A 57,671-nucleotide genomic window follows, 5' to 3' on the forward strand; every position below is an offset into this window, starting at 1 on the left:
TGATCGCACTGCGCGATGGGTTTGTCGGCATACACACCGACGACGAAGAACACCATGACGTCATTGCCCACATCTTCGGACCTGGGGACTGGTTCGGCGTGGCTGCTATCCTCTTTGATGGCGCACGCATAATTGGCAGCTCTGCACTAAGCGATGTTCAGGGTTTGAAAATACCCAAAAGCGCAATAGAGCGTGTAGCTGAAGTACACCCAACATTATGGCGTGGTATCGCTATTTTGGCCGTCGCGGGTACCCAAATCGCTATCAGCAGCGGACGGGAGAAGATGATAAAGTCGCCGACCGATCGCTGTGCCGCGACATTTGTGCGTCTCGTTGGGCGACAACCGTTACCTTGCCGCCTACCCATTACGCAGAACCAACTCGCCGAAATCTGCGGGCTTTCTCGCGGTGCAGTCGCCAAAGCGTTAAGTGTGCTTGAAGATAAAGGAGTTATCAAACGAGGCTATTCGAGCATCTCCGTGCTTAAAACCTAGCTGGTTGAATCTGGGTGTGAACAGTGCCCCAGTAGGTGCCTTAGGAAAATCGCAATTCGTCAACCAAACTCAACTAGCAGGGTACGACTTCAAGTTTCTGCCGATCATCTTTTGCTTTTGGTAATGTATCGAACGTCCGGTACCGCGAAATTGCAATGCAGCGAGATCCGAAATCTTGAACGGCGGTAACGGAAGAATGTGCACGGCTGTTCGAACAAATTGACCAAATAACGGTTTCGTCCGCAGACTGTTAGTTCGTGGGTGCCAACACCATGCGCCTGCAGCGAAAGTCAGATTTGGTAAAGCTGCACCGCGGCGATTGACGGCATTGGCAAGGTCCGCAATGGGCCGTTCGTTGATAGTCGAGCAACCGCTGCATGCGGCTGATGACGCGTTGCTCCGATGGCCGCGAAGAGCCCGAAGCAGCCTCCAGTTTGCGACACCACACGAACTCAGGTTCAGAGAATTGGCCGGGTGCCTAGATAGTCTGCAAGTTGGTCGAACACCAGCCTGATCCTGCGCGCTGTTTGTAACTCTGAGTGTGTGGCCAACCAGATAGGAAACTTGAATGGCTCGCGTCCTGGCAGAACACGCTCCACGCCAGCTGTCAAAGCCGCCACATCGTCTGACATAACACTGATGCCGAAGCCCTGGCGCACAAGCTCCCATGACACTATCCCGCTCTGTGAGCCAATCCGAAAACTCTTGCGGGTTACTTCAATGCCCGCCGGACTGAGAAAACCAATCATCGTGTCAACATCGCCAAAACCGACGAAATCCAATTTAGCAAGTTCGTCTTCATTTCGTGGTCGCCCAACCTGTTCGAGGTATGAAGGCGCAGCGTAAAAATGCGCCGTCGCTTCTGCCACGAGCTTTGCAATCAAGTTCGGCTGAGTTGGGCGCACATGTCGAATTGCTATATCTGCCTCGCGCCGCTGTATGTCTCGTATGTCATTTGCTGCGACGACGTCGATCTCAAGCCGCGGTGCCGCGAGCCTGATCTGTTTTAGAATAGGCGGAAGCTGATAGGCTGACATTACGTCGGACGCAGTGATCCTGACTTGCCCTTCAATTGCTTGTGACTGGCTTGTAGCGGTCAGAGAAATCCTGTTCGCGACATTTGCCATTTCACTGACATGCACCAAAAGCTCAGCACCGGCTGTTGTCAGGTTAAGCGCCTTGCCAACCCTTTCAAACAAGGTGACGCCAAGCGCATGTTCCAGCGCGGCGACCTGGCGACCGACAGTTGGCTGCGTCTGCTCAAGCACGCGCGCCGCTGCTGAAAACGAGCCTTCTTCTGCCGTTGCAAGAAAGGACCGAGCCTGATTCCAATCGAAATTGATAGCCTTCCAATTCATGCATTAATGCATAACAGTTCTGCAATATCTGGCAATTTAATAAATCAGCGTTTTAAGATATTGGCTGCTGCGACATCAAAGGAAGAGAGAAACGACATGGCTGCATTGTCCAAAGAGGCTGCATTTTGGAGCAAGATTTCGCGCAAATATGCGGCTGATCCTATCCGAAACATGGAAGGGTATCTGAACACGCTCGAACGTACAAAATCTTACCTAAAAGCTGACGATAGCGTGCTGGAAATCGGCTGTGGGACCGGATCAACCGCGTTGCTGCTGGCGCCGCATGTGGCTCAAATTACTGCCTCCGATCTCGCACCGGGGATGATCGAAATTGCCAAGGAGAAACGCGCCGAAGAAGAGCTGGAGAATGTCACATTCAAAGTGTCCGAGGTTTTGCAGCACGATCCTGATGACGGTTCTTACGACGCTGTCCTCGCACATAATCTGCTGCACCTTGTACCCGATATGGGCCACGCACTCGAACACATTGCGACCCTTACAAAAACTGGTGGGGTTTTCATTTCCAAGACCGTTTGCGCTCCAGAGAGTGGAGGCTTCAAATATGGCATAATCAGTCGAATAGCGATCCCGATTATGCAGGCTCTCGGGAAAGCCCCGTTCGTAAATCTTGTATCCGCAGCTGAACTCCAGCAAGCAATGGAACGTGCGGGCTTCGATATCCTTGAGATCGCGGATCAAGCCGGGTTATTGCCGAGCCGATACATTGTCGCGCGAAAGCTCTGAAACTGTATTCATGATATCCATCTTACGGACCCAGACAATCGGCTGACAAAGCTTCTCATGGTAACTGCACCTTGATTTGTTCGGGCCAAAACTGTTTTGCATGGAAGGGACAACTCGGGCAATCAAATGAGTACAATAGTGAAAGACGAGATTTCATTTACACGCCTTTCGGAAATCGATCCAAACGACATTGCGGTTCATATGTCCGATCCAAGAGTAGCGGAGCATATGCCGCTTTTGACGTTCGAATGGACTGTTGAGGTCGCAAGAGAATTTGTCGCCAAAAAAGAAGGCTACTGGGCGCGGGACGGTCTTGGACATTGGGCTTTTTTGTCCAACGGCCGGTATGTTGGTTGGGGAGGCTTCCAAAAAGAAGATGACGAGTGGGACTTTGGACTGGTCTTGAGGCCCGATGCTTTTGGACTCGGAAAACGCATCTCCAAAAAGGCGATCCACTTTGCGATTGCCGATAAACGCATTCCCTTTGTCACATTTCTGTTGCCACCAAGCCGAAAGAACCTGGGTGCACTCCGGAAGCTCGGTGCCAAACAAGTCGGCGAGATCGAATACGAAGGCGCTCAGTTTCTTAAATTTCACTTTAGAACGGAGTGACCTCCGTTCTTCCTGATTGTGCCTGGTGGCACTTCAAAAACCCGTTTGAAGGCTTTGTTGAAAGCTGGCTCGGACATGTATCCGATATCAGCGGCAATCTGCGAAATAGGCTGATCGGTAGACACTAACTTTTCGCGCGCCAGATGCATACGCCACGTTGCAAGATACTGGATTGCTGGAACGCCTACCAACTTAGAAAACCGCGCCGCAAACGCGGATCTGGACATTCCGGCAACCTCCGCGAGAGACGCGACTGTCCAAGCAACAGCAGGCGTTCGATGAATGGCGACTATTGTGCGTCCGATCTGCGGGTCTCGCGCCGCTTTCAACCAGCCGCGGTTCGCGTCTGGTGCGCTGTTCAGCCAACGCCGAATGGCCTCGATGACAACCACATCTGCCAGTCGTGTGATGACTGTTTCTCCACCCGGCCGTAGCTCGCGCGCCTCCCTTGCAATAAACTGCAAAGTTGACTGGAGCCAGCTTCCGGCGTCCTCTTCCCACGGGTCGATTTTGAGCACATCCGGAAGCAAGCGCATCAACATACCACTGGCGGCATGATCTATTCTGACCAGGCCGTACATGATGCCCGTCTCCGCGCCGCCGCTGCCGTATTCCAGTGTTTCGTAAAGCTCGGTCACCTTTCGTATGGGCAGCTCTTCCAGCGTCAAAAGCGGGGTGTCTATCGAACTGAAGAAACCGATCGGTGCGCCGCTTGTCATCAGCACCAAGTCGCCTTTTTCGACCTCGAACGGGTCATCGTCACCGACCTTCATGAAACACCGTCCGTGTGTGATGACCGCAAAACTCAGTACATCTGGAAAGCCCGGAATGGATACGCCCCATGGCGCAGTCAGGCGAGACTGGCAGTAGAATGAACCTGTCAATTTTAGCAAATGGAGGATTTCCCCCAGTGGATCGCCGATCGGCTGTGCCAGCGCATCTGGGTCGGGGACATGTGGGTCAACTTGGTTCATGACATGAGTCTGGCTGAAATTCAGCTCTTCGTCTATGCATTTTGGACGATTGGATAAGAATATTGGATTTTAAAGAATAGAACATCTCTCTTTGGTATCTATTTTCGGGTCATCAATTGAACTCATGGAGATGATCAATGACACAGCAAACCATTCTCGTACTTGGCTCAACAGGCAAAACGGGATCGCGGATCGCGACACGCCTGGAGGAAAAAGGGCAGACGGTCCGGTGTGGATCGCGGAACAGTGAAACGCCATTTGATTGGAATGAACCGCAGACTTGGCCTGCAATCCTGGAAGGCGTATCGGCTGCTTATATTTCCCATTTTCCCGATATCGCGTTTCCTGGCGCGGTTTAGCAGGTCGAAGCATTCACAGCATTTGCACGTGAAAAGGGATTACAGCGTCTTGTCCAGTTGACCGGACGTGGCGAGTTTCATGCGGAAAAGGCGGAAGAAGTCATTAGCAATTCCGGAGTTCCGTTCACAATCGTTCGTGCCGCGTGGTTTGCACAGAACTTCTCAGAAGGGGCATTGCTTGGTCCAGTCATGGCAGGTGTGTTGCCAATGCCTGCGGGCGATGTGCGCGAACCAATCATCGACGTAGACGACATTGCCGATGTTGCCGTAGCCGCTCTGACCGAAGACGGACATTCAGGCGAACTTTACGAGGTCACCGGCCCCCGTCTCATGACGTTTGCGGACATGGCCGCAGAGCTTTCGCGCGCCATGGGACGGACTGTGCAATACCGGCCAATTTCCTTTGAAGACATCCATGCGGAAATTGCGCATGCGAATGGTGAGATAATTGCTGATGTACTCACTGCCATCGCACGCGAAACGCTGGACGGGCGCAATGCTAACCTCGCGGACGGTGTCCAGCGTGCGCTTGGACGCGCGCCACGCGACTTCGCCGACTTCGCACACAAAGCCGCGATTTCTGGCGTGTGGACCAGAGCCGCTTGAGCCATACCAATAGACACTGGAGACAATTATGACACTCGATCTCAAACGCAGATTTGCCTTGGGTATGTCCGGTTTGACGGCATTCACTATAGGTCTGGCCATCACCCTGGACCCGCACTCCTTCTACGCCAGTTACGGCATCGTGCTTTCTCCGCAGCCAAATCTGATGAGTGAGTTGCGCGCACCAGCTGCCAATCTCGCGGCAATTGGCCTAATTATCTTGTGCGGAGCATTTACCAAAAGTTAGTCCAAGCCTCAGCCTGGCTTGGGGTAACGGTTTTCTCGGCTTTTGCCATGGGCAGGACAATCAGTTTTGCTCTCGATGGCTGGCCATCTGACAGCATTCTTGCCGCATTTGCGATTGAGGTTGTGTTTGCAATGATGTGTTGGTGGGTTGTGGATGGAAATGCGAAGTCTGCAGCCTCGGCCTGAGGCGGCTTTGCCCTGCACACTACCAGTTCGCCGTCGGCTTGATTTTGCACCTGCTGCGAACGTCTGGTCTGACGGGCCGCACCGCAGCATCGAGACAGTGGGTGGGATTTCTCCTTTGGGCCGCCCCTGTAAGCGACACCAGTTATTAGATTTCGACGGTTTCTGCTATGGCTAAAGCATCTTCAAGTTCGACACCTAGATAGATTGCCGGGAAGCCGCTCCACTCACTCGAAGGTATGCTGAATGAAGCAGTCACTCTCGCCTCAATGATTGACCAACATCACCCTTTCTGCCGCAAAGGCAGGACGCGCTGCGATATTTGAAGTCTCCGCGCCTCCCGCCTTTGCTATGCTGTTACGTGCTGCACATTTCTGTATGCGGTGCTGAATCATACTCGCGATGGGTGCTGTACGTTATCGGAATACGCACCTTCGAATACGCCCCCGCGGCTGTTGGTCACTTGTTGCACATCGAGCGACTTTTCCTGATCGTTGATCGTCTCGAAACCTTCCTCCTTCACATCATGTATCTGATAGACGCGACTGGGATGCAGCAGATAACTGGTGTCGGGCGGCGGAGCGGTGATCTGGTTCGCTTCCGTGGCCAGTTGGTGCATCAGTCTAATTCTGTCGCTGCTGAAATAGCTGCCCCGCAGAAAGCGTGTTTCCGTCGCTAGCGAGACGTTGTGCGAATAGCGGGTTATCCCGAGGGCATCGACGCTCCGTTCGACCGACGCTCTTGGGGAGGTTTCGAAACTGATCCCGAGCCGCTCGCCATCAAGCCAGCCGGAATCCGGGTCCGTGTTAACGGACACCCATGGATGCACGACGCTCGTGACCCGCGCGTTGACATCAACTTCAAAAAACTCAACAGCATTTACCGGTGTGAAGAATACGTGATCGTCCCCGGCGACCAGAAGGAGGCGCACAAAACTGCTGTCTGCCAGGAAATACTCAACCATGTAGTTGTTGAAACTGAAGTTCAGCAGTGGCGGCATCTCCACCAGTTCCGAGGCAAGCACTTCGCCTCCGAGGTGAAGGTCGACGTCAGCTACCGTTTCGGCAGTTTCTGATCCGGATCCAACAACAGTTTCCTGAAATATCTCTTGGCCCATTGAGAAAAAACGAAAATCGACTTGGTTGTCTAATCCTTCTCGTCCGATGCATGTGCACTGGAAGTCGATAACCGAGTGATTGTTGCCCAACACCTTCAGGTCGACACTTCCGGAGAAATCCAGACGAATGAAGTTCGAAAAAATCCGTACTCGGATCGTGCAGGCCTGACATCGCGATTGAAAAGTTATAGGTCCCTGAAATCTTGCCAGGCGCTTCGCTCGGGCAATAGACGGGATCGCAGAAGCTTGCCGCGTGTCCACTGATCTCAAAGAATCTTGCGCCTTCCGGTATGGTGAGCGGCAAATTGGATGCGGCCGTCTTCAATAAAAACACGCTGTTCATAGGTCACTCCTACAACCGTTCTCAGCGAGCATCTGTGGCGGAACTTGGGCGTCGCTAGCAGGCAGCACCTGGGCCTGCAGACCCGCCAAGGAGGAGCAACTTACCCAATGTTACTCGCAACTCGCATGGAATCGACGATGGTCTGGGCAGTGGCGACAACCATAGCACAGTAAGCCCGCGATGACTGTAATGCCAAAGGCCGGCGCTGTGAACGCGCTCGTCGCCAAGCGGTTCGTATAGAAACAGCAGACGCGATGGTCACGACAAGGTGCTCACAACGTGGCCGTCATTAGAGCCGCAGTCCTAGACGGACGCCTGTCAGTTGCAAACACCATGATCGCAGCATGAGACCCCCAAGTTTTGCCCACTCCAGCTAAGTTACATCCGGTTCGTCCCGCGATCTGTGAGGCCGCCCGCGGCTCGGTTTCGCGCTTGCGGCGGACGGCCGGTCTAACGGGCTGCAACGCAGAATCGGAACGGCTCGGTGAAGGTCCGGAAAGGGCCGTCCTTGAAGGTGGTGTAGTCGCTAGGCACCGTGGATGCTGCATTGCCTACGATGGCCGCAAAGAGCCCAATCTGTGAATTCGATTTGCTCGCTGCGCGCGCACAAAGCACAGATATTTCTGCAGCAGCGCATTTCACTACGCCGCTGCGCAGCGGCAAAACCGGTCATTGAAGCGAACCGCAGCGAGATCAACCTGCTCAAGGTGCAGGACAATCTTGTCATTGGCATAGGGTACGAATTTACTCAGTCTTTCCGAACAGTTTTGTCGCTAGCAAGATACTCCTCGACCCAATTGGGTACTTTTAATCCTTGTGCCACTTCGGCGTCCAACGCCTTCTCTAGTTCAGAGATATGCGCCAGTTTTTGGATCACTTCGTCTATTCGCTCGTAGGGAACGACGACTACTCCATCTCGGTCAGCAACAATCATGTCGCCAGTTTCAATTTCCTGACCGCCTATCTGTATTGGCAAGCCAACTGATCCAGGACCGGACATGTGCGGCGACGCAGGTGTCAGACCTGCGCACCAAACCGGCAACCCTAAAGGCACGATGCCTTCATAGTCTCGGACAGGACCGTCTGTGACGAAACCGGCAGCACCACTGTTTTTCATCATGCCAACAAGCCGATCACCTGCTGCGGCACAGCCGGTATGGGCCGCAAACGCGGAAACAACCACATCTCCGGGTTTGATAAATTTCAGGGACGCGAAGGTTGCGAGCACATCTGCTGCACCGCAATCCGCGGTCAAAGCGGAACCTGCGGCTACGCAATGCAAATCACGTCCCCCTCCAATCGGTTTTATACTGTATGATAACGCGCCTCCACCGAGCAAAGCATCCACAACAAATCCTGATGGTACCCCCTGAAAGGCTGAAACTTGCGCCTTAGTAGGCCGTCGAAATGCGGTGCTGATGGTCAGCGTCGACGGGGCTTCAATCATCGAATATCCTCATCCCATTGTTCAGATGAGAAATATTGCACCAATTCCGCAGCCGTCGCAACAGAGCCCAATCCAAGCCGAACGAATTTGAGACCTTCATGTCTCCAACGGACTTAGAACTGCCCAGTGCTAGCGCAGCATGATCAAAGGGCCGAACCGCGCAGGACCCGTCGTTCCTTGTTCGGGCTACCTTGTTGATGTTTCGTCTTTTTCAACATTAAACAGATATTCGCGTCTGACCAGGCGACGTTCTTGTCGACCGCAGCGGAGGCCGATTGCGAGCCTAAATTTACCTATGCTGCACGGGTTTCGAATGGATGCAATCGCTTGGTGTTACACGCAATCAAATCACAGGGCACATGAATTCCGCCGATGACTATGTGCAGCGCGGTGATTGGAAAAGTCGGTCCATGCCTATCGCCCTTTCGTCTTTTTAGGCCAACCGGCCACTTGCTTGATTTCAAAAAGTTCGCGAGGTCGGCACAGTCCCTGTGCAAGATTATTGGCCGGGCCACGGTAAACCGCAGGATTTCCGGATTATCAGCTCGGGCGCGCAGTGCAAACTTGCCTGTGCTTTGTCCGATTTGCCGATGATCGCTGAAACAAGCTCTTTACCTGCTTCATGACCAATACGTTTTGCCGGCACCCTAACAGTAGTCAAGGATGGTTCTATTTCCGCAGAGCCTTTGAAATCGCCAATTCCAACAATTGAAATGTCCTCCGGAACGCGCAATCCTGAAGCGCGCGCTCCGTACAAGGACCCGGTTGCGAGGATGTCATTGCCACAAATTAAAGCGCTCGGCCGTGTGGGTTGGGAGAACAATTGCTGCGCGTGGACCTTGGACGCGGAAATACTGTACACGGTTTGCAGAGTCCAATTGTCCGGCACAGTGACGCCCGCCTCAGCCAACGTGGCCAAAGTGATTTCGCGCCTTGCCCGGGCCCGGTCGTTGCCTTGTGTCGGGGGGAACATGCAAGCGATGTCCCTATGACCCAGTTGAAGCACGTGCTTGGCGATGACTTCGCCCGCCAGTTCATTGTCAGCGCCGATAGATGGATAGCGCGAGTCTTCGGCATAATTCCACATAAGCACGCAAGGTATGTCCTGACGATCGACGAGTTGAAACACAGCCTCGTCATGCTCAAGACCCGTAAGAACAACACCATCGACGCGATGTTCAAGGAATTTTCGAAGGATCGCATACTCGCGCTGCAGGTCATACCCGTGCGAGGCCAGCATGATCGTAAAGCCCTGGTCGGCGACTGTGTCGGAGAAGGCCTGTACGACTTCGGCAAATATCGCGTGGTCGAGGGTCGGGATCAAAACACCGATGGTGCCGGACCTGATCCCATGGATCGTCTGCGCGGCACGGTTGCGAATGTAGCCTGTGCGGCGCACGGCGGAATCAATCCTCTTTCGCGTGGCGGGTTTGAGCAGTTCCGGGTGATTAAAGTATCTTGATACTGTCGACGCAGACACCCGTGCTACGTTCGCGACAGTAACGATATCGGCTTTTTTAGATTTATTTTCAGACATTTAAATTCTCGATAGCGTCAATTAATGAAAACATTTGCAAAACTATTTTCATCGCTTACCGTAGTTAGTCAAGCCAATTTGCCGGAGGGGCATTGATGGAATTCCTGCTCTATATGGGTGACGTTTTCACACCGATTAACTTTGCCTTGCTGCTCGTGGGCACCATTGGCGGACTTATCCTGGGGGCCACACCAGGTTTGTCGCCCACAATGGCTGTGGCTCTGCTCATCCCCTTCACGTTTCAGCTTGAGGCGGCTCAGGGCCTTATCCTTTTGGGTGCGGCCTATACCTCGACGGTTGCGGGCGGTGCGGTCTCTGCGATCCTGCTAAAAATTCCCGGGGCCCCAGCGAACATCGCGACAACCCTTGACGGGCATACGATGGCTCAGAAAGGCGAAGGAGCCAAAGCCCTTCAAATCAGTTTCCTCGCCTCCGCTGTGGGCGGCGTATTTGGCGTACTGTTGCTGATTTTTCTAACACCCGTACTGGCCCAATGGGCGCTCGCCTTCGGTCCGAGCCATCTATTCTGGCTCGCGATTCTTGGGGTCACCGTGATCGGTTCGCTCGATAGCAAATCGGTTGTAAAAGGGCTACTCTCGGGCTGCATCGGCCTGTGGCTCGCCACGATTGGGTTTGACGACATCATGGGCGCGCAGCGCTTCATTTTTCATCCCAGTCTTGGTGGTGGCATCAATATCATTGCAGCTCTGATCGGTCTCTTTGCAATTCCGCAAGTCATCACCATGTTCGCCAAAGGTCGCAAGGGCGATGGCGCGGAAGTCATCGCCGTGCAAAAGCATCCCATAAGCGGTGCTATCCGCGAGCTTTTGCGCAACAAACGCGCAATGGGAATTGGTACAGCGACGGGCTCGATCATTGGCTTGATCCCCGGTGTGGGCGGCCAGATCGCCGGACTTGTCGCATATGATCAATCAAAGAAATTCAGCCCCGAGCGGGAGAAGTTCGGCACAGGCCACCCGGAAGGCGTGATTGCGGCGGAAAGCGCCAATAATGCCATGGTCGGCCCGTCGCTAGTACCGCTCCTGACCCTGTCGATCCCTGGCTCGCCTACAGCAGCTGTGCTTTTGGGCGGTCTGTTGATTCATGGGATTTTTCCCGGCACTGACCTGTTCGACAATCACCCCGATGTGGCGTGGACGTTCATCAACTCCATGCTGATCGGGCAAATCCTGATGTGTATCTTTGGCCTGTACGTGGCGGGCCTAGCTGCGCGCGTGGCGCAAGTGCCGCAAAGCGTGATGGCGGCTGTCGTGCTGGGGCTTGCCGTCTTTGGCAGCTATTCGGTGCAGTCTTCTATGGGCGATGTTTACGTAATGGCGAGTCTTGGGGTGATGATGTATTTCCTGGAACGCTTCGGATTTTCCGCAGCGCCGTTGGTTTTGGGCCTGATCCTCGGCCCGATTGCAGAGGCCAATTTTATCCAAGGCAGCATGATCGCCAGTGCGACAGACGGCATGGCACCTTATTTCATGACAGGCAGCCTGAACCTCTTCCTGATTGCGGTTGTCGTCGCCTCGATCATCTACTCGGCCTACATGGAACTGCGTGCCCGCCGATACACGTCGAAAGAGGAGATTCTCGCATGAGTGCGCCATCTCTGCCTCGGCTTCAGCACATGATCGGCTCTGGCATCGTCGCGGTCGTTGGTGTCTGGGTGACATATGTCAGCTATACGCAGCAACCCTCTGAGGCGTTTCTGTTTCCGCGCCTGATTTCGACTGTTTTTGTGGTGCTTGCACTGTGGACCTTTGCAAAGGCCTGCCTTGGTTGGACCAAGGTCGGCAACGGTATCTCGGTCACGCAGTTTACCAACTTGCTACCGGGGCTGTTAGTAGCGCTGGTCTACATCTTCTGGGCGGCCAAGGGGCTGGGCTTTTATACGGCGACCTCCATCGCCTTTTTCATTCTGCTGAGCCTTTATGATCCCGCCTCGCACAGCGAAACGAGATCATGGCTCAAGCGTATCGCAATCACAGCGATCTTTATGATCGTCATGTACGGGCTCTTCGCACAACTTCTGACAGTCTACACACCGCGAGAGGTCTTGTTCTGAACCGCATTGGCGGCAGAACCTTATATCCTAGGGAGGAACTATCCATGAAGAAACTACTAACAGGAGCGGCCATTGCATTGGCCTCAATGACGGGCACTGCGATGGCCGATGGCCACGAAAACTATCCAGAACGCCCCGTCATGATGATGGTCAGTTATGGCGCCGGCGGCGCGACCGACTTTCAGGCGCGCATCGTTACCATGACAGCAGGCAACGAGGACGCGCTTGGTATGCCCATCGCCATCATCAACAAGCCCGGCGCAGGCGGCCGTGTGGGTTGGAACTGGATGGCCACGCAAGCAGATGCGGACGGCTACACGCTGGGCGCATACAACGTCCCGCATTTCATCGCGCAGTCCATCAAAGGTGGTGTGGAGTATTCCCGCGACAGCTTTGAGCCGATTGCAAATTGGGGTGCAGACCCGGCTGTCTTCATCGTAGCCGCCGACAGCGAAATGAATTCCATGGATGACGTGGTGAACTTTGCCAAGGAAAACCCTGGCAAGCTGACATTTTCCGGCGCTGGTCTTTTTGTGGGCCACCACATTGCGGCGCTGCAGCTTGAGAAAGCGGCCGGCGTGAAAATGGCATACATCCCCACCAAGGGCGGCGGCGCAGCAGCCATGAAGGCCGTGATCGCGGGCGACGTGATGGGGGGCGTAAACAACCTGTCAGACGCATTTCGTGCGCGTGAAGCAAGCAACGTCAAAATCCTGGGCGTTTTCGATCTGGAACGCAACAGCTTTATGGAAGACGTACCGACGCTGATGGAGCAAGGGTATGACGTGGACAATTCTTCCGTGAACTTCCGCGGTGTCATGGTTCCCAAAGGCACGCCTCAGGGCATCATCGACAAGCTTGCCGCGACTGTGCCGGCCATGTTCGAGAACAGCCGGGTGGCTGGCAAGATGAAAGCAGGTGGATCGCCCATGCACATCATGACGCGCGACGAAGTGCTCGAGATGTGGGAACAGCGAGAAGAGACGCTGAAAGAACTGCTTGCCGGTCTTTAAAATCATCTTGGCAGGGCGCCAGATCGGTGCCCCGCCATCCCTGACAGGACATTTCCGATGAACGCTTATGATGACATTGCTGAAGTCGACGCCATTGTTGCACGCGCCCGCGCCGCGCAGGCCCGGTTCGAATCGAACGGCTCTCAAGAGCTGTATGACCGCGCCGCATTGGCTGCCGGCTGGGCAATCATGGAACCGGCGCGCAATCGCCATCTGGCGGAGCTGGCCGTTGAGACAACCGGCCTTGGTAACGTGCCGGACAAAATCACTAAGAACCACCGCAAGACGCTGGGTCTTCTACGCGACATCTCGGATGCGAAGTCCTATGGCGTGATCAAGGATGATGCTGCGACAGGTATCACGGAAATCGCGCGCCCAATTGGTGTGATCGGAGCCGTTGTGCCCTCCACCAATCCGGGAGCGACACCCGCCAACAACATTATCAACGCGCTCAAATGCGGGAACGCCATTGTCGTGTCCCCTTCGCCTAAGGGTGTGCCAACCTGCGAAGCATTGCTTGGCTACATTTACGAAGAATTCGACAAGACCGGCATCGACTGCGACTTGGTCCAGATGATCCCCGGGCGCGGTTCGAAGGAAAAAACCCAACGCTTGTTAGAGATCTCTGACCTCATCGTCGTGACGGGTTCCCAGAACAACGTCAAACGCGCCTATACGTCTGGCACGCCTGCTTTGGCCGTGGGCGCAGGCAACGTCACGGTGATCGTGGACGAAACCGCTGATCTCGCCGCAGCCGCTGAGAAAATCCGCGCCTCCAAAACATTCGACAATGCGACGTCCTGCTCGTCTGAAAACTCGATTGTCGTACTGGACGCCGTCTATGACACCTTTACCGCGAAGATGGCGAAAAACGGTGGCGCTCTGATCACCGATGAAACGAAAGTGACAAGCAAACTCTGGGTCAAGGGCCATCTCAACCCGCAGGCCATTGCCCGCGACGCGGACAAGTTGATCGAGGCTTTGGGTCTGACGGGCGAGGTTCCCGGCGATACCGAATATCTTGCAGTCGAGACGACCGGCATCGGGCCAGAGCATCCATTGTCGGGAGAGAAGCTGAGCCGCGTGTTAACGGTGTACCGCGCCAAGGACTTCTCAGATGCGATAATGACCACCCGCAAGATCCAGCTGCACCAAGGCCGTGGCCATTCTGTCGGAATCCACACAAACGACCAGAGCCGACCAGAGCAATTGGCCCAAGCCATCCCAACGAGCCGCATCATTGTGAACCAAGCGCATACTTTTGCAACGGGTGGTGCGTTCACCAACGGCATGCCATTTTCGCTTTCTATGGGCTGTGGTTCCTGGGGCGGCAATTCGATCGACACCAATGTGCATTGGCGGCACTTTATGCAGTCCACCAAAGTGGTGCGCGAAATCCCTGAAAACGAACCCGCCGTTGCGGACATCTTCAATGGGTATTGGGCAGAGGCCGGTAAATGATTTTCGAAAACGATACCCCCCCAAATGGAACAGTAAAGGACTGGCTGGACGCCCGCGCGAATGAGGGCAGCACGGCATTTGTTTTCCCTGAAACAGATTTGACACTTAGCTGGATGACCTTGCGGGACGAAGCGCGAAGCATGGCCGAAGGGCTGATCGGGCTAGGGGCAAAGCAAGGCGAAAGCATCGCAATTGTGCATCCGAATGGAGAAGCGGGCGTGCTGGCGGTCTACGCGGCACTCTACGGCGGATTTCGCGCGACCATGATCAATCTGGCCGCAGGGCCGGATGCGATGGCCTACGCGCTGGACCACAGCGGCGCCCGTTTCGCCTTCGTGCATGATGGCCAGCGTGAGGCGGTCAAAAAGATCGCGCCCAGCCAATTGACCATCTTAACGCCAGACATGCTGGCAAACCGCGCCCCGATCCCTGCGTTTGATACCACGCAACATGCTCTCTTGATGTACACCTCGGGCACCACAGGCCGGCCCAAAGGCGTGGTTCACAGCCACGCAAGCCTGTTGGCGGGCGGGTGGACAACTGCGCTGGCGCATGACCTGTCCCCAAAGGACCGCGGTTATTGTGTCCTTCCAATCTACCACATCAACGGTCTGTGCGTGACTCTCATGGGAGCATTGGTGTCTGGGGGCGCGCTGGCCATGACCGAGAAGTTTTCGGCCAGCAAGTTCTGGGACCAGGCCGAAGCAGCGCAGATCACTTGGTTTTCAGTTGTTCCGACGATAATCAGTCACTTGCTTCACAACGACAGCAATCCCAGTCCGGACACCGCTGCGCGCCTGCGCTTTGGCCGCTCGGCATCGTCGGCTCTCGCTGTTGAAACCCAATCCGCCTTTGAAGAGCGTTTTCAGGTCCCGATCATTGAAACCATGGGTTTGACAGAAACGGCCGCGCAAATTCTTTCCAACCCGTTGCCGCCGGGGGTTCGCAAAATTGGGTCCCCTGGGATCAGCTACGGGAACGAAGTCCGCATCCTCACTGCCGACCTCGAAATCGCGCCGCCTCTGCAAGAGGGCGAGATCGCGGTCAAAGGCCCAAATGTCATGCTCGAATACCTGAACAATCCGGGGGCAACCTCCGAAACCTTCGCCGGGAATTGGCTGCGCACAGGGGATTTAGGCCACATCGATGAGGACGGCTATGTCTTTGTGACGGGTCGATTGAAAGAGTTGATCATCAAGGGTGGCGAGAACATTGCCCCGCGAGAAATCGACGAAGTGCTGTATTCTGAGCCAGACATTATCGAAGCAGCGGCATTCGCCCGGCCCTGCAAAACATACGGGGAAACTGTTGAAGCAGCTGTGAGCATAAAACCGGGATCAAGCCTATCGGAAGCGGCTCTGCTCGAACTGTGCGAAAAGCGACTTGGAAAGTTCAAGGCGCCTGATTGCATCCATTTCTTACGCGAATTGCCCAAAGGACCATCTGGAAAAATCCAAAGGCTGAAGTTATCTTCTTTGGTCTAAAGAACGCTGGTCTCTTTTTCTGCGATCCCGAAACGTTCCGTTGCCGGATGCTTTTGAATTCGCATTTCTTTGTAAATTTGAACCGGACCTCTTTGGCCCGACCGGGCACAAACTCTCATGCTGGCTCTGATAGTCGACAAGCGCGTAATTCTGCCACAACGACTGCCTCTGCCAAGAAACCCAGCGCATTTGTGCTACTGCGTGCGCCATAATGCGTTCGCAAATGCCCGTTCATATTCTCGGCTTGCTTTCCTTCTGAAGTTGCAATGAGTGCCAGCATTCCGCGCTTGTTTTTTCGGCGAAGCTTAAGGGCGCACAAAACAGTCTTTGGAACAGCGCCGTGAATGTCTGCTTCGTCCCGCGTCTCGATAGTTCTGATACCGTGCAGCTAAAGCTCGGTTTGGATTTGACGTCGTGGAGCCGGGTTGAATGATCGCATTGGCGACTTGAGCTGCAACGCGGCGACAGACATGCTGCAAGCGCGAGGCCATGCTGCGTCAGCGAAGTCCAAATGACGAATGGCGGGAAAGTCCGAGGTGTGCGAGTTCGATGTAGCCCGGTTTTTGCGCTCGCAGCAACAGTCCGGTCTGGTGAAGCCACAGCGCGGCACTTGACTACCTCGGAAAGGCCCGGAACGGGCCGACCTGAACGTGAAAGGCGAAAACGGCTGGCGACTTTGCAAAAGGTCGCCTTCTGCGCATCGAGGAATCAAGTTGAATTACGAGGTTTGGCGGCCCTATCGCTCGGTCCAGGCGCGAACCTCTCGCTCTGCGCGTGCAACAGCTTCCCCGAGTTCTTCTAATCGTTCCAGTTCTCACTCCATTCACTAGAAAGCGGGAGGAAAATCAGTACAATATCGGGCAACCAGCTTTGCAGATACTTGATGCGCCATGATGAGGTCTTCTTTGCTTACAGTCCGGGATAGTTCATTGTCCGTTTCCTTTACATTTTGGTCAGTTCTCCGACGTTGAAGGTACGGCCCGCGGGGGCCGCACCGAGGGCTTAGGTCACGATATCAGTGATAGCAGCGAAGGATTGTGGCTTTCGGCACGGCGATGTCCCATTCGCTGTGCGCAGTGATGCGCACGTTGCCTCGATCGCTTTCGGTTTTGTCATCGACGATCACGTCAATTCCGCCCCACTGCCCGATCATGAGTTCGGACCAAGCGCCGAAAATCAGCGCCAACAGGTTGGTTCCCGCAACCAGCATGAAGTTCGAAGGCACAAGCGACCTGAAGGCCGCTCTGTGACCTGCGATTGCGAGGTCCGATCCTGACGTGGACAGGATCGCAGAGTCGCCGCCGGGAAACTTTGGGGTACTCAAGAGCTTGGCCTTTACTTTGGGATTCGACAGGAAAGCGAGGCTCTGCATGGGTGCGCCCGCATCCTCGACTTGCGCCATCAAGTCGGTGACAAAAGCCCAATTGATCGTTCGGCCGTCCGTCGTGTCCGGTCCAAGCGTTCCGATGCCAGCCGTACCCAGGTCCTCGCGCACCGCTCGTGGCGCTGTCGTCGGATCGGTGTCGCGTGCTGCCCAGTCCTCCGGGTTGCTGGAGTTCTGTTTCTGGACGTCGGCGCTGATCAAACTGGCGTCCACAGCAAAACCTTGATCACCGACAAGCCCTTCTTCCATGCAGCGTGCCACGGTTGTCTCGAACACATGCCTTAGCAGATCGCTCTCACGGAACCGACCGTGCCGGTCCTTGGAAAAAGTCGAATGATTTGGAAGGCGGTCTGTCAGATCAAGGCGGCAGAACCAGCGATAGGCTAGGTTCAGATGCACCTCTTCGCACAACCTCCGCTCGGATCGGATGCCGAAGCAGGATCCTACCAGCAGCATGCGGATCAGCAATTCAGGATCAATCGATTGGCGGCCCGTGTAGCTGTAGAAGTCCGCAAGATGCGCCCGAATGCTTCTCAGATCAACAAAGCGATCTATCGACCGCAACAAGTGACCCTGCGGGACATGATCCTCCAGCGAAAACTCGTAAAACAGTGCAGCCTGTGCTTCCTGCTTTGGTCCCATCATCGCCAGATCCTCCTGCTCGTTGAGAGAATTGAATCAGCAGGTCATCCGTCGATCTAGGAAGAGTTTTTCAATAAAATCGGCTCAATTTGCACGATGCTGCAGATCGCACGAGCGACTACTTGGGCGAAGTATCGTTCATCAGGAGATTTCGTTTTGCCCGCCTATGACTGCGGCAGGAGTGGTTGAAGGGGCCCATTGGTTCGCCTAACCTTTTTTAAACACGGCGAGTATCCGAGAGAATAAGTGGAACAGATCATTCTCCTTTCCCGGCACGTGCACCTCGATCTGGCAATGATCCTGAATGAATTCCTGCTCAGCCACTTCGCCCTCCGACAGCGCCATTAAGGCCTTGTAGCTTGTGCGTAAGACGACGTCTGGGTTTGTTGCGGGCGCATAGTATACCGATGCTGTGCCTCCTTGGGCTTTCACTTCCATCTCCTCGCCATCGACAATCAAGCTGGTCACCACCTTCAGATCGCTGGCCTCAACCTGCTCGGCGGCCGCGCCCAATGTCACAGCGACTGTTCTAAGATTGCCAGGCTCGACGATTTCGCCTTCCGACGGGAACCGGGCTCCGAACATCGCCAGTTCAAAGATCAACGTGCGCGTTTTGCGCCCGAGTTCCGTCAATTCGTAAAGCGTCGTTGCATGCGGGCCTGGGGTTTTCTGCGCAAGGCCATCCTCGACCAGCTTCGCAAGCCGCTCTGTCAAAAGGTTGGCAGCAATACCCGTCAGGCCGCGCTGCAGGTCGGTGAAACGGGCTGGACCAGCATGCAAATCCCGCAAGATCAGCAGCGTCCAACGGTCGCCGACCCGATCAAGGCCACGCGCGATTGGGCAGAGCAGTTTGTAGGAACGCAGTTTCGCCATCTCGACCTCACGATATTGTTACTTTATTTTTTAAAGTGATAACTTTAATTCCAGTGCAAGCATATGAATCCGAGGCTTCCCTATGTCAACATATCCCAAAATCCTTGTCACAAGCGGCGCTGGAAAAACTGGCTTGCACGTGGCGCTTCAGTTGCTGGAGAAAGGCGTGCCGGTTCGGGCATTTGTGCGGCGCAAAGATCACCGCGCCGAGACACTGAAGCGCGCCGGTGCGGACGTCTTTGTCGGCAACCAATACGACGTGTCCGACCTGCGCAAAGCGATGCAAGGCGTTCAGCGTGCCTATCAATGCGCACCAACCGCACCTAACGGATTGCATTTCAATGCGGCCTTTACGATAGCAGCGGCGGAAGCAAAACTCGAACATGTAGTGACGCTCGGCCAATGGCTGACCAGCGCAAACCATCCGTCGCTGTTTACCCGCGAAGTCTATTTATCGGACGCGCTGGCGCGCCTGACTCCGGACACAACCGTCACATCGGTAGATCCTGGCTGGTTTGCAGATAACTACCTGATGGTCCTCGATGTGGCGGCCCATCTTGGCATGTTTACGATGCCGCTCGGGGCGGGCGACGAGAAGAAAAACGCACCTCCCAGCAACGAAGATATTGCGCGGGTTGTTGTTGGCGCACTTCTCGATCCTCGAACCCATGCTGGCAAACGCTACCGCCCAACCGGACCGACGCTTTTGTCCCCAAACGAGATTGCTGCCGCTATGGGGCGGGTATTGGGCCGCAAGGTCACGTATTTGGATATTTCGCAGAAGATGTTGACCAAGGCGCTTCGAGCGAACCCGCCGTCGCATTACTCAGAAGCGGCGGTATCCCAGCTCGCGCTTTATGCCGACGAATATCGCCGCGGCGCTTTTGCGGTGACTGCGCCGACCCAAGATGTGGCGGTCGTCGGTGGGCGCGAGCCCGAGGCGTTCGAGCACATTGTGCGCCGCTATGTGGCCGCGCAACCATCTCTGCAACCCGGCTTTGGGCGACGGCTGGCAGCAATTGCGGGGTTCCTAAAGATTTTGGCGACACCGGCCTTGGACCTGGCAAAGGTTCAAAGCAACCGCGACTACGTCGAAATCAAACAGCCGCTTTTCTGCCAAGACTCCCCAGAATGGGCACAGACCCACGCCCCACCACCCAGCGCATTGAAATCTTTCAAAATTGACTGAGCGCAATGCTTGCATTCACCCTCAAGACAATTGGAGACCCCTCATGTCAAACATCGATCTTTTAAAAACCCGCAACCAAAACTTCGCCGCTGGCTTTACGCAAGGCGATCTGGTCGCGCTGCCGAAACTGGGCATGATCATCGTTGCCTGTGCTGATTCACGCGTTGACCCAACCACCGTTCTTGGCCTTGACTTGGGCGACGCCGTGATCATGCGTAACAACGGCGGGCGTATCACACCTGCGATCATCGAAGAAATCACCGCGCTCAGCCTACTGGTAGGCCGGATCACGGACCAAGACGCGCCCGTGTTTCACATCATGCTCATGCAACACACCAAATGCGGCGCCCAGCACTTCGCCGCACCGGACTTTCAGGCGCACATCAAGGAGAGCACAGGCATCGATGTGTCCGCCTCTGCGATCACGGACCCGGAAAGTGATCTGATGGTTGATATGGCCCGCCTGTGCGACGCGACAAATCTGCATGGTGGCCTGACCGTTTCGGCGATGCTTTATGATGTTGAAACCGGACAGGTCCACGAAATCGCAGCGACACAATCTCTGACAGAGTTGCGCGCAAACGCGGCCGCTTCCTGAATGGCCAAGTTCCAACCCGATCCGTCGCTCTACCCGTTCAAGTCGAACTGGGTAGAACTTGGAAGCGGATCGCGCATTCACTATGTCGACGAAGGCCATGGTCCGGTGCTTCTTCTTTTGCACGGCAATCCGTCTTGGTCCTTTCTTTATAGGAACATCATTCCCCGGCTCAGGGGGCAGTTTCGCTGCATTGCGCCGGACCTGCCGGGGTTCGGATTGTCTGACGCGGCACATGGCTTTGGCTTTACTGGCCGTGAACAAGCGCAGGTTATGGTCGAATTCATTGACCAGCTTGACCTAAAGGGCGTCGGCGTAATGATGCAGGATTGGGGCGGCCCCACCGGTCTATATGCGGCTCAAATGCGGCCGGAACGCATTGATCGGTTGATCATCGGCAACACTTTTGGCTGGCCATTGTCAGACGCTGGGGTGCGCATGTTTTCGGGTGTCATGGGTGGCCTTCTTGGTCGTACCAGCGCCATTTTGTTCAACGGTGTCATCCGTTTCTTCTTTTCGCGCGGCGTGATGAGAAAGCTGTCAGCGGACGAATGGAACATGTATCTGGCCCCATTTAAAAACCGCAACATACGTCACCGGACCCATATCTTCTCCAAGCAGCTCATCGCGGCTAGGGCCTTCCTGCAAGAGATTGAGAACGGACTACCCGCGATAAGCAATAAGCCCGCCTTGATCTTATGGGGCGACAGCGATTTCGCGTTCAAGGAAAAGGAGCGGAGCCGCTTCCGGCAGGTGTTCCCAGATCATCTCGATATTGAGCTGTCCGGCGCAGGGCACTTCATTCAGGAAGATGCCCCGGAGGCCATCAGTGCAGCCATCACGAATTGGTATGGCATGCCCACCTCAGAGCCTGAAGTAACGCCCTGACCAACCAGCCGCAGCTGAACTCCTAAGGAAATACCATGGAAACTCTCATCTCAATCACTTTGTGGAACGTTGTTCTCCTTGGGGCTCTTTTCGCGCTCCAACCCATGATTAGGGTCGGGGGCTCTGGCCTGAAATACGCCTTTTCAAGCTTCGATACCCGCATTGAGGAGGGTGTCTTCGCGCGGCGACTTGCAATGGTGCGCAGCAATCATGGCGAGGCACTTGCCCTTTGGGTGCCAGCCGTTCTTACATTGGCAGTCGTTGCACCTGATCTCGCCCATCCACACCTGTCTTTGATCGCAACGCTCTTCCTGATCGCCCGGCTCGCGTACACTGCCGTAAAAATCACGGTTTCGACGTTATTCCGACGGCTCGAAAGGATTGAGGATGAACTCGCCCCGCCGATCTTCACAAGGTCAAGGGGCGCTTACCGGGTCAACGAGATTGGGCAAGGGATTATATTGGCTGCGGAACGGATTGAACAAGAAATCACCCATGTCGAGCGAACACTCTTGGGGCGTGACAAGCTATTGCAGGGCAAGGTTACGATTGCCGCAAGCGAAGTTTTGGCTCCGTTCTTTCTGGCGCGGCACGTCAATGCCATCACGCAGACCCACCCCGGGCTTGAGGTTCAGGTGCTCTCTGGCAATCACGTCGTAAGTCTGGCAAACGGCGATGCCGATCTGGCCATCCGTCCAAAGCGGCCCACAGATGAGCAGCTGTTTGGTCGAAAACTAACTGACATTCGATGGGCGGTCTACGGGTCCATCGACAGGCCCAAGCCTGAAAACGTGCTACACGCGGCCGAGAGTGTTGGATTTGCAGGCGATCTTTTGTCCGAAAAAACGATGGTGCTTCAGCTTCAGCGCCTGACATCCGATAAGACCGCGTTGTATTCGAACAGCCTGATATTGACCGCGAGCCTTGCTGCAAACAGCGGGGCGGAATGCGTGCTACCCGTTCTGCTGGGCGAGCAATGGCCCGGACTGGTACGGCATTCTGCGCCATTTGAGCATGAGTTTGGAGAGCTTTGGATCGTGTGCCACAACGACCTACGGCAGAATTCGCGGGTTCGAGTTGTTTTCGATCATCTCATCGCGGCGGCAAAGTTGGATAAGGAACTATTTCTCAGCCAAAATCGGGCGTTCGGAGAACCCGCATGAGTTTCCGCTTTGCCCGCATAGCATCAGCAAGCCTAAGCTGTTGCAAATGCCTGCAATCGACACCAAGCTATCTATCAAAATCGAGCAACTGATAAAATTTTGATAAAATGTTGTGGAACTTTTGGAACTGCGCTGCATTGCTTTGTGCACAGATTTGCACACATCAATTTTGAACGCGCTGAAGTCATTGAATTCAAATAGCACTTTTAACTGCCTGCTTCTTGCAAATCCGTGCACGCGGGTTCGATTGCGGTACTCGCCTCCATTTTTTTCAATGACTTGGTTCAATACCGTGAATGCGCGGGCTGCGCCGTTTACAGCGGCGTTTGCAGTTTTGTTCATGCTACGCCCCCTTTGGCACGTGCCAGTTTGACCAGAACTGCGTCGGTTTCGTCTGGCGAAACCCGCGCGTCATGCTCGATCAAATTCGCCGCGTAGCGAATTGACCAGCCTATGTGATTGGCGATCTCGGCCAACGACAGACCTTCATTGAGCAGGCGCGTCGCAGCCGTTCCACGTACATCATAGAGGCGCAGCTCATCTGACAGCATTGCTTTGTCGCGCCACTGACGCACCCCGTCGGATGCCAAGTGCGGCGTCAGCCGGTTGCCATTGGCGTTGGTGAGTATGAGTACTCGGTCTGACGGCGTCGCGTCGATAACCTCGGCCAAGACCGGCGTAGTCGGGATATGAGCAAGCCGTTTGCGCGTGTTCGTTCTTACCCGCAGACGACGACCGCCCGGTGTGTCTTCGATGTGGGCCGAGGGCAACTTAGTTAGATCAGCCGGTCGCAAGCCTGTTTCGCAAGCAACACAGAGAATCCGGCGCACCCACTCCGACGCAATCGCATTCAAAGCCTCGCGATCCGCCGGGGTCCAAATGATTTCCGACCGGGCAACTTCATAAAGGCGGTGCAGCTCGTGGCAGTGATGTTCAGCTAGCTTGCCCTCATCCACCGCCCGGTTGAGAATTCTGACAGCGTGACTTCCAGCCATGTCGTGCTGCTTGGGTGAATGCTTCCAGAGCGCTCGCCATACGTTCACCTCTTTCCGCGCCCCGCGCTCCTCACAAATGACCGCTGACGCATCTTTAAAGTGGCCCGCAAACTGAAGGCCCCACTTACGAATATCAGACTGCGACCGTTCGCCCTTAGGCATGGCAGTGCTCGAAAGAAAATCGTCGGCCATCTGCGACGTCACGTAGTTCGCCCGTTTCGGCCGCGCGGCAGCTTCCGAAAACGCCTGATAGAAAGCAGGTTCGCGCGGCTTGCGGTGATCGTTTTCCCAGAACTTGGGGCAGCCCCGCCAAGCATAGAAGTGGAACTTGCTCCTGCCGCTTGCCAGCTTTCGCCTGACGCGGTGGACACCCTTTGGCAAATCAGCTTGCGGAACGTCTCGCCTTCCACTTTTTTTGAGGTGATGTATCTGCGCCGGCGGGGTCGCTGTTCAACCCTTTGATAGTCAGAAATCGACTTCCATCAACAGCCTCCGCCGCAACTGAAACGCGGTCATATCCGGCCACCTTGGCAGCCTCAAACCCGGGGACGAGATCGGCCTTACGAATTGCGGAGCGAAGACTTGCCATCAATGCAAGCCCTCCCGGATAGCGTCCGTTGACAAGTCGAGGACTGTCGCGATTTCATCCCAAATTCCGTTAAGGCTCATCATAATGAACGGCGAACCGTCAAAATTATCGTGAAGGAAGGCTTCGGTTATTTGAAATGGCGACAACTTTTGGCCGTCAAACATCGGGTCAACATCAGTCACAACGACGAAGTCGGGAACGTCAGTGTGTGACGATGCGTGTTGCGAAATCGCAATCCAAGTCTGCCCTTTTTTGAAGGCGGGACCCGGCAGGCGTTGACACCACTCACAATCCGTATTTCCGAGACCTGTGAGTGCCAACCAAGCGACTTTTGAGCCAATCGAATAGGCACGCTCTATCTCAACGCCACAATCGATTGCTCGAAGCGCGATCGCACCTTGCAAGATGGCGTTTTTGGATAGATGCAGTTTTGCACCGCGACCACAGCCTCCGGGCGGACATGATCAGTCTTGTCAGGATCAGAAGGAGCAGAAATCTTGTCTTGCACTCGGTGCTGCTCATAGCGGTTGGCGTTTGGTCTCGTAGCGGTATGTTCTAGAAACCCGCCGGGCACGTACAGCGCGCTTTCGCACGCGCATTCGGGATCATTCAATCCAGTGTTACAGCGGTCAACATGCTGGAACCAAGTGAGGCGCTAGAGGCTGCCCGCAACGCTTCTGCCAAAAAGAATTATTGCAAAAGCCGATTGCGCCCTTATCAAATGTTACCCTTGGTTCTTGAGCCATTTCATGACGGATGGCCGGACGGACATGTCACCCCGATGACGGGCGTCCGCGATGACTTTGTGGACCTCATCAAGATTGGTACGTCGCAGCAGGCTCTTGACTGGCCCGATAGACGCAGGACGCATGGAAAGGCTACGCAAACCGATCGCCGCAAGGCACATGGCTTCCACCGGCCGCCCGGCATCTTCGCCACAGAAAGAAAGTGGCGTCTGTGTCAAGGCACAGCGTTCAACGATCCCCTGGAGAAAACTCAGGAATGAGACGTTCAGTGTATCATAGCGGCGCCGCACGCGCTCGTTTTCGCGATCCGCGGCAAAAAAGAACTGTTTAAGATCGTTACCGCCGATGGATAGGAAATCAACTTCTTCAAAGAACTTGATGGGCGCAAAAGCCAAGCTTGGAGTCTCTAACATCGCGCCGATTTCAACGCTTTCCGGCAATATGTGACCCAACCGTTCTTCGCCGGCCAGCGTTTTGTCCATCAACCTGCGGGCAGCGCGGTATTCTTCAAATTGGGCGACAAAAGGAAACATGACCGTCAAGGGGCGCCCGTTCGCTGCGCGGATCAGAGCTTGCAACTGCATGCGCATGATGCCGGGCTTGTCTAGCCCAACTCGAATGGCGCGCCACCCCAATGCGGGGTTCGGTTCATCGTTTGGCTTCATATAGGGCAATACCTTGTCCGACCCTATGTCCAAGGTGCGAAACACCACGCGCTTGCCCTGTGCCGCATCCAATACCCGGGCATATAGCGCCACCAACTCGGAACGGCGCGGCATTTGATTGCGCACAAGAAACTGCAATTCAGTTCTGAACAGCCCGACACCTTCCGCACCGGAATTGGGCAAGGATGGCAAATCGGCCATGAGGCCCGCGTTCATTTGCAGCGCAATGCAGGCGCCATTCAGCGTTTTGGCAGGTTTATCGCGGATCGAGCTATAACGCTCCTGTGCGGCGGCGAGCATCGCGATCTTGTCGCGAAAGGCGGTGACGACTGTATCATCCGGACGCAGGTGCGCGATGCCCTGCTCGCCGTCAACCATAATGTGATCACCATTGAGCGCCTCAGTCGTTACCCGGCTCGCATGCACGACGAGCGGAATTGCGAGTGCGCGGGCGACAATGGCTGCGTGGCTGCCCACGGAGCCTTCTTCCAGCACGATCCCTTTAAGACTACGTCCATATTCCAATAATTCCGCCGGCCCGATGTTGCGTGCAATCAAGATCGGATCTGCCGGCATTTCCGCCCCGGTATCCGCGCCCTGGCCGGTAAGAATGCGCAGCAAGCGATTACTCAGATCGTCCAGATCACTCAGCCGCTCACGCAGGTAATTGTCCGTCACCTGCCCCATGCGTGCACGCGCGAGCGATTGCTCTTTTTCAACCGACGCCTCGGCGGACAACCCGTTTGAGATGTCTTCTTCCATCCGCCGCATCCAGCCTTTGGAATTTGCAAACATCCTGTAGGCTTCCAATACCTGCTGCTGGTCCTTGTCGTAGTTGCCCGCGATTTCCAGCATTTTGTCGACACCCACGCGCAACTGCTCCACTGCCTCGCGTAATCGTTCCAATTCGCGCACCGGATCATCGGCGATTACATTGGTGACGACGACCCGTGGTTCGTGCAACCAGACGTGGCCTTCTGCGGCGCCTTCCTGCCCGACCGTCCCACGATACATCGCTGGTTGCAGATGGCGCGCGGACATCGCGGCACCTTCACCCACAAACGCGCCAAGCTCGGTCATTTCCGCCAGAACCATCGCGACGACTTCCAGCGCATAGACCTCATCGGGTAGAAACTCGCGCATGTTCCTTGATTGCACAACCAACACCCCCAGCGCATCGCCCAAGCGTTGGATCGGCACACCAAGAAAACTGGAAAAAACTTCTTCTCCGGTTTCGGGCATATAGCGAAAGCCCTTGGTCTGTGGCGCATCAGCCGTATTCACAACCTGACGGCGCCGTGCGACCATGCCCACCAGCCCCTCGCCGAGTTTCATTCTTGTCTGATGCACAGCGTCCTGATTGAGACCTTCGGTGGCGCAAAGCTCCAAGGTGTCTTCGTCGCGGAACAAATAAATGGAACAGACTTCGCAGCTTATACTGTCGGCAATAAGGTGCGTAATTCTATTGAGGCGCGCCTGCCCCTCAACATCGCCCGCCATTGCATCCCGCAGCCGCCCCAGCAGCTTGCGCGAACCTGTCTCTTGACGTTCAGCCACGCGCGCGCCTCCCAATCATTCCATCCTTCTGCACAGATCGCGCAGATCAGGCTGCTTTTTCCAGCTCGAATGCATCATGGAGCGCTTGAACGGCGAGTTCCATGTATTTCCGATCAATCAGTACAGAAATCTTGATCTCGGAAGTGGTAATGACTTTAATGTTGATGCCTTCCGCACTGAGCACCTGGAACATTTTTGCAGCAACGCCAGTATGGCTTCGCATGCCAATCCCTACAACGGACACCTTTGCGACATCGGTATCGGCAATGACCTCGTGGTAATTTATGATGCTTTGTGATTTTGCATCTGCCACGGCCTTTTGAGCGCGCGTTACCTGATCTGTTGGACAAGACCAGGTCATATCCGTTCGCCCTTCTTCGGAGATGTTCTGAACGATCATATCCACATTCACCCCCCCCTCGCTGAGCGCTGTGAAAATGCTTGCCGCAATGCCCGGGCGATCCGCAACGCTGACAAGCGTCATTTTGGCCTCATCACGCGAAAAGGCGACGCCGGCGACTACTTTGCTTTCCATGATTTCCTCCTCAGCGCAGACCAATGTGCCCGCCTCATCTGATTGTTCCTCAAAACTGCTCAGAACTCGCAGTTTGACCTTATACCGCATGGCCAGTTCAACAGACCGCGTCTGCAAGACCTTTGCACCCAGTGACGCCAGTTCCAACATTTCTTCAAACGAAATCCTGTCCAACTTGCGCGCTTTAGGCGACACACGCGGATCCGTCGTATAGACACCGTCCACATCGGTGTAGATATCACAACGCTCCGCCGCAAAAGCCGCTGCAAAAGCAACCGCCGTCGTATCCGAGCCCCCGCGCCCCAAGGTCGTGATCCGACCTTCCGGGCTCACCCCCTGAAATCCAGACACCACAGCCACGCGCATACCCTCAGCAAACTTGGATGTAATATTTGCAGGGGGAATGTCTTCAATTCTCGCAGCCGAATGTGCCGACGTCGTCCTGACCGGAACCTGCCAACCTTGCCAACTGCGCGCCGGGACATCCATTTCCTGCAAGGTCAGCGCCATCAACCCCGCCGTGACGTTTTCACCCGATGACACAACAGCATCATATTCACGCGCGTCATAAAGCGGCGATGTTTCGCCCACCCAGCCCACCAGTTCGTTGGTTTTGCCCGACATTGCGGAAACGATGACGATTACGTCATACCCTTTGGCCACTTCCACGCCGACACGTTTTGCTGCCCGCCTTATACGGTCCAGCGTGGCCACCGATGTGCCACCGAATTTCATCACCAAAACAGGCATGCCGCGCCCCTTGCGTTAATCGCGGCGGGTGTACGCGCTGTTGATCCGACACACAAGGCTCTGCAAACATCTCAAATCTGGCAAACTGTTTAAATCACGCGCCAATTCAGGTGCCCTGCGCACCTGACAGCATCGTGTGGCGGCGCATGCCGCCTCCTTTGGATCAATAAGCGTGCGCGCGCCCGTCCCAGGTTTCAAAGACGCCTGTGCTTGACAGGTCGAGGATATCAAATCGTTCAGTCAGCCCCGCCACAGCTTCAGCGACGTCAATTGCGGCCGCTTGGCTGCCCATGTCAGTTTTCACCCAGCCCGGGTGATAAATACCAACGGCAATGCCTTCAGGTTTCAGATCACTTGCCAGATTGCGACCCAAATTCAGCACCGCAGCTTTAGAAGCGCGATAGATGTAACTGCCGCCCGGTGCCTGTTGCGAAGAAGCCATTTGCGAAGAAATGATTGCAATCTTGGCGCTAGGCGCGGCTCTCAAGTTAGGCAAAAGCGCTTGAATGGTCAGAAAGACGCCCATCACATTCGTGGCAAAACTATCGGCCCACTGCGCGGCAGGGTAGCCCCCGTCCAAAACCTGCCCTTTGTCGAGATAGACGCCAGCATTGCAAATGAGCAAGTCGACAGGGCGGCCTTCCAGTGTGTGGGCAAATGCCGAATGGCTGTTTGGATCCGTCACTTCCAGCACATGTTCGCCATGCCTCGTGGTGCCAATCACATCCTCGCCTCGCGCCGCATAGGCCTTCACCAGTCCAGCACCAATTCCGCGACTGGCCCCTGTAATAACAATGGTCACAACATCAATTCGCTTTTCGGTTTGGCAAAAACGGCAAAGGCGCGACAGGAACACCGTCCTCAATCAGCGCTTTAGCTTCAGCGGCATTGGCCTCGCCATAGATCGCGCGCTCTGGCGCAGCGCCCAGATACATCGACCGCGCTTCGTCAGCAAAGCGAGGCCCGACGTAATCGGCATTTTTCTCCACATGTTGGCGCATTTTATTCAAGGCTTTTTCCTGCTCTGTCATTGCGGTTTGAAGCGGTTTCTCCGGCGTGTCACTTGTTGCAGTGGACACCCTTGGCGCCATAATTGCTTTTTTCACATCGCTGCTGCCACAAATTGCACAGGACAGATGTCCAGACGCCTTCAGGGCATCGAATGCTGACGCGGATTTGAACCAACTGTCAAAAGTGTGTTCGTTTTCACATTTGAGCGCAAATTGAATCATGTCGCGCAGGCTACTCCAAATTGGTTACCGCTTATTTACGAAATGGAGCCGATCATCCCTCGCGTCAAGCAAATCCCGTATCTTCGCGCGGATCAAAATCACGTAAAATCCTTGCCAGCTCAGGCTCCTCAACGACACGCGCCGCCTTTTTGCGCGTCATCCATGCGCGCTTTCGTTGCCCGGCTTCGGGAAACACCGTGGCCAATTCATTCACCTGAACGGCGTAAACCATGGCCAGACAGGGCAATTCACCGAGGTCATTTGCATCTTTGCTGTAGGAGTAAATACCCAGACATCTGCCATCGGATACGCCGCGCACGCCCGCTTCTTCCCATGCTTCCTGAATGGCGGACTCAGCTGGTGTAAGACCGTCCATGGGCCAGCCTTTGGGCACAATCCAGCGCTGCGTGCCGCGCGACGTGATCATGAGTATCTGGACTTTCTTCTTTTTGATCCGGTAACACAGCGCGGCGAATTGCGTGCGCACATCCCGTTTTCGGGCACCAGAAAGAGATATTGGCAATTGTTTTATCATGATCCGGGTCGCGCCAGCGGTTGATGAACAACGTCAGAGTTGTGATATCGCACAACATGAACGATTAATGCGTGTTTGCCAACAAATTATGGCCCCATTTTCGTTATTACCCACAGGATGTTGTGATCTGTATGACAGCCTTGGGCTCAGGCCATGGAACGCCTTCGAGTTTTATCCCTCAATTGCAACACCAGTGTCTCCAATGGCACATCGGCATCTATCGCCAATTTGCGCAGCCCGAAATGAACATGCGCCATTTCCTGATAATAATTGGTGTAGGCGTAGTTTGTAGCAGCGCCCGCAACTGCCCCCAGAACGGGCACAGTCTGGGCAGCAAGTTTCTGGCCCAACACGGTCGCCAGCCGCGGCGCAACCCGGGCAATTATTCCTTTTAATGCACCACCCGTCAGGGTGACCCGTGCCGAGAGAAAGCCAAGATCGGCTCCATCATCTTCCGCAAGAGGACCTGCGGAAGCAAACACTTCAATACAATCGAATTGAACACTTTCAGCGGCCGGATCAAAGCCATGTTCGACAGCCACGCCCTGAATAATTCGCAAGAGCAACGTGGTGGTCACCGGCAGTTCTGCCAGGGCCGTGGGTAGCCCCCCCACGCCCCCGACTGCGCCCATGGCTGTGCCCACAGCCGTGTTCAACCAGCGCTTTTGATCCGGGACCACCTGTCGGCTTGACCCGGCGACCTTCAGGGCTTTTTCCAATGCAAGACGCGTGGCGCTCTGGAGCCCATCTCGCGCGGGAGCGGGCAATCTATCCAGCAATCCTTCAGCGCGGCCACCGACCACATTGAGCAGTTCCACAGCGCCACCGCCGGCACGCTTATATCGCTGCGCCAGCGCGTCAAGCTGAGTGTTCACGTCAATCGGCACAACGTGCGAAATATCTTCCATGAGACCTTCCCTTCTGAAATAGAAATGGGACGGGACGGGGCGAAATTCAATCAATGTGTTTACTTGGGTCCGACCAACGGATCACGTCGCCCGAAATTCCCCGCCACGCATCAGGGTGCAATGCATGCCCCAACACCCTTTCAGGATTGGTCGGCGGCGGCATTGTGATGCGGCTTAACCGTTCGAAGCCAAACCGACCATAGTAGGGTTCATCCCCGACCAATATGACCCGCGCCCAGCCCTGCAACGCCGCGAGAGCAAGGGCTTGATGGATCAGATCTCCTGCCAAACCTTCCCCCTGTCGTGTAGGATGAACGGCAATCGGTCCCAAAAGCAAAGCCGCCGCCTCGCCTGCTAGAACAGGCCAGAAGCGGATCGCCCCCGCCAGTACGCCATCCTCATCGCGTGCTACATGATTCAGTTCTGACACCGAGGCCACATCATCGCGCAATCGATAGGACGACAGTGCCTCGCGCCCCGGCGCAAAACACAAGTCAAAAAGGGCTTCGACCTCATGCTGGTCCTGCGCGGTTTCAATCTTGAGGTGATACACGGCGGCTGCGCGGCCCCAGCTTCGGTTTCAGGTGGTCCGCCCCTAACACATGCGTTACAGGACCTGCAAATGATCAGGAGTTTGCAATGTTCTACCGCCCCCAGGACGGCCACGGTCTGCCCCATAACCCTTTCAACGCGATCGTAAGCCCGCGTCCGATTGGCTGGATTTCCACCCGGACCGCGCAGGGGCACAATAACCTGGCACCCTATTCGTTCTTCAACGGTGTCTCTTATACGCCACCACAGGTAATGTTCGCCTCTACCAGCTATAAAGATGACCAGGGGGACACCAAGGATTCAGTTGCCAATGTGCGCGAAACTGGAGTTTTTTGTGTGAACATTGTCGAATATACCATGCGTGATGCGATGAACGCTTCATCCGAAATGCTGCCCAAAGAAACAGATGAATTTGCAATCGCAGGCGTCGCTCCAGTTGAGTGCTCCGAAATCGATTGCGCACGCGTGGCGCAGGCGCCTGCGTCTCTGGAATGTCGCATGACCCAGATTATCGCCATTGAGGGTCAGAACAACTTCGTAGTTTTTGGAGAAGTCGTCGGCGTGCACATCCGTGACAATACTTTGGTTGACGGGCGTTTTGACGTGCGCACATTTCAACCGCTGAGCCGCCTGGGCTATCGCGACTATACCCGCGTCACCGAGTTGTTTGAACTGGCCCGTCCAGACGATTGAACCTGAGGTTCGCAAATTTGGAACCGCCTCTGTCATTCAAACCTGACCGCAAGTAACGCGATGCAAAGCTCCTCTTCGTGTTTGCAACGGGCTGGTAATGAAACCGCTCAAAAACGTTCTCCAACACCCGTTCCGGCCTTTTTTCAAAAGGTGCACCAAGACTGAAAGCAACACCCCTATTTCCAGCGCGCCGTATTTTTCGAACACAGACGCACAATGCCCCACATGCCCCGGTCTGATTTCAAGTACCGATGCAGAAAAAGGATTTCCCTTGATCAGTCATAATTCACTGGTTTCTTCGAGCTTAAGTCGGGTCGCGAGATGCCAAGGGACAATCCAATATTCCAAATGTAAAAATTGGAACAAAACGCTGTATCGCTATGGGTAGCCCGCTCAAAAAAAACATTGCGATGCAAAAACGCAGTATCCAACTAATTGAGATGATTGTTGCGACCATACGGGACGGTGGGCGGGGCGCCTTGGCCAGAGGCCAATAGCGCCGCGCAGCGTCAGTGGCCGCCCAGAATGCCTGTTCGCACCTGATAATTTACGGCCAGTTCGTATTCAGGGTCGTCATCGCTATCGACCATCAAATGACCCGCTTTCTTCAGCAATCGGTGACAATCCCGACTCAAATGGCGCAATTGCAGTCGCTTTCCTACGCCTTCATACTTAACTGCCACAGCCTCGATCGCTTGCAGCGCGGACTGATCCACGACCCGGCTGTCGGCAAAATCAACGATAACTTCCGAGGGATCACCATTTACATCGAAAAGTTCTGAAAACCCTTCAGAGGAGCCGAAAAACAGCGGCCCCTGAATCTGATACACACGCGCGCCTTCGGGCGTTGTGTAGGTTTTGGAATAAATTCGCCGCGCATTGTTCCATGCATAGGCTAACGCGCTCACAATAACGCCCACGACGACGGCAACGGCCAGATCTTCGTAAACCGTCACAACTGTCACCAGCAAAATAACAAAGGCATCCATTAACGGTACTTTGCGCAGGATCGTCAGACTGTTCCAGGCAAAGGTCCCGATAACCACCATAAACATCACGCCCACCAAAGCAGCCAGAGGGATCAGCTCGATAACGGAAGAACCGACCAGTATGAACAACAACAAGAAGACTGCTGCCGCGATCCCCGCCACGCGTGTGCGACCGCCCGATTTCACATTAATCATCGACTGACCGATCATTGCACAGCCGCCCATTCCCCCAAAGAAACCTGTTACCGTATTTGCAATGCCCTGCGCGATGCACTCCTGTGACGCACCGCCGCGTTTGTTGGTCATATCTCCCACCAGATTGAGCGTCAGCAAACTTTCGATCAGCCCAATCGCCGCAAGAATAACGGCATAGGGCAGAATGATCTCAAAGGTCTCCCAATTGAGCGGTACCATTGGGATATGCAGCGCCGGCAATCCTCCCTGAATGGACGCCAGATCACCGACACGCGGCACATCCAGGCCAAAGCCGATCACCACAGCCGCAACAATCCCGATGCCAGCCAAAGGTGCGGGAATGACACGCGTAATGCGCGGCATCACCCAGATGATCGCCATGGTGGCTGCCACCAGAGCAAGCATCAGATACAGCGGCGTACCACTCAACCATTCGCCACCCGACATGCCGTGTCCCGTGTTCACAATCGTGCCCGGCACTTTAAACTGGCTCATCTGGGCCAGAAAAATAACAATCGCCAGTCCATTCACGAACCCAAGCATGACCGGGTGAGGCACAAGGCGGATAAACTTCCCCCATCGCATCACCCCTGCAACCATCTGCAAGCATCCCATGAGCACCACTGTTGCAAAGAGATATTCCACCCCATGCTGCGCCACCAGCGCCACCATGACTACGGCCAGGGCACCTGTCGCACCGGAAATCATCCCCGGCCTGCCGCCAATCAAAGCCGTGATCAGACCAACGATGAAGGCCGCATAGAGACCAACCAGCGGATTCACTCCGGCGACAAAGGCAAAGGCCACAGCTTCCGGCACCAGCGCAAGCGCAACTGTGAGGCCCGACAAAAGCTCAATGCGCAGACGTCCGAGAGAAAATCCATCTTCCGGCATCCAGCGCAATTCAGTCATTTCAAGGTTCTTAGTGAAGCTGCGGAACGCTGTTCGCACCATTCCAAATATCCTAAACTCTGTTCAGAGGAGAAGCCGGCCCGACGCAAGCCCCTTTCGCGCGCTACTAGACGGTTTCCAACAGAATGGAAACCCCAAGCGTCCATTCACATAGCATGGTGAACAATTGATAAAGAAAAAGTGCATCCCACGCGCGCCTCGTCAGATTATCTTCCACGATAAGCACGGTAAATAATGCACGAAAGATCAAAAATGCACATCAAGGTGACAGGCTCAGCAGTTGATTTCTGCGCGTGACGCCGCCACCATCGGGAAACGCAAACGAATGGAGCCCCTCATGACTCAAACCAAGATCGCCGTGATCGGCGGCTCTGGCATCTACGATATCGACGGGTTGGAAAATGCAGCGTGGACAACCGTGGCATCGCCTTGGGGCACACCCTCAGATGCGATCTTAACCGGCACCTTGGACGGCGTTGAAATGGCCTTTCTGCCGCGTCATGGCCGGGGCCACATTCATAGCCCCTCAACGGTGCCTTACCGCGCGAATATTGACGCGTTGAAACGGATTGGATGCACGGATGTTATCTCTGTTTCTGCATGCGGCTCGTTTCGCGAAGAAATGGCGCCTGGTGATTTTGTTATTGTAGATCAATTCATTGATCGAACCATCGCGCGGGAAAAATCCTTCTTTGGGACAGGTTGTGTGGCGCATGTCTCGGTGGCGCACCCCACCTGTCCGCGCCTGTCGGATGCCTGTGAAACTGCGGCCAAGGACGCGGGCATCACCGTCCACAAAGGCGGCACATATCTGGCTATGGAAGGCCCGCAATTTTCAACACTGGCCGAATCGAAAATGTATCGCGAAAGCTGGGGAGCGGATGTCATCGGGATGACCAATATGCCCGAAGCGAAACTCGCCCGCGAGGCGGAACTTTGTTACGCGTCGGTCGCCATGATCACGGATTATGACAGCTGGCATCCGGATCATGGCGAAGTGGATGTAACGCAAATCATCGCAACGCTTATGGGCAATGCCGACAAGGGCCGTGATCTGGTCCGCCGATTGCCAAAACTTCTAGGAAATGACCGCGCGCCCTGCCCTCATGGTTGTGATCGTGCGCTGGAATACGCGATTTTAACAGCGCCTGATGCGCGTAATCCGGCGTTGATGTCGAAATTGGATGCTGTGGCAGCACGCGTTCTGGCGTAGGGTTTCAAGCCCCACACCAGTCAGTGTTTTCTCCGATGCCCGTCAGTTGATTTTGACGATGTTCCAATCCACTTTTATCCGTGTGAATGGATCAGCCTGAATGATGTCGCGTACTGTCTTGGGTTGCGGACATTCGGTGCAGGAGTTGGGGTCAATCATCAGCGGATTGGCAAACCGCACCCATTTGGAAGTACTGTCTTTCCCGTGCACCTCGTAAATCGAGTCCACGACAAAAGGCGTCAGTGACGTGTTTGCAGCCATCGCGACCACTGTCTGCAGGCAGGCCGGGTTCATTGGAGCCTGAACCGCCGGGCGATGGGTTTTCATATAGGTCCATTCGCGCTGGGGTGACTCGACTTTTGCAAGACCTGTGATTTTATCACCGACCCAACCACCGACGGAGTCCATCGTCTTGTTCACCCCGGTGCCCCAGACATTGGAAGCAGACAGTTTTGCCGCGACCGGCGCAACCTCAATGAAAGTCTGCAGGGAACAGATCTTGCTTTCCACGAAATCATTGATGTCATGATTGAAAACGTAAACATCTCCGGGCAGCGGATCACTGACGCGCGTATCGGGAATGATCTTTCGCGCGTATCCGATGTCGTCCTCATCAGCGTCCAGGACCAATGTCTCGGCAATATTGAACCCCAGAACTGCGGCAATCATGCCGGCGATGGTCCAGAACTTGAAATCGATCTTTTTGGTCTTGGCGGGTTTTTGTGCAGTTTCCATAGCGGTCACTGTGGGCAGCACAGGTTACTACCACAGTTGTAGTAACCTTGTGGACAAGCCGCATATGCCGCGACGGAGGAAACAAAAAAGGCAGCAAGTGCCAGAAGTACGATGGCGCGCATGACGAATTCTCCAATTTGAGTAAATATTTAGCAGTAAGGAAATGATTCCACATATGCGCGAATTCGTCTGTGAACCTGTTCACACTTCGGATGGGATGATGTTTTATGTTTACTTTGAAAGCTATCGACAACTTTAACAGGATCAATTCATGCCCTTTGACCTTTGGCTCACCTTTGTGGCCGCATCTATCGCGTTGCTGCTTATTCCGGGACCCACAGTATTGCTGGTCTTGAGTTATGCGCTCTCCAAAGGGCGGTCCGTTGCCGCCGCTTCCGCAGCCGGTGTCGCGGCGGGGGATCTGGTTGCAATGACCGCATCGCTTGCCGGTCTCGGTGCTTTGGTGCTCGCTTCTGCGACGCTCTTTACCGTTCTGAAGTGGGTTGGGGCGATTTATCTTGTTTGGCTTGGGATAAAACTGATCCGCTCGGCTCCTGGCAGCGGGCTGCAACCGCCCGTCACACAAATCAGCGCAAGTGGCGTTTTTCGCCATACAGCTATGGTGACCGCTCTCAATCCAAAGTCCATCGCGTTTTTCGTCGCCTTCGTGCCACAGTTCCTACAGCCCCAGGCCCCGCTGATCCCGCAATTTATGATCCTGATCGCGACCTTTGTGACCCTCGCAGCCCTGAACGCAATGGCCTATGCGCTTCTGGCGGATCGGTTGCGCCGTTTGATCGCCCGCCCCTCGATTTTGACCTGGATCACCCGAGCAGGCGGTGCCACCCTCATCAGCATGGGGGTTTTGACCGCCACCCTGCGCCGCGCCAACTGAAAGAGACGTCATGAAAACTGTTCAGGATTATATTCGTACCATCGTCGACTTTCCCCATGAGGGAATCATGTTTCGCGATGTGACAACCCTTTTTGCCGACCCACGCGGGTTTCGTATGGCCATCGACCAGATGTTGCACCCCTATGCGGGGCTGGAGATTGACAAGGTGGTCGGGCTTGAAGCGCGGGGTTTCATCCTTGGCGGCGCCATTGCACATCAGTTGTCCGTTGGCTTTGTGCCCATCCGAAAAAAAGGGAAGCTACCGGGGACAACCATTTCACAGGAGTATACCCTCGAATATGGTGAGGCCATTGTCGAGATACATGATGATGCCATCCAGCCGGGCGAAAAAATCCTTGTGGTGGATGACCTATTGGCCACCGGCGGGACCGCTGAGGCTGGCATAAAACTGATAGAGCGGCTTGGTGGCAAGATTGTTTCCACCGCCTTTATCATCGACTTGCCCGACCTCGGGGGGCGGGCCAAGCTTGAGGCTCTGGGCATGGAGGTCCACGCCCTCTGTGCTTTTGAGGGGCTTTGATACACCGCCCTAGATAACCAGCGAAACCTCCAGCGTTACCGTGCCATTACTGGCACGCCCCTTGATCGCCAGAACCTCATAGTGGTGCCCGGCATGCTCCACAACGGTGCGCACCTGCGCAACACCCGTGACGAAACTTTCACGCTCGTTCACGGTGATCTCATCGGGTGTAGCGGCGCGCGATAAGGCATCAGCGATCAGAGGGGTTGGCAAGGGCGAACCATATCCCGGCTTATCGCGCCGATTTTCAGGCAGATAGTCACCGCCCATCGGGTAATAGGGCGCTTCCGGAAACGGATTGCCCTGTGCATTCGCAATCGCCTCCTGATCCTGATGAGCCTGCTTGCCACCGACGAAAAAGCCCCCTTCTATCGCCGCTTCTGCCCGACCGCGAAAATCGAACGTACCCGAATTATCCCACCGCCGGTCCACAAAACTTCCGTTGTTCTGCTCACTGCGCGTTGCGATTTCAACCGGCCGGGCCACCTCCATTTCACTGATAACCGGGTCAACGTTCACTTGTGTGAAGGGTAAATTCGGGTTTTCCAGCTTGTTATAGCGATAGCTCGACGTGCCGCCTTTGCCTTTGGTGGCATCGCTCTCATCCGTATAGGCGCGCCTGTCATTGTCAAATGTTAGCGTCGAATTGCGATCCGTGCTCTTTTGACTGTCCGCCAACTTATAGGGATGCCCGCGCACCCGATCTGGCACCGACGGTAAATTTGCATAGGTCGCATCCTTGCGCGACATCTTGTTTTTATGCGGGGTCGCATCATAAGTCGGTTTGATATGCATGCCCAGGTTCATACCATCGCGATCCATGACCATGGAGGGATTCTTCGGATCGCCAAAGGTCACAGGCTCGGTTTCCGCACTGGGAACCTGGCTTGGAATCATGCTGGAGAAAAGCTCCAGAGAAGGTGTACCCGTCGGTCCGCTGCCAAACCACGTCTGCCCCTGTCCGGAAGGTGGCAGCATTCTGGGATCTATCTCATGGCCACCGGGGGCGTGTTCCGGAATCTGAAACGCTGAAGGCTGGTTCAGCTTGAAAAACCGCTCCGTCTGCGCGCGCTCATGTGCCGCTGCCATAAAGGCCTGTGGCACAGCGGATTCCACCGGCGGGTTGGTAAGTGCGTCCCCGTTGCGGTCTTCGATAAGGCATTGCACCAGATGATTAAAATCGGTGAACGTGAAGATCGTGTTGCGATCATCGTGCAAGACCAACAGCTTGTCGAATAATCCCTGAGGGTTGTTTTCGGCCTTTACAGCATCCTGCGCCAGGAACCAGTCCTTCACGTCGGCCGGACGTCGGAGCGGCTCCGTCCCGACAACCACCGCGCGTTGAACCGTCGTGGCCCGCGCTTGGAATTGGCCCGCAGCGGCGGGCCCGGCGACCATTTCCTGTAGACGGGTCAGCGCTCGTACCGTGCTGCTTTGTGCGGCAGCGGCCACAAGTCCGTCTAGCCCGGATCGATGTGCGGACTTACGTCCCTTGGGTTCTGGACTCGGGCGCAAGGGCGCACGTGCAGCTGTTGGAGCAAGCGGCGTCTTCATCGTGTTCCTCATCTGAGTGACATACGATCGGGCACAGTGTGCAAATGGAAAACGTCTGGTATTTATAGCATCAAACGGGAAAAATCCAAACAGGCTGAAAGCCGCCTGCGTTACCGTTACCCGCTCAGAACCGCGCCGGGGTTCATGATGCCCTGCGGGTCGAGCGCCGCTTTGATAGCGCGCATCGCTGCAAGTTTGGCCGGATCGCCATAGCGTTGCAAATCGTCCACTTTGAGACGTCCGATACCGTGCTCCGCGCTTACCGAACCGCCCAGACGATCCGCCAGATCATGCACAATGCGCTGAAGCGCTTCGCGCTTGTCCTTGTGGTTGGACGCCTCGTCGCCGCTCACCGGGAATACATTATAGTGCAGGTTGCCGTCCCCGACATGGCCAAAGCAGTTCACACGGAACGCACCGACCTGAGCAATCAATTGATGACCCACTGAAATGAACTCCGGAATGCGGCTCAATGGGACGGAAACATCGCTGGAAATGATGGCACCAATGCGTTTGTTCGCCTCTGGTATGTGTTCACGCACCGACCAGAAATCCTCAGATTGTTGTGCGCTTTGCGCGATCACGCCATCCAGCGCCAGACCCTTGCTGGCGGCGACCTCAAACACCTGTTCCAAGGCGGTTTGCGCCTCCATGCCCTGCACCAGTCCCACCTCGATCAAGACCGACCAGTCCGGCGGCCTTGTAAAAGGTTGGCGCACCTCTGGCAGGACATCGCGCAGGAAATGAAGGCCCTGACCATTGATCAGCTCAAAGCCGCTGACCAATTCGCCAAGATGATCGCGTGCCAAAGCCAGCAAAGACAAGGCCGCCTCCGGGGATGGGACCACGAATATCGCGGTTCCCGTGCTGGCGGGACGCGGGCTCAGCTTCAGCGCTGCGGCAGTGATCACGCCCAGCGTACCTTCCGAACCGATCAAAAGATGGCGCAGATCATAGCCTGTATTATCCTTGCGCAGGCGTTTGAGCCCATGCCAGATTTGCCCATCCGGCAGGACAGCCTCCAATCCCAGACACAGATCACGGGCATTCCCATAGCGTAGCACCGCAGTGCCACCCGCGTTTGTTGCAAGATTGCCGCCTATGCGGGCGGAGCCCTCCGAAGCAAGCGAAAGGGGGAACAAACGATCGACGTCCTCAGCGGCGCTTTGAATATCTGCCAGGACCGCGCCCGCCTCACAGATCAGCACGTTCTCTTCCGAATGCACGCTTCGGACTGCATTCATGCGTTCCAACGACAGGATCAGAGGCAGTGGCCCCTCAGGTGAAACCTGCCCGCCAACCAGACCTGTCCCACCTCCATAAGGAATAACCCCGACGCTGTTTCGAGATGCAAGCTGTATAACCCGCGCAACCTCGTCAGTTGACGCGGGGCGGACCAGCAGGCTGTTGCGCCCCTGCCATCGCCCGCGCGGTTCTTCCAGGTGGCGTGGTTCCGTCTCACTTACTGACCCTTCGGGCAATTGTTCATGAAGCAGGGCGGCAAAGGCGGGGTCGGCGGAATTCAAACTCATGTGCATTGATCTAACGCGCAGCGGCTTGATGCAAGTCCTGACTATGGCTCGGACAACCAGGCCGGACGCAAAACCATGATGGTCGGACGTCCCGGCAGGCGATCCAGTGAAATTTCAAGCGATGGTCCGCCCACTTCAACCACAGCAAATTCATCTGACATGCCGGATAAGAAATCATCCAGCGCAAAGAGCGAAAACCAGTGCATGGGAATCACCACAGAAGATCGCAGGCGTTTCAGCACCCGCACCATCGTCGGCAGATCAAGCGTGTAGCCTCCATCAACAGGGGCCATGACCACGTCGAGCCTCCCAAGTGCCGCATATTGCTCGGCATCCGGTTCGTGATGCAAATGCCCCAGATGGCCAATGCACAGCCCCGCCATTTCAAACACAAAGATCGAATTGCCCTTTTCCTCGATGCCCGAAAACTGCGACCGGATGTCAGTAGAGACGTTGCGGATCAGAACTTCCCCAAGATCCAACCGATGTGTGATCCCTTCGCCGAAGGGCCCCCATCCGGGCAGCACATGTTCAATCGCAGGATCAGGGTTGGCCGTCCAATGCGTGTCATGCGCATGGTTCATTGTGACAACATCCGGAATCACCGGTGCGGACCCGGTGAACCCTGTGAAATCAGTGACCATGTTCAAGCCACCATGGCTTCGGATTAGGAAACTCGCATGAGCGATATAGTGGATCCGCACCGTTTCTGAAGCGACGGGTCCAAGGCTTGCGGGGACGATATATTCAAGTCCCGGAGCCGCGTCGGCCAATGCAACGCAATGACTGGGCGTGCGCTCCTGTGCCATGGCCCCCTGTGCCATAAGCATGAATGCAACAATCAAACGGATCACCATGGCTCCACCTCCATGATCGACAAAATAGCGCAGTGGGCGAAATTCCCAGAAAAAACTGTGTGCAAGACACGCGCCTCGCCGATCTGCCTGAATTTCAGACACTGGGGGCCTGAAGGCTCTGGCGTTTTGCTGTCTGCAGGTCTTTTGGAAGTGGTCCTAACCCGCGCCGGTTTTGCCGCGTCGGTCTCCGCGCAGGGCTGCATACAGAACATGGGTGCGCCAGCGTCCGTCAATTTGCAGATAGCTTTGCGCCACCCCTTCGTATTTAAATCCAGATGTTTCCAACAACCCGCGCGATGCAGCATTTTCCGGAAGGCATGCGGCTTCGATCCGGCTGAGATCCAATTGCGTAAATGCGTGGTGAACAAGGGCGGTGATTGCCTCGCGCATATATCCTTGCCGCGCAAAGGGTTCCCCGGTCCAATAACCAAGAGTGCCAGATTGCGCAGGCCCGCGTCGAATGTTGTCCAGCGTAATGGCACCCAAAAGCGCGTTATCCTGCCGACGGATGAGAAAGAGCGGCATCGCGGTACCAGCGGACACCGATCTCTGCGCCCAATAGACGCGATTTGTGAAGGCCTTTCGGGTCAGATGATCTTTGGCCCAGCTAGGTTCCCAGGAGGTGAGGTATTCCTTGCTTTCTGCGCGCAGGGCCGTCCAGGGCCGAAAATCAGAATGAATGGGTTGGCGTAGCGTCATACGCTGCGTTTCGATCCGCAGTTTGCGTAATCCCCGCAGCATCAAGCCGCTCGACGCTCCTGCAATGCAGCCAGACTGGGGGCTGCATCAATTGGACCGTACAACGCCAAGGCCGCGGGTGACGCCGAGGCCATGCTTTGTGCAAATTCACGCACATCCCCGGTGGTCACTGCGTCAATCATCGCCACGGTTTCCTCCAAGGGCGGTACCCGATCCCAGATCTGAACCAATCGCGCCAAACGTTCCGCACGATTGGAGGGGCTTTCCAGACCCATCAACAGTCCGGCCTTCATCTGCGCGCGCGCGCGCGCCACTTCGGCGGGCGACATATCTTCAGCGGCACGTTTCATTTCATCAATGGTGATTTCCGCCAGTTGCGGCAGCTGTTCGGCGGATGTGCCCGCATAGATCGTGGTCATGCCGGTGTCTGCATAGGCCCCGGCTTGCGCAAAGATCGAATAGCACAGCCCGCGGTTTTCCCGGATCTCCTGAAACAACCGGCTCGACATCCCACCACCCAAGGCCGATGCGTAAATCTGAGCGGTGTAGATCTCATCTTCACGGTAACCCGGGCTCTCAAATGCCAAGGCGAAATGCGCCTGTTCCAATTCCTTGTTCTGGCGCTTTTCGCCGCCGAGAAACCGGGCTGCATCCACGTCAAACGCAGGCGTAGGTGTCATATCCCCAAACAGAGTCTCAGCCAGTTTGACGATCGCATCATGATCTACGGCCCCCGCCGCAGACAGGATCATCTGTTCCGGACCATAGTGCTGTTTGATGAAGCCCTGCAGGTCTTTGCGGCTGAAATTGGCCACACGTTCGGTCGGGCCCAATATGGTGCGCCCCATGGGGTGGTCCGGGTAGGCCTCTTCTTGCAGCCAGTCGAAAATCACATCATCAGGCGTGTCGAGCGCCTGACCGATCTCTTGCAAAATCACGCCGCGCTCGACCTCGATTTCAGAATTTTCCAGCGTCGGATTCAACAGAATATCCGCAATCACATCCAGCGCCAGTGGCACGTCATTTTGCAACACGCGCGCGTAATATGCCGTGACCTCACGACTGGTATAGGCGTTGATGTAGCCTCCCACATCCTCGATGCTTTCAGCGATCTGCAAAGCCGTGCGGCGTTTCGTACCTTTGAACGCCATATGTTCGAGGAAATGCGCAATGCCGTTTTGCTTGGGCGTTTCATGGCGCGCCCCGGCGGTGACCCAGACCCCGATAGAGGCCGAAGCCAGTCCGGGCATTTCTTCTGTTACGATGCGGAAGCCATTTGGCAGGCGGTGTTGATTAAGTGTCACGCAGTTCGATGCCTTTTGATATGCCCGGTGAGGGCTGCCAGATCATTTGGCACCCGGCTCACCCGTTCTGGGCGTTCATACAGGTCGCCCATGCGCGGGGGCAAGGGGGGGTGTTGTCCGCTGGCTTTTTCAACCGCGTCCGGGAATTTCGCCGGATGGGCCGTTGCCAGCGTGATCATTGGGGTCCCGGTGACGCGCATCTCCTCGGCCACTTTGACGCCAATGGCGGAATGCGGGCAGAGCAATTCACCGCTGGATTTCAAAGCAGACGCAATGGTCGCCATTGTTTCGGCTTCAGAGGCGCGCCCGGACATATAGTGCGACTGCAGCACCTGCATTGCGCCCTGACTGACGTCAAAGCCGCCTGCCTTGAGTTCGTCCATCAATTGGACAATGGCGTTGCTGTCCCGATCATAAGCGTCAAAAAGCGCGCGTTCAAAATTTGAACTGACCTGGATGTCCATCGAGGGGCTGATGGAGGGGACAGTAGTGCCTTTGTGGTACCCCTGCCCGCTCAGACATCGGTGCAGGATGTCGTTCTGGTTTGTCGCCACCACCAGCTTGTCGATCGGCAGCCCCATACGCTTGGCGATGTAACCGGCAAAGATGTCTCCAAAATTGCCGGTGGGAACGGTGAAACTTACCGGGCGGTGCGGCGCGCCTACGGCCACGGCAGCAGAGAAGTAATAGACCACCTGCGCCAGCACCCGGCCCCAGTTGATCGAATTTACGCCAGCGAGCCGCACACCATCGCGGAATTCAAAATCGTTGAACATATCCTTCAGCCGCGCCTGACAATCGTCAAAATCACCGTCCATCGCCAAGGCGTGTACATTAGGTTCAATCGGTGTGGTCATCTGGCGGCGCTGCACCTCGGAAATCCGCCCATGTGGATAGAGAATAAACACATCTACGTTCTCTAGCCCGCGAAAGGCCTCGATGGCGGCGGACCCGGTATCACCCGACGTGGCGCCCACAATAGTGACGCGTTCGCCCTTGCGGCCCAACGCGGTCTGAAACATCTGCCCGATCAACTGCATGGCGAAATCCTTGAACGCCAGCGTCGGCCCATGGAACAATTCCAGCAGGAAATGCCCCTGGTCCAGTTGCACCAGCGGCGCACGCGCAGCATGGCCAAATCCGGCGTAGGCGCGATCAATGATATCCCCAAACTCATTGTCGCTGAAAACATCCCCCACAAAGGGGCGCATCACGCGATAAGCAGTTGCCTCGTAGGTTAACCCCTCCAGGGCGGCAATATCGGCAAGTGGCATTTGCGGGATCGTTTCAGGCACGTAAAGCCCGCCGTCACGGGCAAGCCCTGTCAGCATCGCCTCTTCAAAGTTCAGAACGGGCGCGGTGCCTCGGGTGGAGATATAACGCATGGGTTTCAGCTTTTGTTGGTGCCGCTGTTACGGCGCAAAAAGATGGCTGTCATGGCAAGCCAGATGGCGGAGAGCGAAAACCAAGTGATCGCATATTGCAAGTGATCGTTCGGAATGAGGCTGGTGTCCACAGGCATTGGCGTCAAAGGACCGCCTAATTGCGGCGCATCGCGGCGTACTACTAGAACTGGATCGGTTTTCAGCGCTTCTGCCATGGCCGCGACGTCACGGGCGAACCAGATGTTGTCACCCAGATCCGGGGCCGGTGTAAAACCATCGGTTTCCTGCGGCCATTGCAGGTTTCCCACAATCGTCAGCGGTGGGCCTTCTTCGAATTTCAGCGCATCAGCGTCTGCAACCGAGACAAACCCCATGTCGATCATGATGTTTCCCTGTTCGCGCAGCATAGGGCGGATGATCCGGTAGCCTGCACCGGTTTGTTTTTTTGAGACCAACACCCGCAAGTAGCTTGCGCCCAGGACGCCCGTTACAGCGACAGGGAGATAGGCATCACGCTGCATATCAAGCGGTTGTGGCAGCGCGACAGGTTCTGCCTCAATACGCGCATCAATGTCTGTGATGACCGCTTCTTTCCACGCCAACCGCTGGACCTGCCAGATGCCAAGGCTGATCAGGATGGCCGCCCCGCCCAATCCGAATGTCAAAAGAAAGGCCAGTCGGCGCATGATGGTTCAGGGTCCTACAAGTAAAAAACGCGCCCCTGCATAAGGGCGCGCATTGTCTTTTAAGGGTCCGTTATGGATTTGCAAGCGTGTACGCTTAACCCGGAACGCCCCACATGTAGACAGCAAAGAACAGGAACAGCCAGACCACATCAACGAAGTGCCAGTACCAGGCGGCGGCCTCAAAACCCACGTGTTTTTCAGGGGTGAAATGCCCCTTCATCGCGCGGATGAGACAGACCGTTAAAAAGATCGTTCCAATGATCACATGCGCGCCGTGAAAACCCGTAGCCATGAAGAAGTTGGAGTAGAACTTGTCTCCGCCAAATTCCCAGCCTTCGTGCAACAGATGCGCGTATTCATAGGCTTGCAGGCCAGTAAAAGCGATCCCGAGGATGATGCCGATGGCAAGACCCCAGATCAGATCGCGGCGATTGTTTTCATGTACCAAGGCGTGGTGCGCCCAAGTGACAGCGCAGCCCGACAACAACAACACCAGCGTATTGATCAACGGCAGGTGTAGTGCGTCCACAGGATAGACGTAGGGCGGAATGTATTCAGAGCCGACATATTCGTTCATCGGGTAAATTGCATGCTTGAAGAACGACCAAAACCACGCGGCAAAGAACATCACTTCTGACATGATGAACAGAATAAAGCCGTAGCGCAGACCGATCCGCACCACGGGCGTGTGGTCCCCGATCTTGCTTTCGGCGACCACTTCGGACCACCACCCAAACATCACGTACAGCACGGCCACAAAGCCGGCCCAGAACATGAAGGGCGTGATACCCTGCATCCACAAGACAGCGCCAAAGAGCATGAAAAACCCGGCAAGCGCGCCCAGAAGTGGCCAGATTGAGGGGTTCAGAATATGATAATCGTGGTTCTTTTCGTGGGCCATGACGCCGTCCCTTGCCTTATGTTGGTCAGTTCAGACTTGTGTCTGAGGGTTGTTCCATGTCCTGCACGGCAGCATAGCCTTCGGGCAGGTCGATTTCGTAGAATGTATAGGAGAGTGTGATGGTATGTATATATTTTCCGTCACGATCATCGACAATTTCCGGGTCCACATAGAAGGTCACCGGCATTTGCACCCGCTCTCCGGGTTGCAGAACCTGCTCTTCAAAGCAGAAACACTGGATTTTGTTGAAAAAGCCGCCCGCCTGATACGGCGTGACATTGTAGCTTGCTGATCCCGCGATGGGTCGATTTGTCGGATTATAGGCCTCATAAAAGGCGAGGCCAGTCTCTCCGATGCGCACTTCCATCTCGCGTTCGACCGGTTTGAAGCTCCAGGCCATTTCGCTGTGGATTGATCCATCAAAGCGGATTCTTATGGTTTGATCCAGCACGTCATCCGGAGCGACATCCGACACGCCCGTAACACCGCCGAAGCCCGTTACGCGGCAAAACCAGTCGTAAAATGGCACCGAAGCCCAAGCCAACGCACCCATGAAAACCACAAGGCTCACCGTTTGAGCAACTGTTTTTGCAGGTCCGGTCATCGCCATTACTGAGTCAACTCCTCCGCCTTTGGCAGTTCGAAATCACCATCTGCGACCTTGGTAAAGGTCAACGCCATGACCAGAACAACAAAAGCCGCCAACATCAGGCCGACACCTACATTCCGCCCTTTTCGACGCGTGTGCAGTTCATGTTCGGGGCGAAAAGTCATATTCTACCAGCCTCCAAGTCCAAAGGGGCGCAGCATGGCTTCGACCAGAATCATCCCGAAATGAGCAAAAAGATACCAGAGCGACAGGCGGAAGAACTTTTTCTCGACACGGTAGTTGTCATCCAGTGCCGAAGTTTCATCGCGCCGCCATATGTCCACCGCACCTTTGAGAAAAAGACCGTTGAGGACAACAGCAACAGCAAGGTACAGCGGTCCGCCGATGGCTGTGAATGCTGTACCGACAGCCAGGATCGCCAAAAGGACCGTATAGGCGATGATATGAACGCGCGTGGTACGCCGACCATGCGTCACAGTGAGCATCGGCACATCTGCGTCGTTGTAGTCGGTTTTCATGAACAGCGCCAAGGCCCAGAAGTGCGGCGGCGTCCACATGAAGATCAGCGCAAACATCAGCCATGCCTCAACGGAGAAACTACCCGTGGCGATGACCCAACCAATCACGGGCGGAAATGCACCTGCTGCACCGCCGATCACGATATTTTGCGGCGTAGACCGCTTTAGCCACATCGAATACACGACAGCGTAGAAAAATATCGTGAAGGCCAGCAGTCCAGCTGCCAGCAAGTTTGCCGCAAGACCCAGCATCATTACAGACAGACCAGAAAGCGCCAGACCGAGCGAAAGCGCTTCTCCCGAAGGCACACGCCCGGATGGGATGGGCCGCTTGGCCGTACGCTGCATCACGCCGTCGATATCCGCGTCCCACCACATATTCAGAGCGCCAGAGGCTCCTGCCCCGATCGCAACGAACAGGATAGAGGCAAAGCCGATGATCGGATGCACTGGGGCTGGCGCTGCAAGCAGGCCGACCAAGGCTGTAAACACAACCAGAGACATAACGCGCGGCTTTAACAGGGCGAAATAGTCACCAAGCTGTGTGTCATATTCGCCGGCAGGGCTGGTGTAGCTTACATCAGTCATTCACGCGCTTTCATGTTCGGATAGGAGGTAAGGTGGCCTGAAAGCCCACCCTACGGCACTTTACTTTGACGCGATCACGCGGGTCTGCGGGATGCCCGCGTATTCTTCCTTTGCCTCAGCAAGCCAAGCGGCATAGGCCTCTTCAGACACAACTTTGACTGTGATCGGCATGTAGGTGTGGTTCAAACCGCACAATTCAGAACACTGACCGAAGTAGATACCTTCTTGTTCGGCCTTGAACCACAGTTCGGCCAGACGACCCGGTACTGCGTCTTGCTTCACACCAAAGGCTGGAATGGTCCAGGCATGGATCACGTCCCCGCCGGTTACCTGCATGACGATGGTTTTGTTCACAGGCACAACAACGGATGTGTCCGTTGCGAGCAGGAATTCCTGCTCAGAGTAACCCGCCTCTTCAAGCTGCGCGATCACTTCTGGTGTCTTCATGTTTGTGCCGCCCGTCGCTGGCGCGCCGATCATGTAGCTTGAGAACTCAAAACCGTCATCTACATATTCGTAATCCCAATACCACTGATATCCTGTCACTTTGATGGTGATGTCAGCTTCGGGAATTTCCTGCTGCTTGAACAGAATCGGCAAAGAAAACGCACCGATGAAAACAAGGATGACGATCGGAACAACCGTCCATGCAATCTCAATCGGTGTGTGGTGCGTGAAGCTCGCCGCTGTCGCATTCCGCTTGGCGTTATAGCGATAAGCCACCCATAGAATCAGTCCGGTCACGAAAAGCGTGATCGCCGTGATGATGATCAGGATCATGCCATCGAGCCATTGCAGGTCGGTCGCCAGTTCCGTCACAGCGGGCTGGAAACCCATCTTGCCATCTACCGGGCTTCCGATGATTTCAAGGTTGTCCTGAGCCTGTGCAGTAGTTGCCGCAAACCCGGCCAGAAGGCTTGAAAAAGTGAAAAAACGTTTCATGTGTCGTCCTGATCTTGGGATCATTGTTGCGCACGCGGGACGGGGAATAGAGTGCGAACTGTCCCGATCCGTTGTAATCTTTCCTCTTACAATCATATTCTGATCACGAGATAAAGAGTTGTGCTTGCGTCAATGAGACGCGATAGGCATTTTTGCCTGCCTTTTTGAGGAATATTCAATGACAGACACGCCTTTCACGCCCTTTGATGACGCGCTGGACCGCGACGTGGCGCTTGGTGTCGTGCAAGAGGCCACGCGCGGCGCCGACGACGGAGAGCTATTTCTGGAGCGGCGGCGTTCCGAGGCACTGGTATTTGACGACGGAAGGCTCAAAACCGCAAACTATGACGCGGCGCAGGGTTTTGGGTTACGCGCAGTGTGCGGCGAAGTGGCAGGGTATGCACATTCTACAGAAATTTCCGAGGCGGCCTTGCGCCGCGCATGCGAGACGGCCCGACTCGCGGTTGGGGAGGGCGGTGGTACGCTGGCCGAGGCACCAAATCATACCAATGCGAAACTCTACACGGACCAAGATCCAATCTTGAGTGCGGGTTTTCCGGTCAAGGTGGAGACACTGCGTGAGATTGACGCCTTTGCCCGTGGATTGGATGCCCGTGTGGTGCAGGTCTCCGCAACAATTGCGGCCAGCTTGCAGGAAATCGAGATACTGCGACCCGATGGGCAATCGTTGCGCGACGTGCGTCCGATGACCCGCGTCAACGTGTCAGTGATCGTCGAGGAGAATGGCCGCCGCGAATCTGGTTCGGTGGGCGGGGGGGGGCGCGTCGGCTTGGACGGTCTTCTCGAGTCGGCTGACTGGCAGGCCAAGACCCGGGAAGCGCTGCGCGTTGCTTGCGTGAACCTGAAAGCCGTTCCAGCCCCGGCTGGCGTGATGGATGTGGTGCTTGGCCCGGGTTGGCCAGGCATCTTGCTTCATGAAGCCATCGGTCATGGACTGGAGGGCGATTTCAATCGCAAGGGCTCTTCTGCCTTCGCAGGCCTTATGGGACAACGGATCGCCAGCAAAGGCGTAACCGTTCTGGATGACGGGACGATCCCCGATCGACGCGGGTCGCTGACCATTGATGATGAAGGCACGCCTTCTGGTAAGAACGTCCTGATCGAGGACGGAATTCTTGTGGGCTACATGCAGGATCGTCAGAACGCGCGGCTGATGGGGGTCGCGCCAACCGGCAATGGCCGCCGCGAAAGCTATGCGCATATGCCGATGCCACGCATGACCAATACCTACATGCTCGGCGGGTCCTCTGATCCGCAGGATATCGTCGCGGATTTGAAGGACGGCATTTATGCTGTGGGCTTTGGCGGTGGACAGGTGGACATCACCAACGGGAAGTTCGTCTTCAGTTGCACAGAAGCGTACCGCGTCGAAAACGGAAAAGTGGGTGCCCCGGTCAAAGGGGCAACATTGATTGGCGATGGGGCAACGGCACTCCAAAAGATCAGAGGCATTGGCAACGACATGGCGCTTGATCCCGGTATGGGCAACTGCGGCAAAGCAGGGCAATGGGTGCCGGTCGGGGTCGGACAACCGACGCTTATGATCGGGGGATTGACCGTTGGGGGCTCGGCATCCTGATAGAAATCATTCCCCATAAATAGCGAGCTTATCTTATGGGTTTTATTCATGCGTTGTTAACCAAGTCGGCTTAAACCTGATTCTGCAACGGACGGAGCCCAGGATGACTGACAAGGACCACAATCCTTCTTCCACTCACCCCCCACTCCCACCCACCTCGGAAGATGAACAGTTCTCCCGGCTCCGTCTGTTGCGATCTCGCCGGGTTGGTGTAACGACGTACAAACGACTGCTGACTGAACACGGCACTGCGCAGAACGCGCTGGCCGCGCTACCTGAGGTAGCGCGTGCCGCCGGCGTTGAAAAATACGAAATATGTCCGGAGGCCGTCGTGCAGGCCGAATTGAACGCTGCCCGTGCCGCCGGCGCGCAGTTGATCATGCACGAAACCCCCGCCTATCCGGAGATATTAGCCCAACTTGTGGATGCACCGCCATTTTTGTGGGTCATTGGGGATCCACAACTGTTGGGACGCCCGATGATTTCACTGGTTGGGGCCCGCAACGCGTCCTCTCTGGGAACACGCATGAGTAAATCGCTCGCCCGAGATCTGGGCAGCGAGGGTTACGTCGTCGTTTCAGGTCTTGCACGCGGTGTGGATACTGCGGCCCACCTTGCCGCACTTCCTTTTGGAACTGTTGCTGTACAGGCGGGCGGCGTGGATGTGATCTATCCTACGGAAAATACGCAACTGGCTCTGGACATTGCACAGAGCGGGCTGCGGATTTCGGAACAGCCTATGGGACTGCAGCCCATGGCGCGTCATTTTCCAACCCGCAACCGCATCATTTCCGGCCTGAGCCAGGCCACAATTGTTGTCGAAGCTGCGGCCAAGTCCGGCAGCTTGATCACGGCGCGCGATGCGCTCGATCAGGGGCGTGATGTTTTGGCCGTGCCGGGCAATCCCTTCGATGCCCGTGCGGCCGGATGCAATCAATTGATCCGCGAAGGTGCGATACTCATCCGTTCCGTCTCTGATGTAATCGAAGCGCTAACGCCTCTACACGGACAGACCGCGAAAATACCGCGGCCTGCGGCGGTCCGGGAACAACCCCAGCAGCCTACAAAGACAAAGAGAGCTTTGAAGGACGTTGCGACACTGCATCGTAAGATACTGTCACGCCTCAGCCCTTCACCGATTGCCGAAGATCAATTGATCCGTGATCTTGCTGTCACCGCGGCAGTTGCGGCGCCCGTTCTGCTTGATTTGGAAATGGACGGTCAGATCACGCGCAGATCCGGCGGGCTTTTGACGCGTGTGTAAGGACAGACCATACACCGAATCTCCGTCAAAATTAAAAAAACTTCTGTTTCTGATTCCCCCATGCTTCTTCCCATTTGCGGGCCAATCAAACCGGTCACGCTAGGATCCACCGGCTTCTGCGACAAATTCCCAACCTCTTGGGTTTTAGGGTCCTAAAATCGCGGGCGCATTGACAAATCCACTTGAACACCACATCTGCCAAAGCCATAGACGCAAAGAAATTCTACCCAGAGGTGCCGTAGTACATGCCAGTTGTCGTCGTTGAATCGCCCGCCAAAGCCAAGACAATCAACGCCTATTTAGGGAATGATTACACAGTACTGGCTTCTTACGGGCATGTGCGCGATTTACCCCCGAAGGATGGCTCCGTCGATACCGAGCAGGATTTCGACATGCTTTGGGAGGTCGCCAGTGATAGCAAAAAACACGTCAAGGCGATCGCAGATGCGCTGAAAGAGGACAATGCGCTGATCCTTGCCACTGACCCTGACCGAGAGGGCGAGGCAATCAGCTGGCATCTGCAAGAAGCGCTGACCAAGCGCAAATCCATCAAGAAAGACACGCCGGTAAGCCGTGTGGTTTTCAACGCCATTACCAAATCTGCCGTAACCGAAGCGATGAAAAACCCGCGTCAAGTCGATATGCCATTGGTGGAGGCCTATCTCGCACGCCGCGCGCTGGACTATCTGGTAGGATTTAATCTCTCGCCGGTGCTCTGGCGCAAGCTTCCCGGTGCCAAGTCTGCCGGTCGGGTCCAATCGGTTACCCTGCGTCTCATTGTTGAACGCGAAATGGAGATAGAAGCCTTTCGCAATCGCGAATACTGGTCCGTCAAGGCACTTTTAGCGACGCCACGCGGTCAGGAATTCGAAGCAAGGCTCACGGTTTTGGCGGGCAAGAAACTCGACAGGTTTGATATCGAAAACCAGACCCAGGCAGAGATGGCTGTTCAGGCAATCTCATCTCGCGCGCTAACGGTGCAATCAGTTGAGGCCAAGCCGGCCAACCGCAACCCTTCCGCTCCCTTTATGACCTCCACCCTGCAACAGGAGGCCAGCCGCAAATTCGGTATGGGCGCGCGGCAAGCGATGAGTACGGCCCAGCGGCTGTATGAAGCGGGCTATATTACCTACATGCGAACGGACGGAATCGACATGGCACCCGAGGCTGTTCAGGCCGCACGCAGCGCCATCGAAACGCTATACGGCAAGGAATATGTGCCGAGCAACCCGCGTATGTACAAAAACAAAGCCAAGAACGCTCAAGAAGCGCATGAGTGTATTAGACCGACCGAAATGCTGACCAAAGCGGAGGACCTGAAGACATCGGACGCGGATCAGCGTAAACTCTACGATCTGATCTGGAAGCGGACGCTGGCCTGCCAGATGGAGGCTGCCAGACTGGAACGCACTACCGTTGATGTCGGCAGCGCTGATTCTCAGGTCGTCCTGCGCGCTACGGGCCAGGTCGTGATGTTTGATGGGTTCTTGCGGGTGTATGAGGAAGGCCGCGACGACGTCGTCGATGAGGATGATAAGCGCCTGCCACAAATCGAACAGGGGGATGCGATGGACAAACGTGCCGTCAACCCCGAGCAGCATTTCACGCAGCCGCCACCTCGCTACACTGAAGCTACGTTGGTGAAAAAGATGGAGGAACTGGGCATTGGGCGCCCCTCCACCTATGCCTCCATCGTGACGACGATTCAGGATCGCGAATATGTGCGCAAAGACAAAAACCGACTGATCCCGGAAGATAAAGGGCGCTTGGTAACGGCTTTCCTTGAGAATTACTTTCGCAAATATGTAGGGTATGGATTTACTGCTGACCTCGAAGGCCAGTTGGATGATGTCAGCGCCGGAGATGCGGATTACAAGGAAGTCTTACGCCGGTTTTGGCGTGACTTTTCGGCAGCCGTCGCAGAAACCGCTGATCTGCGCATCACCGAAGTACTTGAAAAGATTAATGAAGTCCTGGAACCACACCTGTTTCCGCCAAATGAAGACGGAACCGACCCCCGGTTATGCCCAAATTGCGGCGCCGGCCGGTTGTCTATGCGCACGGCGCGCTCTGGTGGGGCTTTCATCGGTTGTTCAAATTACCCCGAGTGCCGCTACACCCGCGCTTTTGGTCCGCCCGGTGAGGAAGATGACAGCGGTATTCCGCCGGAAGGCAAGGTCCTTGGCGAAGACGCCGAAGACAAGATCTATGCTTTCAAGGGCCGGTTCGGTCCCTATGTGCAACGTGGTGAAGTAACGGAAGAGAACAAAAAACCGCCGCGACAATCGATTCCGAAGGATTGGCCACCAGAGGACGTGGATTTACCACAAGCACTGAAATTGCTTTCCTTGCCGCGCGAAATCGGGCCACATCCTGAGGACGGCGTTATGGTCTGGTCTAATATCGGTCGCTACGGTCCTTACCTGAAGCACGCGGCCAGCACCTCTGAGCGCGGCGGAACAAATGCCAACCTCGAAAGCATCGATGAGGTGTTCACCGTGGGCATGAACCGCGCAGTCCAATTGTTGGCGGAGAAAGTCGCCAGTCGCGGTGGACGAGGCGCGGCCGCTAAAACCCTGCGAGAGGTTGGTGAACACCCGGATCAAGGCGGGTTGGTGAGCATCATGGAAGGCAAGTACGGGCCTTACGTGAAATGGGATAAGGTCAATGCGACGCTGCCCAAAGGCACCGAACCCGAGGATGTCACGCTGGAAGCTGCGGTCCTATTGATAGAAGAAAAGGCTGCCAAAAAAGGCAAAGGCCGCCGGAAAGCGCCAGCAAAAAAGAAGGCCGCCGCCAAAAAAGCCTGACTTCAACTGATTTCTGCGGAATGACGTCGAAAAGTGCAATTGTTGCGGGAAACAATTGACCGCGCATATACGGTGATTATATTTGCACTTGTATACGGAGGTGTGCAGCAATTGACGTCGTGGGACGCCTATTGTTGGGAGGACGCCCGGTTGCCAGCCGGGTGAAGGAAGCACAATGAAGAAAGTCTATAGCTCGGCGTCAGAGGCGCTTGATGGGGTGTTGCAGGACGGCATGTTGATTGCGGCGGGCGGGTTTGGCCTTTGCGGCATTCCGGAACTGTTGCTGGGCGCGATCCGTGAGGCGGGTACCCGCGATCTGACCTTTGCCTCCAACAATGCGGGCGTGGATGATTTTGGCATTGGTATCCTGTTGCAGACCAAACAGGTGCGCAAAATGATTTCCTCCTATGTCGGCGAAAACGCTGAATTCATGAGACAATATCTGTCTGGCGAGTTGGAACTGGAGTTCAATCCGCAAGGCACGCTGGCCGAACGGATGCGCGCCGGGGGCTGTGGGATCCCGGGTTTTTACACCAAAACCGGCGTCGGCACGGTGATCGCGGAGGGCAAGGAACACAAGGATTTTGACGGCGAAACCTACATCATGGAACGCGGGATCGTGGCGGATCTGGCGATTGTGAAAGCCTGGAAGGCCGATGAAACCGGCAACCTGATGTTTCGCAAAACCGCGCGCAACTTCAACCCACCGGCGGCCATGTGCGGGCGCATCTGCGTGGCCGAAGTGGAGGAAATCGTGCCGCTGGGCAGCCTCGATCCGGACAAAATCCACCTGCCGGGCATCTACGTGCACCGCCTGATCCAAGGCACCCACGAAAAACGCATCGAACAACGTACAATACGCGCGGCTTAGAGGGGGTCAACGGTGTCACCAGTGGCAGATACGCTTCAGGATATCCTAACGGAAGATGTATCTTTTGATGGGTTTAGCCGAACACAGATCCCGATGGTGGTCAGCAATCCGCACTTGGAAGACAATCCGCTGGTCTATGTGAATCACGCATTTACGGCTCAGACCGGCTATGCCCGGAGCGCCGTCATCGGGCGAAACTGCCGGTTTTTACAAGGCGAGGAAACGGACATTGAAGCGGTCAACCGTCTGCGTGAAGGCATCGCGCGGCAAGAGCCGGTTTCCGTGGACATTCTCAATTATCGCGCCAATGGCGAGGCCTTCATGAACCGGCTGTTGATCGCACCGCTGACGGACCAAAAAGGAAATCTTCAGTTTTACGTCGGTATTCAAAAAGAACTGAAGTCCGGCACTCAGGACACAATGACCGACCTCGTGCAGAGGCAACTTGCCGAAATTCAGGATCGTGTTGAAACTGACATGTCTTTGATCATCGGCATGGTGCGACAGCAATCCAGCGGCACCTCCGTTGCAGCCGATTACACCGCGCTCACCCGCCGCATTGAGACTTTTCAATTGCTGTATGAGGAAATGCAGCTGTCTGATACGCAATCCAACCGCGACAGCATTCATCTTGGCAGTTACCTGTCCCGGCTGTGTTGCGCGATCGGTCATGTCTACGGCAGATCGGGCATCCGGTTGAATATGCAACTTGAGCCGCTTGATGTGCCGATTGAAACAGCATCGCGGGTTGGTCTTGTTGCCTCTGAGGTTCTGACGAATGCCTTTCAACATGCTTTTGAAAGGATTGACACCGGGTTGATTGAAGTGCGCATGTCTCAACTGAGCGGCGGTGGTCTTCGGATAATCATTTCGGACGATGGACTTGGGATACCCTCCAAAATGAATTGGCCGGATCCGTCCACCGTCGGCGGCCAGATCATGACCGGACTGATTGAGGGTATGGAAGGCACGTTGCAACTGGGGCGCGGTGCGGCCGGTAGTTTCGTGACAATAGACGTCCCGGCGGGTGCCTCGTTGATACAATGAGTCGGGGGCGGGCACTCAGTCCATTGCCGCAAAAACACAGCCGTCGGTGATCAATTCAGGCGGCGTCAAACATAGACCGCGCGCGACCTGAAATGCCGCGAGGACCGAGGGCACGTAATCTCGGGTCTCGGCGAAAGGCGGCACGCCAGAGTGCGTACGCACATTCCCTTCACCCGCATTATAACCAGCCAGCACAAGCACCGGGTCGCCAGCAAACTCTCCCATCAGCCAATCCAGATATTTCACACCGCCAGCGATATTTTGCGACGCGGTCAAGCTGTCTTTCACGCCGAAACGCGCGGCCGTTGCGGGCATTAATTGCATTAACCCTATCGCCCCTGCCCGGCTTACTGCATCGACGGCTCCTGCAGATTCAACTGAAATCACTGCGAGGACCAAGGCTGGTGACACCCGCGTACCGACGGTGGATTTCAAGATGTCCGTGCCATTGGCCTTGGCAATGGTTTGCATATGCTGAAG

At 55.5% G+C, this 57,671-nt stretch carries 55 protein-coding genes and 1 pseudogene (2 of these 56 only partly in view); 24 read left to right on the plus strand and 32 right to left on the minus strand.

Annotation, left to right across the window (positions count from 1 at the left end):
* On the plus strand, window positions 1-494 hold the 3' portion of the coding sequence (locus tag R8G34_06485; protein ID MDW3222525.1) for a Crp/Fnr family transcriptional regulator. 157 nt of this gene lie to the left of the window's left edge; only the last 494 of its 651 coding nucleotides appear in the window; the start codon falls outside the window, past its left edge; its stop codon occupies window positions 492-494.
* A 458-nt stretch (window positions 495-952) separates the two neighbouring features.
* Here R8G34_06485 and R8G34_06490 read toward each other — a convergent pair whose 3' ends face one another.
* Window positions 953-1,852 carry a LysR family transcriptional regulator gene (locus tag R8G34_06490; protein ID MDW3222526.1) on the minus strand — a complete coding sequence of 300 codons (900 nt, stop codon included), beginning with the start codon at window positions 1,850-1,852 and terminating at the stop codon, window positions 953-955.
* Between the two features lie 96 nt (window positions 1,853-1,948).
* Here R8G34_06490 and R8G34_06495 point away from each other — a divergent pair, with 96 nt between their 5' ends.
* Window positions 1,949-2,596 carry a class I SAM-dependent methyltransferase gene (locus tag R8G34_06495; GenBank protein MDW3222527.1) on the plus strand — a complete coding sequence of 216 codons (648 nt, stop codon included), beginning with the start codon at window positions 1,949-1,951 and terminating at the stop codon, window positions 2,594-2,596.
* A gap of 138 nt (window positions 2,597-2,734) precedes the next feature.
* Complete coding sequence (locus R8G34_06500) at window positions 2,735-3,208, plus strand: GNAT family N-acetyltransferase (GenBank protein ID MDW3222528.1); 474 nt, start codon at window positions 2,735-2,737, stop codon at window positions 3,206-3,208.
* Here the strand turns inward: R8G34_06500 and R8G34_06505 are convergent.
* Window positions 3,190-4,182: an AraC family transcriptional regulator gene (locus R8G34_06505; protein ID MDW3222529.1), complete on the minus strand. Its 993-nt coding sequence runs from the start codon at window positions 4,180-4,182 to the stop codon at window positions 3,190-3,192. The two genes, R8G34_06500 and R8G34_06505, sit on opposite strands and share 19 nt — an antisense overlap.
* Before the next feature lie 137 nt (window positions 4,183-4,319).
* Between R8G34_06505 and R8G34_06510 the strand changes: the two genes are divergently transcribed.
* Genes R8G34_06510 through R8G34_06520 form a run of 3 tightly spaced genes read left to right on the plus strand, consistent with a single transcriptional unit; the run spans window position 4,320 to window position 5,394 of the window.
* Window positions 4,320-4,541, plus strand: coding sequence for a hypothetical protein (locus R8G34_06510; GenBank protein MDW3222530.1), 222 nt, complete (start codon window positions 4,320-4,322; stop codon window positions 4,539-4,541).
* 57 nt (window positions 4,542-4,598) lie between these two features.
* The gene (locus tag R8G34_06515; GenBank protein ID MDW3222531.1) at window positions 4,599-5,147 is read left to right on the plus strand and encodes an NmrA family NAD(P)-binding protein; all 549 of its coding nucleotides are present in this window, start codon (window positions 4,599-4,601) and stop codon (window positions 5,145-5,147) included.
* 28 nt (window positions 5,148-5,175) lie between these two features.
* Window positions 5,176-5,394 carry a DUF4345 family protein gene (locus R8G34_06520; GenBank protein ID MDW3222532.1) on the plus strand — a complete coding sequence of 73 codons (219 nt, stop codon included), beginning with the start codon at window positions 5,176-5,178 and terminating at the stop codon, window positions 5,392-5,394.
* Window positions 5,395-5,967: 573 nt separating this feature from the next.
* On the opposite strand, the gene R8G34_06525 is transcribed toward R8G34_06520, so the two are convergent.
* From R8G34_06525 to R8G34_06535, 3 genes are all read right to left on the minus strand, one after another.
* Window positions 5,968-6,693, minus strand: a complete 726-nt coding sequence (locus tag R8G34_06525) for a hypothetical protein (GenBank protein ID MDW3222533.1) — start codon at window positions 6,691-6,693, stop codon at window positions 5,968-5,970.
* 1,091 nt (window positions 6,694-7,784) lie between these two features.
* Complete coding sequence (locus R8G34_06530; GenBank protein ID MDW3222534.1) at window positions 7,785-8,483, minus strand: RraA family protein; 699 nt, start codon at window positions 8,481-8,483, stop codon at window positions 7,785-7,787.
* A gap of 499 nt (window positions 8,484-8,982) precedes the next feature.
* The gene (locus R8G34_06535; protein MDW3222535.1) at window positions 8,983-10,020 is read right to left on the minus strand and encodes a substrate-binding domain-containing protein; all 1,038 of its coding nucleotides are present in this window, start codon (window positions 10,018-10,020) and stop codon (window positions 8,983-8,985) included.
* Between the two features lie 95 nt (window positions 10,021-10,115).
* On the opposite strand from R8G34_06535, the gene R8G34_06540 reads away from it, so the two are divergent.
* The 5 genes from R8G34_06540 to R8G34_06560 are packed head-to-tail and all read left to right on the plus strand — an operon-like array spanning window position 10,116 to window position 16,052.
* A complete protein-coding gene (locus R8G34_06540) occupies window positions 10,116-11,627 on the plus strand; it encodes a tripartite tricarboxylate transporter permease (GenBank protein ID MDW3222536.1) in 1,512 nt (503 codons plus the stop codon).
* A complete protein-coding gene (locus R8G34_06545) occupies window positions 11,624-12,094 on the plus strand; it encodes a tripartite tricarboxylate transporter TctB family protein (protein ID MDW3222537.1) in 471 nt (156 codons plus the stop codon). The genes R8G34_06540 and R8G34_06545 overlap by 4 nt, the downstream gene beginning before the upstream one ends.
* Window positions 12,095-12,138: 44 nt before the next feature.
* Window positions 12,139-13,107, plus strand: coding sequence for a tripartite tricarboxylate transporter substrate binding protein (locus R8G34_06550; GenBank protein ID MDW3222538.1), 969 nt, complete (start codon window positions 12,139-12,141; stop codon window positions 13,105-13,107).
* Between the two features lie 57 nt (window positions 13,108-13,164).
* Window positions 13,165-14,568, plus strand: coding sequence for an aldehyde dehydrogenase family protein (locus tag R8G34_06555; protein MDW3222539.1), 1,404 nt, complete (start codon window positions 13,165-13,167; stop codon window positions 14,566-14,568).
* Window positions 14,565-16,052 (plus strand): AMP-binding protein, encoded by a 1,488-nt coding sequence (locus R8G34_06560; GenBank protein MDW3222540.1) that lies wholly within the window; start codon window positions 14,565-14,567, stop codon window positions 16,050-16,052. The genes R8G34_06555 and R8G34_06560 overlap by 4 nt, the downstream gene beginning before the upstream one ends.
* Window positions 16,053-17,610: 1,558 nt before the next feature.
* Here R8G34_06560 and R8G34_06565 read toward each other — a convergent pair.
* Together R8G34_06565 and R8G34_06570 are read right to left on the minus strand one after the other, a co-directional pair.
* A pseudogene (locus tag R8G34_06565) lies at window positions 17,611-18,081 on the minus strand (transposase).
* Between the two features lie 204 nt (window positions 18,082-18,285).
* A complete protein-coding gene (locus R8G34_06570) occupies window positions 18,286-18,951 on the minus strand; it encodes a helix-turn-helix domain-containing protein (protein MDW3222541.1) in 666 nt (221 codons plus the stop codon).
* Between the two features lie 82 nt (window positions 18,952-19,033).
* On the opposite strand from R8G34_06570, the gene R8G34_06575 reads away from it, so the two are divergent.
* Genes R8G34_06575 through R8G34_06590 form a run of 4 tightly spaced genes read left to right on the plus strand, consistent with a single transcriptional unit; the run spans window position 19,034 to window position 22,786 of the window.
* Window positions 19,034-20,140, plus strand: a complete 1,107-nt coding sequence (locus tag R8G34_06575) for an NmrA family NAD(P)-binding protein (protein ID MDW3222542.1) — start codon at window positions 19,034-19,036, stop codon at window positions 20,138-20,140.
* Between the two features lie 43 nt (window positions 20,141-20,183).
* Window positions 20,184-20,738, plus strand: a complete 555-nt coding sequence (locus R8G34_06580) for a carbonic anhydrase (protein MDW3222543.1) — start codon at window positions 20,184-20,186, stop codon at window positions 20,736-20,738.
* Window positions 20,739-21,623, plus strand: coding sequence for an alpha/beta fold hydrolase (locus R8G34_06585; GenBank protein ID MDW3222544.1), 885 nt, complete (start codon window positions 20,739-20,741; stop codon window positions 21,621-21,623).
* A gap of 35 nt (window positions 21,624-21,658) precedes the next feature.
* Window positions 21,659-22,786 carry a LysR substrate-binding domain-containing protein gene (locus R8G34_06590; GenBank protein MDW3222545.1) on the plus strand — a complete coding sequence of 376 codons (1,128 nt, stop codon included), beginning with the start codon at window positions 21,659-21,661 and terminating at the stop codon, window positions 22,784-22,786.
* On the opposite strand, the gene R8G34_06595 is transcribed toward R8G34_06590, so the two are convergent.
* The 10 genes from R8G34_06595 to R8G34_06640 all read right to left on the minus strand — a co-directional run bounded on the left by R8G34_06595 (window position 22,745) and on the right by R8G34_06640 (window position 31,851).
* Window positions 22,745-23,128 carry a hypothetical protein gene (locus R8G34_06595; protein MDW3222546.1) on the minus strand — a complete coding sequence of 128 codons (384 nt, stop codon included), beginning with the start codon at window positions 23,126-23,128 and terminating at the stop codon, window positions 22,745-22,747. The two genes, R8G34_06590 and R8G34_06595, sit on opposite strands and share 42 nt — an antisense overlap.
* On the minus strand, window positions 23,125-23,781 hold the full coding sequence (locus R8G34_06600) for a tyrosine-type recombinase/integrase (GenBank protein MDW3222547.1): 657 nt from the start codon (window positions 23,779-23,781) through the stop codon (window positions 23,125-23,127). The genes R8G34_06595 and R8G34_06600 overlap by 4 nt, the downstream gene beginning before the upstream one ends.
* 382 nt (window positions 23,782-24,163) lie before the next feature.
* Window positions 24,164-24,370: a hypothetical protein gene (locus R8G34_06605; GenBank protein MDW3222548.1), complete on the minus strand. Its 207-nt coding sequence runs from the start codon at window positions 24,368-24,370 to the stop codon at window positions 24,164-24,166.
* A 724-nt stretch (window positions 24,371-25,094) separates the two neighbouring features.
* Window positions 25,095-27,338, minus strand: coding sequence for a phosphoenolpyruvate--protein phosphotransferase (ptsP, locus tag R8G34_06610; GenBank protein ID MDW3222549.1), 2,244 nt, complete (start codon window positions 27,336-27,338; stop codon window positions 25,095-25,097).
* Between the two features lie 46 nt (window positions 27,339-27,384).
* Window positions 27,385-28,623 (minus strand): aspartate kinase, encoded by a 1,239-nt coding sequence (locus tag R8G34_06615; protein ID MDW3222550.1) that lies wholly within the window; start codon window positions 28,621-28,623, stop codon window positions 27,385-27,387.
* A gap of 163 nt (window positions 28,624-28,786) precedes the next feature.
* Complete coding sequence (locus R8G34_06620) at window positions 28,787-29,425, minus strand: SDR family NAD(P)-dependent oxidoreductase (protein ID MDW3222551.1); 639 nt, start codon at window positions 29,423-29,425, stop codon at window positions 28,787-28,789.
* 4 nt (window positions 29,426-29,429) lie between these two features.
* Window positions 29,430-29,855 carry a DUF1178 family protein gene (locus R8G34_06625; GenBank protein ID MDW3222552.1) on the minus strand — a complete coding sequence of 142 codons (426 nt, stop codon included), beginning with the start codon at window positions 29,853-29,855 and terminating at the stop codon, window positions 29,430-29,432.
* Window positions 29,856-29,919: 64 nt separating this feature from the next.
* Entirely contained in the window at window positions 29,920-30,390 is a 471-nt protein-coding gene (locus tag R8G34_06630) for an NUDIX hydrolase (protein MDW3222553.1), read from the minus strand.
* Window positions 30,391-30,536: 146 nt separating this feature from the next.
* Entirely contained in the window at window positions 30,537-31,298 is a 762-nt protein-coding gene (locus R8G34_06635; protein ID MDW3222554.1) for an EcsC family protein, read from the minus strand.
* Between the two features lie 46 nt (window positions 31,299-31,344).
* Window positions 31,345-31,851 (minus strand): N-acetyltransferase, encoded by a 507-nt coding sequence (locus tag R8G34_06640; protein ID MDW3222555.1) that lies wholly within the window; start codon window positions 31,849-31,851, stop codon window positions 31,345-31,347.
* A gap of 86 nt (window positions 31,852-31,937) precedes the next feature.
* On the opposite strand from R8G34_06640, the gene R8G34_06645 reads away from it, so the two are divergent.
* Complete coding sequence (locus tag R8G34_06645) at window positions 31,938-32,543, plus strand: flavin reductase family protein (GenBank protein MDW3222556.1); 606 nt, start codon at window positions 31,938-31,940, stop codon at window positions 32,541-32,543.
* A gap of 509 nt (window positions 32,544-33,052) precedes the next feature.
* Here the strand turns inward: R8G34_06645 and R8G34_06650 are convergent.
* Window positions 33,053-34,681, minus strand: a complete 1,629-nt coding sequence (locus tag R8G34_06650; GenBank protein ID MDW3222557.1) for a SulP family inorganic anion transporter — start codon at window positions 34,679-34,681, stop codon at window positions 33,053-33,055.
* A 295-nt stretch (window positions 34,682-34,976) separates the two neighbouring features.
* On the opposite strand from R8G34_06650, the gene R8G34_06655 reads away from it, so the two are divergent.
* On the plus strand, window positions 34,977-35,852 hold the full coding sequence (locus R8G34_06655; GenBank protein ID MDW3222558.1) for an S-methyl-5'-thioadenosine phosphorylase: 876 nt from the start codon (window positions 34,977-34,979) through the stop codon (window positions 35,850-35,852).
* 42 nt (window positions 35,853-35,894) lie between these two features.
* On the opposite strand, the gene R8G34_06660 is transcribed toward R8G34_06655, so the two are convergent.
* On the minus strand, window positions 35,895-36,587 hold the full coding sequence (locus tag R8G34_06660) for a hypothetical protein (protein MDW3222559.1): 693 nt from the start codon (window positions 36,585-36,587) through the stop codon (window positions 35,895-35,897).
* Window positions 36,588-36,858: 271 nt separating this feature from the next.
* On the opposite strand from R8G34_06660, the gene R8G34_06665 reads away from it, so the two are divergent.
* On the plus strand, window positions 36,859-37,482 hold the full coding sequence (locus R8G34_06665) for a LysE family translocator (GenBank protein ID MDW3222560.1): 624 nt from the start codon (window positions 36,859-36,861) through the stop codon (window positions 37,480-37,482).
* A gap of 10 nt (window positions 37,483-37,492) precedes the next feature.
* Window positions 37,493-38,023 carry an adenine phosphoribosyltransferase gene (locus R8G34_06670; protein ID MDW3222561.1) on the plus strand — a complete coding sequence of 177 codons (531 nt, stop codon included), beginning with the start codon at window positions 37,493-37,495 and terminating at the stop codon, window positions 38,021-38,023.
* Between the two features lie 9 nt (window positions 38,024-38,032).
* On the opposite strand, the gene R8G34_06675 is transcribed toward R8G34_06670, so the two are convergent.
* From R8G34_06675 to coxB, 12 genes are all read right to left on the minus strand, one after another.
* Window positions 38,033-39,589, minus strand: a complete 1,557-nt coding sequence (locus R8G34_06675) for a hypothetical protein (GenBank protein ID MDW3222562.1) — start codon at window positions 39,587-39,589, stop codon at window positions 38,033-38,035.
* Between the two features lie 104 nt (window positions 39,590-39,693).
* Window positions 39,694-41,109: an FAD-binding oxidoreductase gene (locus R8G34_06680; protein MDW3222563.1), complete on the minus strand. Its 1,416-nt coding sequence runs from the start codon at window positions 41,107-41,109 to the stop codon at window positions 39,694-39,696.
* 41 nt (window positions 41,110-41,150) lie between these two features.
* Window positions 41,151-41,966: an MBL fold metallo-hydrolase gene (locus tag R8G34_06685; protein MDW3222564.1), complete on the minus strand. Its 816-nt coding sequence runs from the start codon at window positions 41,964-41,966 to the stop codon at window positions 41,151-41,153.
* A gap of 156 nt (window positions 41,967-42,122) precedes the next feature.
* A complete protein-coding gene (locus R8G34_06690) occupies window positions 42,123-42,707 on the minus strand; it encodes a GNAT family protein (protein MDW3222565.1) in 585 nt (194 codons plus the stop codon).
* Window positions 42,707-43,969, minus strand: a complete 1,263-nt coding sequence (locus tag R8G34_06695) for a pitrilysin family protein (GenBank protein ID MDW3222566.1) — start codon at window positions 43,967-43,969, stop codon at window positions 42,707-42,709. The genes R8G34_06690 and R8G34_06695 overlap by 1 nt, the downstream gene beginning before the upstream one ends.
* The gene (thrC, locus tag R8G34_06700; GenBank protein MDW3222567.1) at window positions 43,966-45,354 is read right to left on the minus strand and encodes a threonine synthase; all 1,389 of its coding nucleotides are present in this window, start codon (window positions 45,352-45,354) and stop codon (window positions 43,966-43,968) included. The genes R8G34_06695 and thrC overlap by 4 nt, the downstream gene beginning before the upstream one ends.
* 5 nt (window positions 45,355-45,359) lie before the next feature.
* Entirely contained in the window at window positions 45,360-46,040 is a 681-nt protein-coding gene (locus R8G34_06705; GenBank protein ID MDW3222568.1) for an SURF1 family protein, read from the minus strand.
* A gap of 94 nt (window positions 46,041-46,134) precedes the next feature.
* Complete coding sequence (locus R8G34_06710) at window positions 46,135-46,941, minus strand: cytochrome c oxidase subunit 3 (protein MDW3222569.1); 807 nt, start codon at window positions 46,939-46,941, stop codon at window positions 46,135-46,137.
* Between the two features lie 25 nt (window positions 46,942-46,966).
* Window positions 46,967-47,551, minus strand: coding sequence for a cytochrome c oxidase assembly protein (locus R8G34_06715; GenBank protein ID MDW3222570.1), 585 nt, complete (start codon window positions 47,549-47,551; stop codon window positions 46,967-46,969).
* The gene (locus R8G34_06720) at window positions 47,551-47,715 is read right to left on the minus strand and encodes a cytochrome C oxidase assembly protein (protein ID MDW3222571.1); all 165 of its coding nucleotides are present in this window, start codon (window positions 47,713-47,715) and stop codon (window positions 47,551-47,553) included. Before R8G34_06720 ends, R8G34_06715 begins: the two co-directional genes overlap by 1 nt.
* Before the next feature lie 3 nt (window positions 47,716-47,718).
* Window positions 47,719-48,657: a heme o synthase gene (cyoE, locus tag R8G34_06725; GenBank protein ID MDW3222572.1), complete on the minus strand. Its 939-nt coding sequence runs from the start codon at window positions 48,655-48,657 to the stop codon at window positions 47,719-47,721.
* A gap of 60 nt (window positions 48,658-48,717) precedes the next feature.
* Window positions 48,718-49,599, minus strand: a complete 882-nt coding sequence (gene coxB / locus R8G34_06730; GenBank protein MDW3222573.1) for a cytochrome c oxidase subunit II — start codon at window positions 49,597-49,599, stop codon at window positions 48,718-48,720.
* 178 nt (window positions 49,600-49,777) lie between these two features.
* Between coxB and tldD the strand changes: the two genes are divergently transcribed.
* The 5 genes from tldD to R8G34_06755 all read left to right on the plus strand — a co-directional run bounded on the left by tldD (window position 49,778) and on the right by R8G34_06755 (window position 57,191).
* On the plus strand, window positions 49,778-51,199 hold the full coding sequence (gene tldD, locus R8G34_06735) for a metalloprotease TldD (GenBank protein MDW3222574.1): 1,422 nt from the start codon (window positions 49,778-49,780) through the stop codon (window positions 51,197-51,199).
* A 103-nt stretch (window positions 51,200-51,302) separates the two neighbouring features.
* Window positions 51,303-52,463, plus strand: coding sequence for a DNA-processing protein DprA (gene dprA, locus R8G34_06740; protein ID MDW3222575.1), 1,161 nt, complete (start codon window positions 51,303-51,305; stop codon window positions 52,461-52,463).
* Window positions 52,464-52,708: 245 nt separating this feature from the next.
* A complete protein-coding gene (gene topA, locus R8G34_06745; GenBank protein ID MDW3222576.1) occupies window positions 52,709-55,273 on the plus strand; it encodes a type I DNA topoisomerase in 2,565 nt (854 codons plus the stop codon).
* A 175-nt stretch (window positions 55,274-55,448) separates the two neighbouring features.
* Window positions 55,449-56,144: a CoA transferase subunit A gene (locus R8G34_06750; protein ID MDW3222577.1), complete on the plus strand. Its 696-nt coding sequence runs from the start codon at window positions 55,449-55,451 to the stop codon at window positions 56,142-56,144.
* A 12-nt stretch (window positions 56,145-56,156) separates the two neighbouring features.
* Complete coding sequence (locus tag R8G34_06755; GenBank protein ID MDW3222578.1) at window positions 56,157-57,191, plus strand: PAS domain-containing protein; 1,035 nt, start codon at window positions 56,157-56,159, stop codon at window positions 57,189-57,191.
* A gap of 15 nt (window positions 57,192-57,206) precedes the next feature.
* Here R8G34_06755 and R8G34_06760 read toward each other — a convergent pair whose 3' ends face one another.
* Window positions 57,207-57,671, minus strand: partial view of a lytic transglycosylase domain-containing protein gene (locus tag R8G34_06760; GenBank protein ID MDW3222579.1) — the 3' portion only. It continues 360 nt past the right edge of the window; the window shows 465 of its 825 coding nt (coding positions 361-825); its start codon lies beyond the right edge, outside the window — the gene reads right to left on this strand; its stop codon occupies window positions 57,207-57,209.

Source organism: Paracoccaceae bacterium (genome assembly GCA_033344815.1).
GTDB lineage: Bacteria > Pseudomonadota > Alphaproteobacteria > Rhodobacterales > Rhodobacteraceae > Roseobacter.

Coding starts and splice junctions, on each gene's coding strand:
- coxB (MDW3222573.1), bottom strand. CDS start 49,599: ATGAAACGTTTTTTCACTTTTTCAAGCCTTCTGGCCGGGTTTGCGGCA.
- R8G34_06705 (MDW3222568.1), bottom strand. CDS start 46,040: ATGCGCCGACTGGCCTTTCTTTTGACATTCGGATTGGGCGGGGCGGCC.
- R8G34_06535 (MDW3222535.1), bottom strand. CDS start 10,020: ATGTCTGAAAATAAATCTAAAAAAGCCGATATCGTTACTGTCGCGAAC.
- R8G34_06655 (MDW3222558.1), top strand. CDS start 34,977: ATGACTCAAACCAAGATCGCCGTGATCGGCGGCTCTGGCATCTACGAT.
- R8G34_06720 (MDW3222571.1), bottom strand. CDS start 47,715: ATGACTTTTCGCCCCGAACATGAACTGCACACGCGTCGAAAAGGGCGG.
- R8G34_06645 (MDW3222556.1), top strand. CDS start 31,938: ATGTTCTACCGCCCCCAGGACGGCCACGGTCTGCCCCATAACCCTTTC.
- R8G34_06660 (MDW3222559.1), bottom strand. CDS start 36,587: ATGGAAACTGCACAAAAACCCGCCAAGACCAAAAAGATCGATTTCAAG.
- R8G34_06670 (MDW3222561.1), top strand. CDS start 37,493: ATGAAAACTGTTCAGGATTATATTCGTACCATCGTCGACTTTCCCCAT.
- R8G34_06505 (MDW3222529.1), bottom strand. CDS start 4,182: ATGAACCAAGTTGACCCACATGTCCCCGACCCAGATGCGCTGGCACAG.
- R8G34_06570 (MDW3222541.1), bottom strand. CDS start 18,951: ATGGCGAAACTGCGTTCCTACAAACTGCTCTGCCCAATCGCGCGTGGC.
- R8G34_06605 (MDW3222548.1), bottom strand. CDS start 24,370: ATGGCAAGTCTTCGCTCCGCAATTCGTAAGGCCGATCTCGTCCCCGGG.
- R8G34_06750 (MDW3222577.1), top strand. CDS start 55,449: ATGAAGAAAGTCTATAGCTCGGCGTCAGAGGCGCTTGATGGGGTGTTG.
- R8G34_06540 (MDW3222536.1), top strand. CDS start 10,116: ATGGAATTCCTGCTCTATATGGGTGACGTTTTCACACCGATTAACTTT.
- R8G34_06555 (MDW3222539.1), top strand. CDS start 13,165: ATGAACGCTTATGATGACATTGCTGAAGTCGACGCCATTGTTGCACGC.
- tldD (MDW3222574.1), top strand. CDS start 49,778: ATGACAGACACGCCTTTCACGCCCTTTGATGACGCGCTGGACCGCGAC.
- R8G34_06635 (MDW3222554.1), bottom strand. CDS start 31,298: ATGGAAGATATTTCGCACGTTGTGCCGATTGACGTGAACACTCAGCTT.
- R8G34_06600 (MDW3222547.1), bottom strand. CDS start 23,781: ATGGCTGGAAGTCACGCTGTCAGAATTCTCAACCGGGCGGTGGATGAG.
- R8G34_06580 (MDW3222543.1), top strand. CDS start 20,184: ATGTCAAACATCGATCTTTTAAAAACCCGCAACCAAAACTTCGCCGCT.
- R8G34_06665 (MDW3222560.1), top strand. CDS start 36,859: ATGCCCTTTGACCTTTGGCTCACCTTTGTGGCCGCATCTATCGCGTTG.
- R8G34_06530 (MDW3222534.1), bottom strand. CDS start 8,483: ATGATTGAAGCCCCGTCGACGCTGACCATCAGCACCGCATTTCGACGG.
- cyoE (MDW3222572.1), bottom strand. CDS start 48,657: ATGACTGATGTAAGCTACACCAGCCCTGCCGGCGAATATGACACACAG.
- thrC (MDW3222567.1), bottom strand. CDS start 45,354: ATGCGTTATATCTCCACCCGAGGCACCGCGCCCGTTCTGAACTTTGAA.
- R8G34_06710 (MDW3222569.1), bottom strand. CDS start 46,941: ATGGCCCACGAAAAGAACCACGATTATCATATTCTGAACCCCTCAATC.
- R8G34_06585 (MDW3222544.1), top strand. CDS start 20,739: ATGGCCAAGTTCCAACCCGATCCGTCGCTCTACCCGTTCAAGTCGAAC.
- R8G34_06510 (MDW3222530.1), top strand. CDS start 4,320: ATGACACAGCAAACCATTCTCGTACTTGGCTCAACAGGCAAAACGGGA.
- R8G34_06630 (MDW3222553.1), bottom strand. CDS start 30,390: ATGATAAAACAATTGCCAATATCTCTTTCTGGTGCCCGAAAACGGGAT.
- R8G34_06525 (MDW3222533.1), bottom strand. CDS start 6,693: ATGGGCCAAGAGATATTTCAGGAAACTGTTGTTGGATCCGGATCAGAA.
- R8G34_06690 (MDW3222565.1), bottom strand. CDS start 42,707: ATGCTGCGGGGATTACGCAAACTGCGGATCGAAACGCAGCGTATGACG.
- R8G34_06560 (MDW3222540.1), top strand. CDS start 14,565: ATGATTTTCGAAAACGATACCCCCCCAAATGGAACAGTAAAGGACTGG.
- R8G34_06625 (MDW3222552.1), bottom strand. CDS start 29,855: ATGATTCAATTTGCGCTCAAATGTGAAAACGAACACACTTTTGACAGT.
- R8G34_06595 (MDW3222546.1), bottom strand. CDS start 23,128: ATGAACAAAACTGCAAACGCCGCTGTAAACGGCGCAGCCCGCGCATTC.
- R8G34_06495 (MDW3222527.1), top strand. CDS start 1,949: ATGGCTGCATTGTCCAAAGAGGCTGCATTTTGGAGCAAGATTTCGCGC.
- R8G34_06575 (MDW3222542.1), top strand. CDS start 19,034: ATGTCAACATATCCCAAAATCCTTGTCACAAGCGGCGCTGGAAAAACT.
- R8G34_06545 (MDW3222537.1), top strand. CDS start 11,624: ATGAGTGCGCCATCTCTGCCTCGGCTTCAGCACATGATCGGCTCTGGC.
- R8G34_06615 (MDW3222550.1), bottom strand. CDS start 28,623: ATGCCTGTTTTGGTGATGAAATTCGGTGGCACATCGGTGGCCACGCTG.
- R8G34_06680 (MDW3222563.1), bottom strand. CDS start 41,109: ATGAGTTTGAATTCCGCCGACCCCGCCTTTGCCGCCCTGCTTCATGAA.
- R8G34_06650 (MDW3222557.1), bottom strand. CDS start 34,681: ATGGTGCGAACAGCGTTCCGCAGCTTCACTAAGAACCTTGAAATGACT.
- R8G34_06715 (MDW3222570.1), bottom strand. CDS start 47,551: ATGGCGATGACCGGACCTGCAAAAACAGTTGCTCAAACGGTGAGCCTT.
- R8G34_06550 (MDW3222538.1), top strand. CDS start 12,139: ATGAAGAAACTACTAACAGGAGCGGCCATTGCATTGGCCTCAATGACG.
- R8G34_06685 (MDW3222564.1), bottom strand. CDS start 41,966: ATGGTGATCCGTTTGATTGTTGCATTCATGCTTATGGCACAGGGGGCC.
- R8G34_06675 (MDW3222562.1), bottom strand. CDS start 39,589: ATGAGGAACACGATGAAGACGCCGCTTGCTCCAACAGCTGCACGTGCG.
- R8G34_06590 (MDW3222545.1), top strand. CDS start 21,659: ATGGAAACTCTCATCTCAATCACTTTGTGGAACGTTGTTCTCCTTGGG.
- R8G34_06490 (MDW3222526.1), bottom strand. CDS start 1,852: ATGAATTGGAAGGCTATCAATTTCGATTGGAATCAGGCTCGGTCCTTT.
- R8G34_06520 (MDW3222532.1), top strand. CDS start 5,176: ATGACACTCGATCTCAAACGCAGATTTGCCTTGGGTATGTCCGGTTTG.
- dprA (MDW3222575.1), top strand. CDS start 51,303: ATGACTGACAAGGACCACAATCCTTCTTCCACTCACCCCCCACTCCCA.
- topA (MDW3222576.1), top strand. CDS start 52,709: ATGCCAGTTGTCGTCGTTGAATCGCCCGCCAAAGCCAAGACAATCAAC.